Consider the following 56,813-nt stretch of genomic DNA (forward strand, 5'->3'; position numbering starts at 1 on the left):
GGATGGAACTTCTTGCCCGCGAAGCGCAGGGTGTAGACGCCCGGAGGAAGCGTGCTCATCCGGTAGCTGCCCCAGGTGTCGGTCACCGCCACCCAGGAGCCCGGCTGCTGGGGCGAGGTGGCGGTCACCTCCACGTCGACGACGGACTTGTGGCTCCGTGAGTCGATGACCATGCCGATGAGTGTCCCCTTTCCCGACTGTGCCTGTGCCACCGCGGGCAGGGCGACCAGCAGCAGCAGGCCACACAGCACACCGCGAATGAAGAGCTTCATGACGTCCACCTCGGTGCTTCGAGAGGCGGCCATCGTCCGTGAGCCACGCCTGGCGAATCGCACGTGCTCCTCGTGGCTTCGTCATCGTTTCATCATGGGTCATTTCAACTGCACCTCACGCGGCAAGGACCTGTCCGGGTGTCCGTCTCGAGGCTTCACGGTCGACGTCGTGGATGCTCTGGTGCGGCGTCCTCTCGGCGGCAGGAGCTCTCATGCGGAGTCGTCCCCGGTCCTTCTCGGCGTTCGTCGTCTTCCTCTGTGGGCTGCTCGCGGCGGGGCCCGCGGTGGCCCAGGGCTCGCTGCGTGAGCGCATCGACGCGTTCGTCCGCGCGGAGCAGAAGAAGCAGGGCGTGGTGGGGCTCGCGGTGGGCGTCGTCCAGCACGGGCGCGTCGTGCTGGCGAAGGGCTATGGCTCCGCGAACCTGGAGCACCGCGTCCCCGTGGGCCCGGAGACGATTTTCCAGTCGGGCTCGGTGGGGAAGATGTTCACCGCGATGGCGGTGATGGCCCAGGTGGAGGCGGGCAAGGTTTCGCTGTCGGACCCCATCACGAAGTACTTCCCGGAGGCTCCCGCCACCTGGGCGCCCATCACCGTGCGCCACCTGCTGACTCACACCTCCGGCATCCAGGACCTGGAGGGCCAGCTCGACGAGCGGAAGGACTACACGGACGAGGAGTTCGCCAGATTCATCTCCGCGCTGCCCCTGGATTTTCCGGCGGGCGTGCGGTGGAGCTACAGCAACTCCGGCTATGTCCTGTTGGGCATCCTGGTGAATCGCGTCGCGGGGAAGTCCTACCTCGAGGTCCTCGACGAGAAGGTCTTCAAGCCCGCCGGCATGAAGACGGCGCGCGGCATCAGCGAGGACGACGTCATCCTCAATCGCTCCTCCGGCTATCGGCTGGTGAAGGGTGAGCCGAAGCACCAGACGTGGGTGTCTCCCTCCCTCAACACCACCGGAGATGGGGCGCTCTACTTCTCCTTGAAGGACCTGGTGGCATGGGACGCGGCCGTGCAGCAACGCGCCCTGCTGCGCGAGGAGAGCTGGCGCGAAATCCTGTCCCCCGCGCGGCTCAACAGCGGCGCCACGCAGCCCTATGGTTTTGGCTGGCAGTTGCTGGAGCGCAACGGCAAGCCCCTGCAACAGCACGGCGGTGCGTGGCAGGGCTTCCGCACCGTCTACTCCCGCTTCCTCGGAGACTCGCTGTCCATCATCGTGCTGGCCAACACGGACCGGGCCAGCCCCGCCAGGTTCGCCGAGGGCATCGCCGCCATCATCAACCCCGCGCTCGCCATGCCGAAGCTCGCGCCCATCGAGGACGGTGAGCCTCAAGTCACCGCCCAGCTCACGACGTTGCTGGAAGAGGTGCGGGCAGGGACGGTGGACCGCGCCCGCTTCGCATATGCCCCGAAGTGGCTCGTCGACGAGGCGCTGCCGCACTTCAAGGAGCTGCTCAAGCGCCTGGGGCCCGCGGGGCCGCTGGTGCTGGCCCAGCGAGAGGTGGTGGGCGATGACCGCGTCTACACGTACCTGGTGCGCTTCGGCGCCGACACCCATGTCTACTCGGTGTCGCTCATCCCGGATGGCCGCGTGTCGCTCCTCCGCGTGAGCGAGAAGCCGAACTAGCGAGGCTCCGTTGCTTCACCGAAGCGAGCGACTCGAAGCGGTCCTGGCGCAAGTTGAATGAGGCTGCTTCGAGGAGGCGGCCTCCCGGCTCACGGACGTTCTTGGAAAGGCACGGCGAAGGACGCTCGCGCGGCTCGGCGGTGCGCCGCGCCGGGGGCTTCTGGGAACCTCTGCGCTGGGGACGGGATGGAGCCGGAGCGTCATCGACATGCCGGGCATGGCGGGGGAGAAGTTGTACTGGGGTGGCGCGCGCTTGACGGAGGGCTCCTGCTTCACGGTGCCCTCTTCTCTCGGAGCAGAGCGCGTCGCATTGTCCTCCTCTGCCGGGCGGACGGTGATGCGCTTGATGAACTCCTGGTCCACGTTGACGCCCACGGGCATGCAGCAGTACCCCTCGCACGGGGCGCCGACAAACTCCACCGCCTCGCCCAGGGACTCAGGGAGCAGCTCGACGTTGAGGCGGATGGTGCGGTTCAGCCGCAGTTGCACGTCGTCGGTCCGCGCGAAGGGCTTGTACTCCTCCTTCTCGAAGCGAAGGGTGTACACGCCGGGAGGAAGCTGGGGGATGCGGTATTCGCCCTGGGCATTGGTGGCCACGGTCTGTTCGCCCTGGAGATTGGGCGATGTCGCGGTGACCACCACGTCGGGCACGGGCTGACGGCTCCGCGCGTCGATGACCGTGCCGATGATGGTGCTGCTCTGGGCCAGCGCCTGCGAGGCGAGCAGCCCCAGCAGCGCACACAGCATCCGAGGAATGACAGCGTTCATGCGGCCCACCCCTGCGCTTCGAGAGGTGTCCATCATCCAGACGGCGCGGGCCTCGCATCGCACGCGAGGCTCCAGGCTCCATCATGGTTTCAGCATGAACCGGGCCCGAAAGAGCCCGGCGCATCGACAGCTCAGGGGCGCTCGGCCTCGCGCGAGGTGCGCACCCACTCGCCGCGCTTCTCCGCGCCGGGGCCGCGCAACATCAGCCCCACCTTCCACAGCACGTATACGGGCGCCCAGGCCAGGTCCAACAGGCCGCGAGGCCCCACGCCGGACACCCACCAGCCGCGCAGCACGTACGCGCCCAGGCTCATCAGGCCGAAGCCCGCCAGCGCCGACGCCCACACCGCCGTGCCACCCGACAGCCACACCAGCACCGACGCCGCCACCGCGCCGCCCACCGCCGCGAGCACCAGCTGGCTCAACGGCGGCACCAGCACGTCCATGGACAAGTCGAGCAGCAGCCCGCTCTTCTGCTTCAGCGCGTCCTTCAAGAGCGGCCAGCCGTGCAGCTTGCGCATCTGGCTGCGCCCACCCTCCCAGCGCTGGCGCTGCGAGCGGCTCTGCTTCTCCGCGGAGACCATCTCTCCCTGCACCTCCGCCTCCCAGGCGTAGTGCACGCGGTGGCCCTTGCGGCCCAGGCGGATGCCGTACTCCAAGTCCTCCACCACGCTGAAGGCATCGTGCGGCACCTCGCGCAACACCGCGTGCGTGAAGCACATGCCGTTGCCGCGCAGGCCGCAGGACACGCCCATCGCCTCGCGCCCCGACGAGCGCACCTTGTGGAACATGCCCAACGCAATCGTCATCAGCCGCGTGCGCCACGACGCCGTCGGGTTCATCACCCCGTAGTGCGCCTGCGCCGCGTGCGCGCCGTCCGCAAGCCGCCGCGCGTACGCGTGCAGCAGGTTGGGGGACACCACCGTGTCCGCGTCCACCACGACGACGGCGTCCGCGAAGCCGTCCTTCTGGCTGAACTCGAAGGCGTACGCGAGCGCATAGCCCTTGCCGCGCTTCTCCGTGTCGTGCCGCTCCAGCACCGTGGCGCCCGCCTCGCGCGCCTTCTCGGCCGTGGCGTCCGAGCAGTTGTCCGCCACGACGAGGATGCGCCGCAGCGACGCGGGGTAGTCCACCGCGGACAGGTTCGCCACGGTGCGGGCGATGCCCAGCTCCTCGTTGTGCGAGGGAATCACCACGTCGAACTTGCGCGTGGGCGCGGGCGGCACCGGCGCCGCGCGCCGCCACGACAGCAGCGTCAAGAGCAACAGGTAGCCGCAGGCCACCGCCACCGGCAACAGCGCCACGCACAGCGCCAGGTCCACCCAGGTCCACACCGTCACGAGACTCTCCCCCGAGCGCGCGTCAGCGCTGCTCCAGCTCCGCCAGCACCGGGAGCTTCAGGATTCGCTCCACCTGCCACTTCTCCAGGATGCGCCGCCGGATGATGTCCAGCGCCACCGCCGCGAACACGCCCATGGCGATGCCACCCACCACGCCCGCGGCGATGATGAGCTGCACCTTCGGCTTGGACGGCTTCTCCGGAAACTGCGGCGGCGCCAGCACGCTGAAGCGGTGCTTCATCGACGCGCGCGAAATCTCCAGCTCCGTCTTCGCCTGGTCCAGCCGCCGCATCTTCTCCTGGTGCCGCATCACCAGCATGCGCACCCGGTCCGCCGCCACCGACACCTCCGGGTTGTCCGCCGTCGTCGGCCCGCCGAACGTCCCCGCGCCCAACAGCGGCCCCGTCGTCCCCTGCTCCAGCTCGCCCGGGTCTCCGCCGTTGCGCATGTACTCGTTGATGAGCTCGTTGAGCTCCGAGCGCAGCGCCACCAACTGCGGCGAGTCCTCCGTCAGCGCGATGATGCGCTGCTCCAGGTCCGTGATGAGCGGGTGCTGCGGCGAGTAGATGACCCGCTGCTCCGCCAGCTGGTTGCGCAGCTCCGTCAGCCGCCGCGCGCGGAACTCCTCCACGTCGGAGATGGCCCGGCGCTTGGTCTGCACCATGAACCGCATCTGCGCGAGCAGGTGGTTGGTGTTGATGCCCAGCCCCGCCTGCGCCTGGGCCTGCGCGTTCCGGCCGCCGCGCGTCGCCGCCTTCGCCTCGTCGCGCTTGCGCTTGGCCTCCACGCGCTTCACCGTGGCGTCCAGCGTGGCGATGGCCTGTTTGATGCCCTCGCCCTCGTCAATCACCTGCTTGTCCAGGATGGTGATGGCCTCGGACACCGCGCCCATCTCCGCCGCCTGCCGCATCTCCAGGAAGTTCTTCTGCGCCGCTTCCACGATGTTGAGCGCCAGCTGCGGGTCGCTCCAGTCCACGCCGATGGTGACGGTGCCCGTGCCGCCCTCCACCATGACGAGCATCGCCTGCTCCAGCATGGCGGTGAGCGCGTCGCGCTTGTCGTCGTCCGACATGGGCGGCGGCGGCTTGCGCAGGAGCGTCTCCTTCAACTTGCTCATGGGCGAGCGCTGCAGCTCCCAGTACTCCACCAGCTTCGCGTCCCGGACGACGGCCTTGATGTTGTCCGTCTTCATCACCATCTCCCACGCCGCGCGCGTGGGCTGGTCCGCGTCCACCGGAATGGAGCGGCCCGGGTTCGCCAACGAGGCGATGATGAAATTGCGTTGCGTCAGCATCCGCGTTTCGACGTGGTACTTGCGCGGCATGATTTTGCTGACGCCCGCCGCCAGCCCCGACACCGCCGCCATCACCACCAGCGCCAGGAACCAGTGACGCAGGACCGCGTTCTTCACGAAGAAGACCGCGTCAATCGCGAAGCCCCAGTCAATGAGGTCCGAGGGCGCGTTCGTCTCCGCGCGCTCCGGCGTGTACGCCGGGCGGGGAGGGACGGCCTGCGGACCCCGAGGCCCGGGGGCCGGCATCGTCACGACGTCCTCCTCGCAGCGGCGCTCTTCAAGAGCTGGCCCACCCGACGGGAGAACTCGTCCTGCGTGAAGGGCTTGCCCAGGTAGCTGTTGGCTCCCGCCTCCTCGGCGTGGGCCTTGTCCTCCGGCAAGTCGCGCGCGCTCACCACCAGCACCGGCACGTCCTCCATGCCCTTCTTGCGGCGGATGTGCTCGCACAGGTCATAGCCGGAGATATCCGGCAGCGTCAGGTCCAGACACACGAGGTCCGGACGCGCCGCTGCCTCCAAGTGCTTGAGCGCGGCCTGGCCATTGGGCAGTTCCACCACGTTCTTGAATCCCATGGCACGCAGGTAGTCGCCCAGCATCTTCCGAAAGAAGGGCGCGTCCTCCACCAGGAGAACCGTGTGCAGTTGGGGCTCCATCCGTCGTCAGCCTTTCTTCTCAGACACGCTCAGTCGAAGCCGAGCCGTGGCACCCAGACGATGACGCCGTAGGTGTATGCCGCGTTGAAGAGGATCACCCACAGGATGGCCTTCTTCAGTCCCCTCATCGGGTTCTCATCCCTCGCCGCTATCGCGGGAAGGGTGATGGTGAGGAAGAGGACTGACATCAGGATGAGCTTCGCCATGGGCTTGGACTCAGAGGATACCAGTTTGACGCAGCGACAGGCCCAGCGACGCCGCCCACTGGAAACGGGCCGCCGGTAGCTCGGGCGAGCGGCTCCACGTCCCTCGTGTGTCGGCATCCACCGACATCCAACTGTTGAGAATCCAGGATGCCATCACCCCGCCGGACACCAGCCGGTCGCCTGTCGCGCCGCCCACCGCGAAGGCGGTGCCGCCCGTGGTGGACACGCGCACGCGAGGTCCCAGCGCCCACGTCCCCGTCACGGTGAGGTCCGCTCGCGGGTACACGCGCGCTGTCAGCCGGTCCGTGAAGGGCGACACCCGCACGCCCACCCGCCCGTCGAAGTCCGCGGTGCGGGAGGGGATGCGGTGGCCCAGCGCGAGGGTGAGGTTGGGCAACAGCTCCGTGCGGGGCCCGGTGTCGGGCGGCTCACCGCCGGGCTCCGGGTCCGGGTCGACTCCTGTCGCTGTCAGGGAGCGGACGATGCTGGCTCCGGCGCCGGCCTCGAGGGAGGTCCGCCGCGTCATCCGCCGCGTCCAGCTCTCCGTCAGCGTCACGACGGTGTTGTTGGCGCCGGTAGAGAAGCGCGCGTGCGTGACGGCGGCGGACGTCGTCAAGGCGCTGAGCGAGGACAGCGCGTGGCTCAGCGACGTGTCCAGGCGCGGGCCGTACTGCAGGGGCACAGCTTCCCGGGCCGGGCCATCCAGGCCGCCGCTGACGGAGAAGCCGGTGGTGGCGGACAGCTGCCAGCGACGTCCCAGCCAGCTCGTCTCGCCGGTGAGCGAGGTGGCGGACGAGAGGAAGTGGACGGTGTCGGCTTCCGGGAGCGGCTGGAGCGGACCGCCGCCCACGGGCGGGCGCAGCGGGCCGTCCGGGTCTATCGGGTCCGGGTCGAAGTCCGGCAGCGCGTCGGTGGTGAGCAGGTTGACGCTGCCCACCACCAGCTCCTCGCTGAGCCGGAAGGACAGGCCGCGCTCGGGGCGCCAGAGGGCGGCGAAGCGGCCCACGTGCTGCACCTCGGTGCGCGCCTGGGCGGTGACTTCGCGCAGGCTGATGCGCGGGGCGTAGTCCAGCTGGAGGGTGGTGTTCCCATCGCGCCGCTCCAGGCCCAATATCGGCGTGAAGTCGGTGTCACCGGCGACGGAGGGCGCGTCCTCCGCGACGTCCTCGTTGGAGCGCACGCGCGAGTCCACCCGCAGGGACGCGGAGTAGGTGATGGCGGTGGAGGAGACCTCCAGCCACATCGCGGTGAGCGCCGCCCCCAGCACCGCTCACTCCACCACCACCACGTCACCAGGACGCAGCCGGAATGCCGGCGCGCGCCCCTCGGCGTGGATGAGGTCCTGGTAGCGGAAGCGGATGCGCAGGGGCGCCTGCCCGTCGTCCTGGCGCATGACGAAGATGCGGTCCTGGTGCGCGTACTCGGTGAAGCCGCCCGCGCCGGCCAGGGCCTGCAGGAGGCTTGCGCCCACCTCGATTTCCAGCGGGCCGATGCGATTGATTTCACCCACCATGGTCACCTTGATGGGGCGCGCCATCTCCAGCGCCACGGTGACGACGGGGTGGTTGATGTAGTCCTTCAGCCGCGTCTGGATTTGCTGCGACAGCATGGCCGGGCTGTGGCCCGCGGCCTCCACGTCGTCCAGGAAGAGCAGGCTGATGCGCCCGTCGTCGCGCACGCGCGCCTGCGTGGTGAGCGACTCCTGGTTCCACACGCGGATGTTGAGCAGGTCGCCCGCGGCGATGCGGTAGCTGGCGTCGAGCGGGGGCGGCTTCTCCTGGTACTCGTCCACCCAGGTGTACTTGCCCAGCCCGCTGCACGCGGAGGCCACGAGCAGCAGCACGGCGCACGCGAGGGCGCGCGGCGGGAGGTGGAGCGCGGGGCGATGGCGGCGGGGCGAGGACGACATGGGCTCTGACGGTTTCCTCTAGGGGGTGGGGGCGACGGCGATGACGGCCGGCGCCGGTTCGGGGTTGCCACGGCGGCGCGCCAGCTTCACCACCGCCAGGACTTCACCCGGCCGCACCGCGCCGAGCGCCAGCACACCGACGACGTACAGCGCGGCCTCCACGCCCAGCCGGGGCCAGTCCGACAGCGGGTAGAGCACCATCCGGTCCAACGCGACGACGGCCACGCAGACCACCGCCGTCTTGGCCACCATGACGAGCAGCCGGCGGTCCACCGCGGAGCGGCCCATGCGGCCGAGCATGATGATGGTGATGACCACCTCCATCAGCAGCAGGGAGATGGCCGTGCCCGCCGCGCCGCCGCCGTCGCCGTAGGCCGCGTGCAGGCGCGGCACCAGCATCAGGTTGAGCAGCGGGTTGAGCAGCAGGCTGCCGAAGATGCTGGTGCCCGTCACCCACCACTCGCGGTTCGTCATCGTCAGCCAGGCGCCGCACGTCATCGTCACGAAGGCGAGGACGAACAGGGGCGACTGGAGCCGCAGGAGATTCACCGCCAGCGAGTAGTCCTTGCCCAAGAGGCCAATCCACAAGGGCGCGCCCATGACGATGAGCATCATCATCGGGACGGTGACGGCGAGCGTGCCCTCCAGCGCGCGGCGGGCGATGGCGCTGACCTCGTCCTCCGAGCGCGCGGCGGCGCGGGACATCAGCGGCAGCAGCACCCAGCCCATGACGGGGTTGAGGGCGAAGGTGACGTTGGAGATGCTCCACGCGGCGCTGTACCAGCCGACCTCCTCGTGGTTGCCGAGCATCCCCAGAATCATGATGTCCAGGCGCCCGTTGGTCGCCAGCGCCGCGGCGGTGAGGAAGTAGGGCAGGCCCGCCTTGAACACCCGCCACGTGGCGGGGAAGTCCACGCGGAACACCAGGCCCATGTGGACGCGCGCCAGGTACCAGCCGATGCCCAGCTTGATGGCCTCCGACGCGACGACGGGCACCGCGAGCCACGGCAATGGCAGGCCCAGCACGCCGACGGCCAGCAGTCCGCCGCCCCACACCACCTTGGTGACGACGTTGGAGATGGACAGCCCCGCGACCTTGCCCTTGGCGTGCAGCAGCGCCGCCATGGACGCGTTGCACATGATGAGCAATTGCGCGAAGCCGAAGATGTAGACGAGCGCGCGCATCTCCGGCGGGTCGTCCCGGTAGCCCATGACGAGCGCGAGCGCGCCCATCAACACTCCGGTGAGCACCAGCCGCACCAGCATGGAGGCGCCGAAGAAGTCGCTGGCGTGCTCGGGCCGGCGCGACACCTCCTTGCGGATGTACATCTCCAGACCGAGGTTCGTGGAGATGAAGAAGATGGCCGAGAAGCTGTCCGCCCAGTTGAAGCGCCCGAAGGCCTCCGGGGACATGTAGTGCGTCAGCAGGGGCCGGATGCCAAAGGCGATGGCGTACGTCACCAGCAGCGAACCGCCGAGCTGCAGGCCGTTGCGCACCGCGCCCATCGCCTCATGGGAGCGCTCACGCTCCTGGGCGTCATGCTGATTGGATTCGCTGTGGGTCGTCACGGTGGGAGCGGGCCCCCCGGCAATTGGCCGGCCAGCCCGGGTGCATAGAAGACGAGCGGGGGCGGCACGTCAATGCCGCCCCCGAGGAAGTCAGGCCGCCTGGAAGCCTAGCTGGCCCCGCGCCCCGTAATCACGACGGGCACCGTCTGGAGGAGCAGACGCAGGTCGCTCGTCAGGGTCCAGTGGTCGATGTACTGCATGTCCAGGTACATCCACTCCTCGAACGAAATCTGGTTGCGGCCGGAGACCTGCCAGATGCAGGTGAGGCCCGGGCGCACCGACAGCCGGCGGCGCTGCCACGTCTCGTACCTGGCCACCTCGGTGGGCACGGGCGGGCGCGGGCCGACGATGCTCATCTCGCCGCGCAGCACGTTGATGAACTGGGGCAGCTCGTCGATGGAGAACTTGCGGATGAAGCGGCCGATGCCGGTGATGCGCGGGTCGTTCTTCATCTTGAAGACGGGGCCCGACTGCTCGTTCTGCGCGGCCAGCTTCTCCTTCAGCTCCTCCGCGTTCACCACCATGGAGCGGAACTTGAGCATGTAGAACGGCTTGCCGTTCTGCCCGACGCGGTACTGCTTGAAGAAGATGGGGCCCTTCGACGTGAGCTTCACCACCAGCGCCACGAAGCCCAGCAGCGGCAGGAGCATCCACAGCGCGACGGCGGACACGCAGATGTCGAACAGGCGCTTCATCGCCATCTGGTGCGGCTTGGGGCTCACCGCCGCGAAGTGCAGGAAGCCGTCCGCCACGGCCCGGCTGTCCACCGGGCGCGCGCGGTCCAGGCGGAAGGAGTGCGCGGGCAGCGCGAAGGGGACGCCGAAGCGCTCGGCCAGCTTGATGGACGCCTGCATCGCCTCGCCCTGCTTGAGCGTGTTGCCGGCGATATAGACCTCGTCCACGGCGGTGTTGCGCAGGATGTGCTCCAGGTCGTCCACGGTGCCGAGCACCTTGGAGGGCAGCTCGCCGATGGAGCCCGTGTCGTCGTGGAAGCGCACGTAGCCGATGAGCTGGCGGCGACCGCGGCGCGCCAGGTCCTCGCCGGAGTAGCGGCCCATGGCGCCCGTGCCGACGATGACGACCGTGTCCGTGGGGCGCTCCTGCGAGGCCACCGAGCGGAAGACGAACAGCCGCAGGAACAGCGCCACCGGCCAGAACAGGATGAGCAGCGGGGCCAGGCCGGGGACCTTCATCGTCTCCGGCAGGGCCAGGTGCACCACGGCCAGCACCGTGACGACGGCCAGCGTCGTCACCGACACCAGGGCCACGTGGTCCAGCTTGCTGCGCTCGGCGAAGCGCGAGTCGTACAAACACAGCGCGGTGCCGGTGATGATCCACACGATGAGGGAGGTGAAGACCAGGGCGGGCAACAGCCAGCCGGGCTCGGCCAGCAGCAGGCCGTCCAGCCACGCCGAGGTCGTCAGCACCGCCGACATCAGGATCAGGTCTACCGTGAGGTTCAGCTTCGCCGCGAAGCCGGGCGCCAGCTTCGGCCCGGGAACCAACTCCTCCGCGACCCCCACGTTGCCCTGAGCGGATGCCGACCCAGGAGCACCGACCGCCGCACCAGTACTTGCGCTGCTCATCGTGTCCACCCCCCTCTACCAGCTCGCTGAGTGTTCAGGTCCGATAGAGGATGCCGTTGAGGCTGAAAATCTTCAAGTCGGAAAGAACTGCTTTTTGCCATGTTTATGCGCCGCGTTGCAACTCCGCGCGGTGAGTAAGACGTGACATGGTGTGAAATCTTTGGATCATCCGACTCTTGTCGCATCTCACAGGGTCCCAGCGAACACCAGGAGCCACCCCTTCGCTTCCCCGTACGAAGGCATCGGGCCCGGACACATTGCATCTACGGTGCCGGTCTGACACGGATTGTACGGTGCAAAGGGCTGGGCTGGATGCATGGCTTTGTGAGTCCGTATTTTCAAGGGTTTATGCGGGGACCCAGCCGCTCCGGGTGGGTGTAGACGTTAAAGCGCCCGTTCCGGACGAACGTGGCGAGCGTCACGTTGGAACGCAGGGCCAAATCAATCGCGAGCGTGCTGGCCGCGGAAACCCCCGCAACGACTGGGATTCCGGCCATGACAGCTTTCTGGACGATTTCGAAGCTGACGCGTCCGCTGACAGCGAGCACCGTGGGCTGACGCGTCAGGGTGGAGGGGGGCGAAGGGACTGCGCGTATGGCTTTGGCCAGCACCAGGGCGCCCACCACCTTGTCGACGGCGTTGTGGCGGCCCACGTCCTCGAAGGCGGCGAGCAGCTGGCCCTCCGCGTCGAGGGCGGCGGCGGCGTGGACTCCTCCGGTTCGGGCGAAGTTGCGCTGGATGTCGCGCAGGCACTCGGTGGCGCGGGCGACGACGTCCGGTGAGAGCCGGGGGCCCGGGGCCAGGGTGACACAGCGGGCGAGCAGGTCGTCCACGCTGCGTCGCCCGCAGACGCCACAGGCCGAGGTGGTGAGCGTGCCCCGGCGGGTGGCTCGGATGGGTTCGGAGTCAATAATGACGCCTGGGGCGGGTGTGACTTCGAGCACGTTGCCCCAGCCATCCTCGCCGGGTCGACCGCAGTGGGCGAGGGTGCCCAGGTCCTCCGCGCTTCGGATGAGGCCTTCGGCCAGGAGGAAGCCCACGGCCAGCTCGCGGTCATGACCGGGCGTCCGCATGGTGGTGGCCAGGGCGTCGCCGTTGACGCGCAGCTCGAGCGGCTCCTCGACGGCGATGGAGTCGTCCTCGGCGGGCAGCAGGGTGGCGCCGTTCCACCGTTGCACCGGGCGCGAGCCCACGCCACGCGCATCCCCGGGCGCGAGCGGCGCGCGGCGGGGAGGGCGCAGGTGTTCGAGGAGGGCGTTCGCGATGGCGTCCATGTCGAGCGGGGAGAGCAGGCGCGCGGCGGAGGGGCTGGTGGTGAGCGCGTCCGTGACGAGCGCGAAGACGTCCGGTCGAGAGGTGGCGAGCGGCGGGCCGAGTCCCTCGCGCCACACCTCCAGCTTGGGGAGGGGGCCGTCCTTCCAACCTTCCACGAGGACCAGGTCCAGCGTGCCCGCGAGGCGGGTGAGGAGCTCGGGCAGGGCCTCCGTGGGGACGGTGGCGGTGGTGAGCTGCACGCCCGCGGGGGTGGCGAAGCCGGTGAGGGATGCGCCGGCTTCCTGGAAGCGGGCGGTGTCGCTGCCGGCGCGGTGGAGCGGGTGCGCATCCGAGGAGTGCTTCACGGCGGCGACGCGCAGGCCGCGCGCGGCGAGCAGCGGGAGCAGCCGCGTGAGGAGCGTCGTCTTCCCCGCGCCGGACCAGCCGACGATGCTGAGCGCGGGCACGCGGCTCATGGCGTGGTGCCCGCGTGGTGGTGGGGATGGTCGAATATCTCGACGACGCCGAGGGCGGGCACGCGGCTCATGGCGCGGTGTCCGAGGCGGCCGAACAGTTCGACGACGCCGAGGGCGGGCACGCGGCTCATGGCGCGGTGTCCGAGGCGTCCGAACAGCTCGACGACGCTGAGGGCGGGCACGCGGCTCATGGCGCGGTGCCCTGGGCGTCGTCCACTGCGTGGTGGTGGGGCCGGTCGAACAACTCCACCTCGACGATGTCGTTCTCGTCGAAGTCGGCTCGGCCTGGAGGGAGGACCGCCCAGCCGTCTGCCTGGACGTTCTGGAGAATCTGTCCGGCGCCCTGGGGCCGCAGCAGCGCGCGGAGGCCGTCGTCCCCGTACTCCAGCGTGGCGGTGATGAGGTAGGTGAGGCCGGCCTGCTTGTGACGGGGCTCGGACAGGCGCGCGCGGACGCGGCGGCGCGTTTCGAGCACGCCCTGATGCTTGAGCAGCAGCGGCCTCGCGAGCTGGTCGAAGGCGACCGTGGCCGCTCCCGGGTTGCCCGGCAGCACGACGATGGCGGTGGTGCCCAGGCGAGCGACGGCCACGGGCTTGCCTGGCTTCAGCGCCACACCGTCTACGAAGAAGCGCGCGCCCATCGCCGCGAGCACGCGCTTCACATGGTCCTTGTCTCCCACCGACGCGCCGCCCGTGGTGATGAGCACGTCGACCTGGGGTGCGAGCCGGGCCAGTTCTTCACGCAGCGCGTCCTCGTCATCGCGGGCCCGGGACAGGTGGACCACCTGGGCGCCGGCTTCGCGCGCGAGCGCCGCCACCAGGACCAGGTTGCTCTCGTAGACCTGATGCGGAAGCGCGGGCTCGCCTGGACGCACGAGCTCATCCCCCGTGGCGAGCACCGCCACCCGAGGCACCGGGCGCACGCTGACAGTGGTCTCCCCTTGGGAGGCGAGCATGCCGAGCACCGAGGCATTCACGCACTGGCCCGCGCGAAACAGCGGCGCGCCCGCGAGGACCTCTTCCCCCGTGCGACGGATGTCGTTTCCAGGAGGCACGCTGATGAAGAGGTCCACGGTGAGGCCGTCGTCCGACGCGCGCGCGGCTTCCTGGCGCACGACGGCATCTGCACCGGTGGGGACGGGCGCGCCGGTGAAGATGCGCGCGGCCTCGCCGGGCTGGAGCGCGCGAGCGGGCAGGGCGCCCGCGTAGACGGTGTCGATGACGCGCAGCCGAATGGAGCGGTCGCGGGTGGCGCCGCGAGTCTCCTCCGCGCGCACGGCCCAGCCATCCATGGCGGAGTTGTCGCAGCCGGGCAGCGAGCGCGAGGCCCGGACGTCCGTGGCGAGGAAGCGGCCATGCGCATCGAGCAGGGGCACGGGCCCGGACGCCGCGGGAGCGATGGCTTCGAGCGCGGCCTGCCGGGCGGCTGAGAGGGACGTGAGCGGCATCAGGGGCGCGCAGCCTACGCCGTGGGCCCTGGCGGTTGTCCATGGGACCGGAGGCCGTCTGTTCGGCTGCTGGCCGGGGTGGTGGGCCGGGGCCTGGAGCGGCGAGTGGCCGCCCACCTCGTGGATCGGCTTCATGGCTCCGGTCCATGGCCGCGCCCGATGCGGACTCGCGACCTGCCCGATGCGCGGAACCCCCGTGCTCGGATGCACCCCGTGGACTCGCCACGTGCCCCTGATGCGGGGCCGCGACGCGCGGATGCACCGCGTGGACTCGCCGCGTTACTCCGGCCGGAGTGCTCGAAGTGCGGGGCCGTGCTCACCTCTCCGAGCGAGCTGTGGCATCCTCCGGTGAAGGGCTCTCGTGCGTGCTTGTTTCACGGCACTCGGGATGGAGCGTGTGACGTCGCGCGCGGCCGAGGGCAAGTGCCGACGTTCCAGGGGAGAGCGAGACAGGCGCCATGGACACCACGTATCCGGACGTGACGCTCGCCATCATCGCGGGAGGCCAGGGCCGCCGCCTGTCCGGTGTGCCCAAGGGCCTGCTGGAAGTAGACGGCCGCACCGTGCTGGCGCGACTGCTCGCGCTGGCGCCCCGCTTCGGTGAGGTGCTCCTCGTGGCCAACTCGCCGGAGCCCTATGCCCGCTATGCGCTGCGCACCGTGCCGGATGTGGTGCCGGACAAGGGCGCACCCGGGGGCGTCCACGCGGCGCTCTCCGCGGCGCGCACGCCCTGGGTGGTGGCGGTCGCATGTGACATGCCCTTCATCTCACCCGATGTCCTGCGCGTGTTGCTCGACGCGCGCGGTGACGACGTGGACGCGGTGTGCTTCGAGGCGGGCGGACGCGTGGAGCCGCTGCTGGCCGTGTACCGCGCCGCGCTGGCGCGCGTCTGGCGTGCCACGTTGTCCGAAGACCCGTCCCTGAAGCAGCTCCTCTCCCGCTTCCGAGCGCGACTGTTGCCCGAGTCCGCGCTGCGCGCCGTGGACCCGTCACTGCGCTCGCTGGTGAACGTGAACACACCGCAGGACCTCACGCGGTACGCGGTGACTCTGCCTGGCGAATAGTCCTCACCCGAGACAGATACGCCCCGCGCATGGGTGTCATTGCCTCGCCCGAGGGCCTGTCCTGACCCGGGTGCGACGCTCGAAAGGGCTCTCGCGTCACGTCGCTCACCTGACGTGTCAGCGCTTCGCGAACCTGAACACGTCGCTCACCCTGACGTGTCAGCGCTTCGTCGCACCCGCGCGCACGCGCAAGTGAATGGCATGGATACCGCGCGTCGGACGTCGGCACGACGCGTGCTCATGAGCTGACTTCAGCACCACACACCCGCCAGCACATCAGGAGCGCGCGCCGAGTCTCGCGGACGCGCGTCTTCAGGGACCCAGCTCATGCCAGACCAACGTTTGATGAAGACGTATGCCGACCGCACCTATCACTTCACCACCATGGTCCGGCACAACGGCACCGTGGTCGCCTTCGCCATCGATGAAGAGCGGGTCATCCATTATTCCGTGCTCGCGCTCGACAACCCCGACTCGGACCGGGGTGAACTCGACGTCAACTTCTGGAGCGAGGAGCCCTCCGTCCTTCGCTTCCCCTCTGAAATCGAAGAGGTCGGCTTCGCGACGGCGGGTGCCACGCGCATGCCCGTCGTCAAGAAGGGAGGGAGCGAGGAGACCTCCCAGGACCTGTCGGACGAGGAGCTGAATCCCTTCCTCTCCACCACCGCCAGGCTCACCTGGGGGAACGTTCCGTTCCATGTCCTCTCGGATGGCAAGCACCTCTTCCTCTTCCGGCAGGCCATCCGCGCCGTGCATCCGGACGCGGTGTTCGCGCTCAGCGGTGGTGGGTCCTCGGCGGACCGCTCCCGAGGGGACTACGTGCGCGGGGAGGACGGCGCCAAGGTTCCGCTGACGGGCGACACCGTGCTGTGCGACCGCTTCGTGCTGTCGGGCTCGGAGCTCCAGCCCTGCATGGAGGTGCGCTATCGCCGGAGCCGGCACAAGACGCTCCCCGCCAGCCAGACGGACACCCTGGGCACCGAGGACATGGATGGCAGACCCTTCCATGAGCCGACCCAGGAGCTGTCGTTCCTCCGCAACGTCACGAAGGGGCGCTTCGCCGTCACCCTGTTGCCCACGCAAATCGCGGGCCTGTGTCGGTGGCAGTTCTTCTGCCTCAACGACGTGTCCAAGCGCATCGACACCTTCAACGTGGAGCAGGCCGAGGACGGGCTGTTCAACACGCAGGGCTCGCTGCTCTACACCAGCCCCGACCCGAAATATCAGGGCGCCGTCCTGGAGCGCACCCCTGGGACTTGTCCCTTCACGGACAAGGCGCTGGTGCCGCTGCTGCCGGAGCGCGACTACGCGGAGGCCGCGCTGTCATTCGACGGCACGGACGACTTCGTGCGCATCCCCGCCTCGCCGAGGCTCGCCTTCGACCGACGGGAGTACACGCTCGAGCTCTGGGTCCAGCCGACGGCCATCGGTCGGAGCACGCCGTTGACGCTGCTGAGCAAGCACTCCGCCTCGGGTGTGGGCAGCTATGACCTGGCCATCCTCTCGACTGGGAAGCTGCGCCTGCGCCATGCGGTCTCCGCGACGACGACGGCCACGGCCACCTCCACGGGCGCCGTCACCGCGGGCAGGTTCCACCACATCGCCGTCACCTATGACGGAGCAATGGCTCGCTTCTATCTGAACGGCGCGGCCTCCGGCTTCGCGGAGCTGGACTTCAAGGCGGACGCGACGCAGCCGCTCCTCATCGGCGCCGCCCTCACGAAGGACCAGCCCAAGGAGTGCTTCCCGGGCGTGATTGACGAGGTGCGCCTCTGGGACCGGGTGCGCGCCGAGGCGGAGTTGTCTCGGGACAAGGGCTTCCGACTGGTGGGCCAGGAGTCGGGACTCGTCGCCTGCTACCGCTTCGATGAAGGCACGGGCGTCACGCTGTATGACCAGACCGACAACCTCCAGCACGGCACCGCCACGGGTGGGCCCACCTGGGTGACCTCGGGCGCGCCGGTGGGCGAGCGGCCCTCCTTGCGTCGGGACAGCTTCACCCTCAAGGACCGGAGCGTCAGCTCCGGCATGGCGGCGCTGCTCTACTACCAGCAGGAGACGACGGGCAGCGGCGACAGCCGGAGCGGAGAGCCGCAGAAGCGACAGGCCCGGGTGATGCTCTCCTTCGCCACCTATGGGCCCGTGCCCAAGGGCCGCGGCGTGCGCCAGTATTTCGCCGCGGTGCTCGACTTCGCCGTGTCCCAGGACGGCCACCTCGCGCAGTTGCAGGACGTCGCCACGCTGCCCTGGCTCGCGGCTCCCGAGGAGAAGGGCGGCACGAGGGAAGTCAAGAAGGCCGAGGCTGACGTCGCCAAGGCGGAGGAGCAGGTGCGGGGCCTCGAGTCCAAGCTCACCGCCGCCCGGAGCGAGCTGGCCGCCCTGGAGAGCCCCACGCCCGATGGGAACCTCCTGATTCATCTGTACTGGTTCCAGATTCGAATCCAGAGCCCCGCCTACTGCATCGGTGTCGCGGACGCTGTCGAGGGGTCCTCCGTCACGGCTTCCGCGGATAACGCCAGAAAGCCCTTCGCGTCCCGTCAATGGCGCTTCGTTCCCTCGGACAAGGGCGGCTATCTCCTCCAGAACCGGCACAGCAACAAGTACCTGGGGTGGCAGACCTCGGGCTTCGTCCAGCGCGCCTCGCCGACGGACTGGACGTGGGTGCGCACGAATGCGGAGTCCTACCTCCAGGCGCTCCGCGTGGTGAACGCGGGCAGTGGCCACCCGGCCCACAAGGATGAGTACCTCAAGCGCCTGGACTCCGGAGCGCTGGGCTTCTCCACCACGGCGCAGTCCAGCGCCTCCGAATGCAAGATGGAGAGGATTGAGCCGTGCGAGGACCTGACCGTGGTGCGCAAACGCAAGCGCACGGAGCTGGCGGAGCTGGAGCTGGAGCTGACCGCCGCCGAGCAGACCCAGGCCGAGGCGCGCGCGGAGCTGGCGCGGCTGACGTTGGGCTCGAAGGGCAGCGAGGTGTCCCTGCGCATGCCGCTCTTGTCCGTGGATTGCCGAGGGCTCCCCGTGGCGGGTGCGCTCCTGGCCTTCGCGCAGACGGCCGGCACGCCCTTCCTCCTCGACAGCTCCACCGGCCAGGTCATCCTCTACTTCCGTGGCATGAAGGAAGGGGAGTTCCTGGCCGCCTACTACGAGCCTTCCGTCACCCGCGAGGTGGTGCGGCTCGGCGATGCGATGGACGGGCTCACGCTCGTCGCCACCAGCGCGGGCACGAACCTGGGAGGCCTCACCGTCACGCTCGCCGCCGGCACCAGCACGGACCGCTGCAAGGTGACGCTGAAAGCCGGCGGATACACGGAGGTCTGGCCCGATGTGCCCCGGATGCCGAAGCTGCTCGCGGACGTGCTCTCCGGGCAGGCCCACCCGGAGTTCCTGGGCACCGTGGCCACGCACACTGGCACCACGCTCACTCTCGAGCGAGGCACCCAGCGCTCCCTGGCGGCCGGAGACCGTATCGACGTGGGCTCGGAGGTGCTCCAGGTGAGCAAGGCCGCTCCGCCCAAGTCCACCCAGCTCACCCTGAAGGCCGCGCCCAAGAGCCCGCTCACCAAGGGACAGCGCGTCCGCTTCCTGCCCTATGACTTCGCGCAGGCGACGTCGGACCTGCCGGGCGCGCTGCTCTCGAAGGGCTCGCTGTGGCTGCGTCCGGTGCCCACGCTCTCCGAGAAGGAGCTGAGCCCTGGCGCCGCGGAGCAGGTGCTGGCCACCTCGGCTGGCCGCTGGCATGGCGACGTCCCCGGACGGGACCTCTCCTTCGACGGCCTCCAGTCCTACCTGGCCTCCTCGGCCGGGCTGGACACGACGCCCCTGGCCCTCCAGGGCGACGTGACGCTGGAGGCCTGGCTCCTGCCGAAGTCGGTGGATGCGTCGGCGGTGGTGCTCGCGTGCGCCCCGGCGGCGCGGACGCCGGAGTCCAGCAACCTGGCGCTCGCGCTGGATGGACAGACGTACGTGCGTTTCGGGGACGAGGTGGTGCTGGCCGGCGTCGACTTCACGCTCGAGGCGCGGTTGAAGCGCAAGACGACCACCGCGGCGGAGACGCTGCTGGCCCACGGCGTCCCGTCCACGACGGTGAACCAGCGGCTGCTGCTCTCCTTCGACGCGAGCGGGAAGCTGGTCTGCCGCTTCGGCAAGGACACCCTCACGTCGTCGACAGCGGTGAAGGACACGGCGTGGCACCACGTCGCGCTCACCCACGACGCCGGGAGCCTGGAGGCCATCCTGTATCTGGATGGCAAGAGTGTGGCGAGCAAGACGCTGTCAGCGGCCTACTCGGGAGAGGGCGAGCTGCTGCTGGGCGCGGAGGTGCTCAACGGGGAGCTCACCGCCGCGTCCACGTGCCGCGTGGACGAGGTGCGCGTGTGGGACCACGCTCGCGACCTCCAGTCCATCGTCTCCGGCCAGGACGTCCGCGTGAAGGGTGACGTGTCGGGGCTCCTGGCGTGCTGGCACTTCGTGGAGGAGGAGGCCCGGGACATCGCGCTGGAGGGCGGCGAGTCGGGTGGGACGTACGTCGGCACACCGGCCTTCGAGGCGTCTCCGTTGGCGCCCCTGGTCAGCCCGCTGGCGCCGCTGGAGTACCAGCTGTCGCTCGTGAAGGGGAAGGACAAGGAGGTCCGCTCCGCGCTGTCGCTGGATGGCGGGACGTACGTGAGCTGCGGGTCCGGGCTGCCGCTGGCGAAGCAGGACTTCTCCGTGGAGTTGTGGCTCAAGCGCACGAAGAACAACGTGCCCGGGTGCGTGCTGTTCCATGGGTCCACGCACTCGGATGATGGGGACCGGCTGTCGCTCGTCCTCACGGCGCAGAACGCGCTGGTGCTGTCCATGCAATCCGGAGTGCCGTTGGTGCAGACCTCCGTCGCCGACATGGAGTGGCACCACTACGCCTTCACCCACAAGGCGTTGACGGGGCTCACCATCCTCTATCGCGACGGCGTGGAGATGCACCGCTACACGCGCGCGAAGGCCTACTCGGGCGAAGGGGCGTGGGGCCTGGGCGGACTGGGGGATGCCGTCCAGGAGGAGGCCCTGGCGACTCCCGCGACGTGCGTGCTGGACGAGGTGCGGGTCTGGAGCAGCGCGCTGGCCGCGACGGCCATCCAGCAGAAGAAGGGCCAGCGCATGCAGGGCACCGAGGCGGGGCTCCTGGCGTGCTGGGGCTTCAACGACACGCGGGTGCGCGACGCGACGGGGCGGCAGTTCCACTGCGACGTCGTGGGGACGCCGGCCTTCGTGAAGTCGCCCATCGACGCGGGCTTCAGGCTGCTCGCGGGCGTTGGTGACTCGTACGTCATCAGCCAGGAGTCCTTCCCCGTGGGGAGCTGGCGCCATGTCGCGTTCGCCTTCCAGCAGTCCTGGGGCATCCAGCTTCGCGCGGGAGCGTGGCTGGAGGTGGCGCACGCGGAGGCCTTGCAGCTCACGGGGGACGTGACGCTGGAGGTGTTCCTCGGCGTGGGGCCGCTGGGCCGGCGCCAGCCGCTCATCGGCAAGGGCAGCGTCGGCGACGGCAGCGGACAGGAGGTGCCCTACCTCTTCAGCATCATGGAGGACGGACGGCTGTCCTTCACCTTCGAGTCGAAGGGCGCGCGCCGTGAGGTCTTCTCCACGGGCAAGGTGCAGGAGCAGAAGTTCCACCGCGTGGCCGTGGTGCGCAGGGCCGGCAACAGCCACACCGAGAAGACGGTGACGAAGGACGTCGCCGGGAAGTCCTACGAGCTGGTGGAGAGCATCGAGGTGAAGCAGTGGGACGACCTGCGCTTCTACATCGACGGAGTGGATGCGGGCAGCTCGCGCTACGAGGACGCCGACCCCCTGGGCCACGAAGGCCCGCTCTTCATGGGGAGGATGACGGAGGGCATGGACACCTACAGCCTCACCGGCACGTTGGCCGAGGTGCGCGTGTGGAGCCGGGCCCTGGACTCCGCGCAGCTCGGGGTCGCGCTCAAGCCTCGGGACTCCGGGCTGGTGGCGCGGTGGCGCTTCCCGGAGCGGGAGGGCAACGTCACCCTGGACGACAGCGAGACGTATCCGGCGCGGCTGCGTGGCGCCAGCCGGGTGAAGTCCCCCAACCCCGCGGGCAGCCAGGCCTGGATGTATGTGAATGGCAAGGGCATCGCGCTCCAGCCGCTCACCTCCACCAGCACCGAAGTCGCCAGCCTGCCCCGGATGGGCGCGGGCCTCAGCCTGGGCGGCGTGTGGGGCAGCGACAAGGTCCAGGCCCCATACAAGGGTGAGCTGGAGGAGGTGCGCATCTGGGACACGCTGCGCAGCGAGGAGCAGGTGCTCGACAACCTCTTCACCCGGCTCAAGGGCGAGAAGGCGGACCTGGTCGCGTACTACACGTTCGACCTGGACTCGACGCGGACGGACTCCGCGCGCGTCAACGACAACGGCCTGCGCGGAAACCACCTGGAGATGCCTCGGGCGGTGGTCAACCAACCCACTCCGCAATTGAGCACCGCGCCGGTGTCCAACGACACGGCCCGGGTGCGCTCGGCGCTGGCGGGAGTGCGCACGCCGTTCCATGCGCCCATCCAAGGCATGCCCGGCGTCGCCGAGTACGGTGACCTGCAGCGGGACGCGAAGGGGGGCCTGCGCGGGACGATGAAGCGCGCGTACTCCTTCCTGAGCTCGGGCGCGTGGCACCTGGTGACGGGCTACAAGGTGGGCAACCTCGTCACGGAGTGGGTGAGCCAGGCGCAGTTCGCGCCGCAGGTCATCGGCTACGTGGAGGGCGCGCCGCCCGTGCCCTCGGAGAACCTGACGGCGGGCGCGATTGAGTACACGGGCGAGGTGCCCGCGGACCTGTCCCGCGTGGAGTTCGTCCAGGCCGACGACGTGCTGACGACCATCGCCGCCTCGGCGGCGTCGAGCATGATGGGCAGCCTCACGCTCAGCAAGGACATCGCCGCCGCGAAGGACGTGGAAATCGTCGCCGCGCCGCTGGGCGTGGGCACGTCCACGCCGGTGGCGAAGCTGAAGATGGAGGCCTCGGGTTCCATCACCACGGAGCTGTCCGGCGGCTGGGTGAACGAGGGCAGCCAGGGCAGGAGCCAGCACACGTCACGGAACATGTCCGTGTCGCTGGTGGGGAACTGGGAGTCCACGGAGACGCCCCGGGCTCCGAAAATGGAGCGGCGCATCGTCCCCGCCAACGTGGGCTTCGCGCTGGTGCAGTCGGAGACGGCGGACGTGTACTCGCTGCGCCTGGAGCACAACCGCGCGCTGGTGGGCTACCGCATGGTGCCCAACCCCGACATCCCCCGGGACTGGAACCTGCTCACGTTCCCCATCAACCCGCTCTACACCAAGCAGGGCACGCTCGATGGCTGCATCGGCTTCAAACCGGAGGGCAAGATACTGGATTCGGACTACCGCATGGCCCTCGACTACGGGGAGTACTCCTACTTCAAGCCGCGCGAGGCCTACGCGCTCAAGCGCCGAATCCTGCGCGAGGAGCAGCAGGAGTTGAGCTACTTCCGGAGCTTCTCCACGGGCAGCAACCTGGTGCAGGCCGGGGTGAACGAAGTCACCGACAAGGCCTCGCGGGTGCTCGAGGGGGTGATTGGTGAATTGCCGGGCATGGGGGCGTCTCCGGGAGACACGGAGGCGACGGCGCGTGCCTTCGCCAAGCGCAACCTGTGCAACACGTACGTGTGGACGGTGCAGGGCGGCTTCTTCGCGGAGACCACGGAGACGACGGACGTGGTGACGGAGAGCCAGAATGGCCACTTCACCTTCAACGTGTCGGGCGAGCTGCGGATTGGATTGAACCTGGAGATTTTCGGCATCGGCGTGGGAGGACAGGTGGATGCCTCCTTCGGCGGAGGGCAGACCTTCACTCGCGCGAGGAGCACCGAGGCCAGTCGCTCCTTCGGGTTGAACCTGTCGCTGGCCCTGCCGACCAACATCCAGGAGTACGGCGACAAGGGGCCCGTCTACGACAACCACAACCAGCCGGTGCTGGTGCCGGGCAAGGTGGATGCGTACCGCTTCATGAGCTTCTACCTGGACACGGACCGACGGAACTTCGATGACCTGTTCGGCAAGGTCATCGACCCCATCTGGCTGGAGCAGTCCAGCGAGCCCAACGCGCTGGCGCTGAGACAGGCGAGGCAGTCGGAGAAGGCGCCGCCGTGCTGGCGCATCCTCCACCGCGTGACGTTCATCAGCCGGCTGCTGCCCGCCGTGCCGCCCCCCACCGCGCCGCCGCTGGAGAAGGCGATGCGGGCGGAGAACATCTCCAGCAACTACGAGCTCATCCAGCGGCTGGAGCCCTACGTCCGCGAGCACCTGGGGAGCCAGGCGAGGCTCGCGGACGCGACGAAGCAGGCGCTCCAGCGCTACCTGCCGGAGCTGCTGCCGCAAGCGATGCAGGTCATCAAGTACCTGTCGCTGTACTACGAGGTCCCCAGCTAGCGGACCCCGTCGGGCATCCCGGCGTCGTCAGGAGCGAGGCGCCGGGAGTGGCTGGAGCAGCGTGGGCAGCTCCGCCAGGTCGAGCACGAGGCTGGGGCGAATCTGGCCGATGGCATCCGCCATGTCCTGGGCCTGGCCCTGTACGCCGATGCCCACGGTGAAGCGCTCGCCCACCATGACGCGGGTGGTGGCCACGACGCTGGCGCGCCGCTGGTCCGTGTTGCCCAGTTTCAACAGTGACTGGGTGGCTTCCAGCTTGAGCTGGAAGCGCTGCGAGGCGACGCCGACGGACAGGCCGACGTCCACCCACTTGTCCATGGACAGCTCCGGGCGCTGGCGCTCCTGGAGCACGCGCACTTGAATGGCGGCCTCGAGGTTGGAGTCCGCGCTGCTCAGCAGCTCTATCGTGGCCGCGCCGAAGCCGCGTTGGATGGCGACGCCGTCGTTGTCGTGCGACTTCAGTCCCGGCGTCACCCAGCGCCCGCCCACGGAGACGAAGAGCGCGCTGGACGCCTGGCGTGTCTCGCGGGTGCAGGCGGGGAGGCCCTGGCGAATCTTCGCGATGCCCGCCTGGCGCGTGGCCTCCATGGCGAGGCGGTAGTCGCCGAGCGCCTTCTCGAAGTCGGCCGGATTCACGAAGTCGCCGGGCAGGGGCTTGTCGGGGAACTCGTAGAGGCTGGGGTCGGAGAGGACGCGGGCGATGCACGCGCTGTAGGCGGAGCCGTAGTTGCTGCGCTCGCCGAGGACGTCCACGGACAGGCCGGCCATGACCGTGGCGAAGCGGCCCTTCTCCGGGACGCCGTCGGGGTAGGGCGTGTCCTGGCCGATGCCGAGGGTGATGGCGGTGTCCTGGAGCAGGCGGGTGACGACGGACGTGTTTCGCGCGGCGACGGCCTCCGAGTAGAGCCGCTCGAAGCCGTCGGTGAGCAGGTAGGGGTTGAGCTGGAGGGCGAAGGAGGCCTGGGTGCCATCCAGCACGGCGCCCACGCCGCGCAGGCTGACCACGAGGGCGGAGGGGTTGGAGGGGTGGACGACTTCGCCGGCGGTGGCGATGTCCAGGCCCGCGGCGGTCTCCGAGCCACCTCGGAGGATGCTGGGGAAGTCCAGCTCCACCGTGCCCGCGTCCGGGGAGCCACCGTCCTGGGCGCTGGCGGTGGCGGCGCAGACGAGGAGCAGCGCGAGGAGCGCTCTCATTCCACCACCGTCCAGGTGAGGGTGATGAAGTCGGCCACGGCGCCCTTCTGGAGGGAGAAGTCGTCCCAGAGGGCTTCCTTCTGGCCTTTCTCGAAGACGAGCGTCGCGCGCTGGAGGAACTGGGCGCCCGCGCCCGTGGGGTCCGCGACGGAGAGCACCGCGCGCACCCAGCCCTGGGCGGCGCCAGGCAGGAAGTCATCGGGCAGGGGGATGGCGACGTCGCCGGAGAAGGTCTCCGCGTAGAGCTGGCGGCGCTCTTGTCCCTGCATCTTCCCGCTGATGACCAGTCGCATGGCGACGGTGTTGAGGGTTCCGGTGGGCCGCTCCAGCACCAGCTTCGCGCCCTTGCGGTCCGCGCGTGGCACCTGGATGGTGGACTCCAGCTTGTCGCTGCCTGACATGGTGCTCCCCCCTCGGGTCATGGTGCCGGGCTTTCCCAGCCTCACCCGGTTCATTCTAGGGGAGGGGATGACGCGGAATGAAGCCGGGCGGGCGGGCGACCGGGTGCGTCACCGTGACGCATGGACGGCGGGGGCCGGGGATGGGAGACAGGAGGGGGAGAGCACCATGCTGAAGACCCCACTTGGACGGTTCCGCGCGGTGGCCCTGCTGGAGGGCCTGTCGTTCGTGTGCCTGTTGTTCATCGCGATGCCGCTGAAGTACGCGGCGGACATGCCGCTGGCGGTGCGGTTCACGGGCATGGCGCACGGGCTGTTGTTCGTGCTGTATCTCTTCGCGTTGATGGAGGCGGCCATCGCGCTGCGCTGGTCCTTCGTGCGCGTGGCGGTGGCGTTCGGCGCGTCGCTGGTGCCCTTCGGCAACTTCCTGCTCGACGCGAAGCTGCGCAAGGAGAGCGCCTAGTCCGCGAGGTGCTTCACCCGACGTGTTGCGTTGGCCGCGCTCCCAATCTCGGAACGAGCCAGGGTGACGCTGACCCTCCAGGAGTTCGCGCGCGCGAGGAAGCTGTGCGACCATTCCGCGCGCTTTTTCGCGGTGGAGGTCGGCTCATGGAACGCGGGACGTGGAACACGCCAGAGGCAGTGCAGCGGGAGCTGGAGTCGCGGCTCGTCCTCGTGCAGTCCTCCGAGCACATTCGTGGCATGCACTTCGCCGCCGTGCTCGACACCGTGCGCTTCCTTGGCGGTGAGCAGGCCGTGAAGCACATCGTCGATGCCGGGGACTTTCCCCCCGACCTGGACCCCACCGAGCTCTACCCCGTCCCGCCCTTCATGCGGCTGTTCTTCGCCTCCGCCAACCTGCTCGCGCCCCAGCTCGGCGGCGTCGAGGAGGCCATGCGCCAGATTGGCGTCCAGGGCACGCTCGCCTTCGTCCGCTCCATGTTCGGCACCGAGGTCCGTCAGCAAGTCGGCGGAGACCCGAAGCTCCTCGTCAATATGCTCCCGGAGGCCTACCGCATGGCCATCGACTTCGGCGAGCTGCAGGTCGAATGGACCGCCGCCCGCGCCGGCCGCATCCACATGCGCCGCATCTTCACCCCTGTCGCCTACAACGAAGGCATGCTCGAGGGCGCCCTCCAGGCCGTCGGCGCCCAGGACATCCGCGTCGAGGGCCGCCAGACGTCGCTGCTCGACAGCGAGTACTCCCTCTCCTGGGACGACTGAACCCGCCTACCGGGAAACACTCCGCGCCGGCGCCTCGAAGACGAAGGCGCCGTACCCCACCACCCCGGCGCGCGCTCCGGCCGCGTCTCCAGAGCTGCGCAGCGCCACCAGCCTGGGCCGCAGCCCCCGCCGCTTCGCCACGCGCAGCAAGCCGTTGATGGCCTCCGCGCCACACGCGCTGCCCGCGTCCAACGGCCCCTCCAGCGCCAGCACCCGCGCCGCCGTCGCGTCGTCCGCGCGCCGCGCCTCCTCGTACGGCAGGTAGTGCGACAGGTCCGAGGTGACGACGAGCAACACGTCCTCGTCCCACAGCGCCTCCAGCACCTGGGCCACCTCCTCCTCGTCCGCGTGGCCCACCACCAGCGGCAGCACCGTGAAGCCCGCCAGCACCCGCTGGAGGAACGGCAGCTGCACCTCCAGCGCATGCTCCGCCTCGTGCACCTCCGTGGAGGCGCTCACCCGCGCCAGCGCCGTCGCCCGTCGCAGCAGGTCCGCGTCCAACCGCACGTCGCCCAGCGGCGTGCACAGCAGGTCCACGTCCGGATACGCCAGCCCTCGCAGCGAGTGGAAGTGACTGGGCCCCAGCAGCAACACGCGTCCGAGCTCCGCGCGACGGTCCCTCAGCGTGGCGTACGCCGCCGCCGCCACCTCGCCTGAATAGACATACCCGGCATGCGGAACGATGAGCGCGGAGGGAAGTCCTTCCCCGGGCCCTCGCGCCTGCTCCAGCCACGTGTCCACCTGCGTGGCCAGCGTGGTGGGACTGGAGGGATAGAAGGAGCCCGCCACCGCGGGCGCGCGCACACGAGGCATGTCCTCCAGCACATCCTTCCGTGGAGCGGCCACACGAACGGGGTTCCGGTGGAATCCTACGGACAGACGGCAACGCGAAGATATGCGAATCATTGCAAGTCTGTTCGCTTGTGGGACGTACGGGTCCCGACTTCGAGCGTCATGCGCGTCATTCCAGGCCCGCTTCGGGTGACAAAGGATTGATTTCACCGGAGGTTTGTCTGGCGTGACGCTTGCTACCGGTGTCTTCGTTCCGTGCACTCCTTCCGAGCGGTTCAGGGCCGCTCGGGGCATGGAACCTCGCGCATGGGAGGGCCGGCCGGGGACCTCTGACTCCTCCACCCCGGCCGACCTTCCCGTCCGTGAGCCCGACGCGCGCGCGGCCTCCCGCGTGCTCGCGCCGAGCCCGCCCATGTCTCAGCGATGTCTCATGCGCGGCGTCGCTCGGAGGCCGAATCGGCGCGGTTTCCCTCGGATTCGGGTGCGGGAAGCGGCCTTGGAGCGCGAATTCTCAAGTTGCGCTCATGCGGTACATGACACACGGAGAACGAAAAAAGGATGCGCGCCCGCGTGCATTGACTAGAAGAGGCCGCCGAGCGCCCGGGAATGACCGCGGGCACACGCAACGGAGGGACGCTTCATGAAGGCAAATCAGTGGCAGGCCATGGCCGTAGCGGCCGGGTTGATGGTGTCGACGAGTGCTTTCGCGCAGTCGACGGGTGGGGCTTTCGGCAGCGCCGGGCAGATTGTCGTCAGCTCGGATGCGTCGGCGGACCTGGGTTACACGACGGAGGGCGCGGGGTACGGCTTCTTCCGGCTGGCGCCGAGCGTGGACTACTTCCTGAAGGAGAACCTCTCCATCGGAAGCGGCGTCAACCTGTCCGTGCTGTTCGGCGAAGGCGACACGGTGGCGGCCTTCGGCCTCAACGCGCGAGTGGGCTACAACATCCCGTTCTCGGAGAAGCTGTCTTTCTGGCCCAAGGCCATCGTGACGCTGTTCGTGGGCGACAACATCCTGTCGCTCCCCGACGGCACGGGCTCGGCTTCCACCGTCATCCTGGAGGGCTACGCGCCCGTGCTGTACCACGTGACGTCCCACTTCTTCGTGGGCGCCGGTCCTCGCCTGGCCATTGGCCTGGGTGATGACGTGGACGTGACGTTCAGCGTCGGCACCACGGTGGGCGGTTACTTCTAGAGTCTGTTTCCCTGGCGCGCGGCGGGCCGTGTTTCCGCCGCGTGCCGGGGTGTTCGTCAGGGCAGGGTGAGGCGACTGACGCCCCCGCTCGGACGCGTCAGGGACAGCATCCGCGTCTCCTCCACCCAGCCCTCCGCCGACGGTGCGCTCCCCTCGTGGATGAGCCTCAGGCCCAGGTGCAGCGAGCGCGAGCCGGTGCCGGGCGTGTAGAGCAGCAGCACCGCCGTGGCCTCTTCGACGACCCGGCGTGACACGGGCCTTGGCGTGGAGTCTCCCCGGCCCGTCCGCACCACGCGCCAGTCCTCCAGCTCCCAGCCCACCACGCGGCCGTCACGCAGGTGCACCGACACGTTCGCCCAGACGGTGCCGTCCACGGGGACGCGCACCGGCTCGAGCAGGCGGCGCAGGCTCGTCGCCAGCGCGGCGGGCTCGGGTGTCGCGTCCTCGCGCTGCCCGGCGACCTGACGCGCCTGCGCGGGCCGTTCGGTGGAGAAGGACGCGCCCGGCTCCAGGGCCCACGAGGACGCCTCGCGCCGCAGCCGCAGCACCACCTCGCCCGCGGAGTGATGGGTGGTGGACATCAGCGCGCGAGCGACTGTTCGCTGGAGGTCTTCGCGGTCGACGGCGCGTCCGGCCCGTCCGCCGCGCTTCAGCGACTGGTAGCCCACCAGCGTGAGGGCCCCGCGCTCCGCCCAGAAGGTGAACTCCAGACGCGAGCCGACGTCCCGCACGCCCCCGGCCAGCGCCGCCACCTGCCGAGCCACCTGGCGCGCTTCCTGACGTCGGGCTTCCTCGTGCTCGAAGGGCTCACTGCCTCCGGGACGTCCCGAGCCACCCGTGCCTCGGTGGGTGCACGCGAGGCCCGTCGTCAGGAGCATGAGCGCCACGGTCCGAGCGCACACCCGGAGTCCTCGGTGAAAGGGCAGCATGGACATGGGTTCCCCCTCCGAGCGACAGCGCCGCCCGGCAGGCCTGGCCTCACGCGGGACACGCGGGCCGATACGGTATTCTTGAGAGGGAAAGACGCGCGCGGCGGTGGATTCCTGAGCGCCCGGGACTCGCGGACGGGACGTGTGTCCATTCACCCACGCTCGGGTTGCCCGGCGCGCCAGGGTCGAGACTCACCGCACCCTCGCGGATGCCGTAGAGCAGCTGGAGCTCGAACGCGTCGCGCGGCGGGCTCCAGGGTCCATTCATCCGCTCATCGCGCGTGGCGAGGCCGTGAAATACGCCGCTGTCGAGCAGCACCTTCATGCACCGCGCGAAGCTGGCATCCACGTCTGACTTGTCTGGAAAGGCGATGTCCGGCCCCTCCATTCAGGCGCCCTTGCACGGTCGGAGGCGCACCCGCTCGGCGCACAGCGCGCGAGCGTTTGCTTCCGTGCGGCGAAGGCAGCGCTGGATGGAGCACCGCGCCCACGTGCCGCTCACCGTGCCCCGTGTGCGGCGCGCGGACGATGTCCCGCGTCACCGCGCGGTGGTGTCGCTCATGAAGTGAGTCCCGGTGGTGGCCCCGCGCCGTGCTCCTGAAGGAACGCGCCGACCGCGGCGTTGAAGGCATCTGGATGACTCATGTACGGCAGGTGGCTGGCGTCGCGCAGCAGCTCCAGCCGGGCGCCGGGGATGTGCTCGGCCACGTCGCGCGCGGCGCGGGGCGGCACCAGCACGTCCCTTCCTCCTTGGATGACGAGCGTGGGCACTCGCAGCTGGTGGAGCCGGGGATGGAAGTCCGCGGCCAGCACGTCGCGCAGCCGGCGCAGCAATTCGACGGGGGTCAGCCGCCGCGCCTCGCGCACGATTTCCGCGCGCCCCTCGGGCGGCAGCCTCGCGCCTCCGAGCACCCGCGCCACCGTGGGGGCGAAGACATACGCCAGCGGGCGCGGCGTGCGCACCAGCGTGGACAGCGTCACCGCCAGCCGCCTCACCCGGCGCACGCTGGCCACCGGCGACACCAGCACCAGCGCCTTCACCCGCTCCGGGTGCGCCAGCGCGAAGGCGATGGACAGCAGGCTGCCATAGGAGGACCCCACCAGCGCGAAGCGCTCCGGCAGCCGTGCCTCGGGGTGATTCAGCACCGCCAGGTTCCATTGCAGTGGAGTGTGCGTGGCGGGCGTGTGCAGCGGCGGCGTCCACAGCAGCAGGCGGAACCGCCCAGCCAGCGGCTCCATGGGCGCGAAGGAACGCCCACTGGCGCCCAGCCCCGGAAGACACACCACGGTGCGGGCTATGTCGGTGGCGCCGTCGGGAAAGGTGAACAGCCGCGCCAAGGTGCCCTTCACCTCGCGCTCCTCGCAGCGCAAGTGCGCGTAGCCGGAGGGAATGTCCTCCACGTCGGGGACTCGCGAGGGCGCGGGAGTCCGCGACGGCGTCTCAAGCATGGCGGGCCCTGACCAGCAGCCGGTGCACGCTGGTGGCCACCCTGTCGCGGAACGCGCGCAGGCGCGAATCGGAGGCCCCCGAGGGCGGCGGTGTGTGGGGACTGCCCAGCGCGAAGGTGAGCCGCACCGGAAACGGCAGCGGCCCCAGCCCCACCAGCAGCGGCACGCGGTACTTGTCCCCATTCGTGAGGTGCAGCCCCAGCCGGGCCTCACCCGGTGGGAAGAGGAACGTGTCGTCCACGCCGAACCCTCCGAAGGGCACCACCGGCACCCCCGCATGCGAGGCCACCCGCGCGAAGCCCAGCGCCTGCTCCCAGCGCAGTTGATAGCGCCCGCGCGGACGCTTGAAGACCTCGCGCGCGCCTCCGGGGTAACAGACGACCAGCGCCCCGGCGCGCAACACCTCCAGCGCGTTGTCCTGGGTGCCCTCCACACCGCCCAGCCACGGCAACACCGTGCGGACCACCGGGATGCGGAAGAAGCCTCGCTCCGCCAATCCCACCACTGGACGCCCGGTGGCCTGGTTCAAGAGGTGGAAGAAGGCGGGCGTCTCGTAACCCCACACGCCGTGATTGCCCACCAGCAACACGGGGCCGCTCCTCGGCAGGTGCTCGACGCCCACCAGTCGGGCCCGATGGTAGAGCGCGGACAGCGCCGCGCCCCGTTCGGCGAGGTGGAACACGGCCCTGCGCACGGTGACGAGCGGAGCTTCCACGAGGAGACATGATGGAGACGCCACCCCCCATCGCCAGCCAACACGAGCGGCCAGCCAGGCCCCCGCTCCCGGAGTCCCGGTCATTGCAAACCCACGCACCGTGCCCGGGGGGATGGGCCCTGCCCACCCCGGAGGTTGCTTTGAGTAGGCAACGCTTCCGGGCCCACCCCCATGGGCTTTCAGTCGCCAGTCGAGGCACGCTGTGCGGGTCGTTGTTTCAGCCCGCCGAACGTTCGCTCGACCTGTCGTTTGAGTTTCAATAATGTGAGGGTGAAGCGCAGCTTTGGTTGTCTGCCTGCTGAACCATGCAGATGGTTGAGGGCATGGGAGGCCCGTTCGACATCCTCGTGGAGGAGCACCGCGAGCTGGAGGAGCGCTTCGAGCGGCTCGTCTCCGGCGCGGAAGAAGAGGAGCCCTTGAGCGCCCAGCACGAGCTGTTGGAGCTGCTGCGGCTGCACACCTGGCTGGAGGAGCGCTGTCTGCAACCGCTGGTGGCCCGGGTGGAAGGGCGGGCTCGTGCCCGGCAGCAGGCCGAGGATCATCTGGCCATGCGCGAGCTGATGGATGAGTTGGAGGAATTGTCCCCCGGCGACACCGAATGGCAGGCCCGGCTCTACGCGCTCGAGGATCTGACCGTCGCGCATTTCCAAGAAGAAGAGAGCGCGTTGTTGCCCAGACTCACCACCGCGTTGGACCCGCGCGAGCAGCAACAGCTGCGCGCGGAGCTGACGCTGGCTCGTGAGGAGCTGCGCGCCCTGGCCTCGGGGCCCTTTGTTTCGGGCTCCGCCCCCCTGCTGGAAGACCTCCGCTGGGACGGCTGAGCGCCGTTCCCGCCCCACTGGAATGGGACCCGACCTGGGACGGCGGGGGGGGTGATACGTCCGTCAGTCACACCTTTTATCGCTTCCTTTAGACAAATCCCAAATTGGAAGGTATGGGTATGAGCAGCATCACAAATCAACTCCCCCTTCCAGACCTTCAACAACCAGACTAGCCAAGACGAGGATTGAACGAATGTCCGTGGATAAAGCGTTTCGGGACATGATCCGTAACGAAATCGAGGTCCAGCTCAAGCCGCTGCGCGACGTGGTCTCCCGCCTGGAGTCCGGGACGGCGGATCTGGATGCACTGCGCAACGTGGCGGAGCGACTGGCCCCCCTGGCCGAGGTCGTGGGCCCCCTGTTCGGCGCCCAGGTCGCGGCGGCGAAGCCGGGCCGCAAGGCCGTCGGTCGTCCTCCCGCGGCGGCGCGTGGCGCGGTGAGCGCGGCGGCGTCGGTGTCGGCGGGTGGCAAGCGTCGCGGCCGTAAGCCGTCGGCGTCGGCGGATGGCTCGCGCGAGTGCGCCATCGTCGACTGCGGCAAGCCCAGCCGGACCAAGGGCTACTGCGCCGCGCACTACCAGAAGCTGCGGATGCTGGAGAAGACCAACCGCCGCCCGTCGGCGTGGGTCGACTACGCGCCCGCGAACAGCGTGGAGGACATCAAGCTGCCGCGTGGTCGCGCCGCGTCGAAGGCCCTGGCCGCCGCCGCCCAAGCAGCGAACGGTTAATCAGCGGCACGTTTGGCCCCGGCCCGGGCAGACAGTGACCACACCTCCGTCAACCGTGCTCCCTGGCAGGGAGAGGGTTCGGGGGCAGCCCGTACGGGAAGTCTTGCCCGCGGGGGCTTGCAGGGGCATGAATGCCCGGGCCCATGAACAAACGCGACTTGGAGCCTGGAATCATCACCGACCTGGCCGGAAGGACCACGTATGGTGATTACCTACAGCTCGACCGGCTGCTGACGGCGCAGGTTCCGCGCTCGCAGCCACCGCATCACGACGAGCTGCTCTTCATCATCCAGCACCAGACGAGCGAGCTGTGGATGAAGCTGCTCATCCACGAGCTGAGCGCGTGTATCCGCTATGTGCAGGCGGACCGCCTGGAGCCCTCGTTCAAGATTTTCGCGCGAGTGGGGAACATCCAACGGATGCTCTTCGAGCAGTGGAGCGTGCTGGAGACGCTCACGCCGAACGAGTACCTGGAGTTCCGCGACGCGCTCGGGCCCGCGTCTGGCTTCCAGAGCTGGCAGTACCGCGCGGTGGAGTTCCTCCTGGGCAACAAGGACTCCAATGCCCTGGGTCCCTTCCGCCACCAACCGGAGGTGCATGGGGAGCTGGAGCGGCTGTTGGAGTCTCCCAGCCTCTATGACGAGTTCCTGCGCCATCTGTCGCGCTCGGGGCATGCGATTCCGGAGGACCATGCCCAGCGCGACTGGCGGCAGCCGTACGTGAAGAGCCCGGCGGTGGTGGAGGTGTTCCGTCGCATCTACGAGGACCCCCACGCGCACTGGGACGCGTACGAGATGTGCGAGAAGCTGGTGGACACCGAGGAGCGGTTCCAGTTGTGGCGCTACCGTCACATGATGACGGTGATGCGAATCATCGGCTTCAAGCAGGGCACCGGAGGCTCCTCCGGGGTGTCCTTCCTTCGCAAGGCCTTGGATTTACGCTTCTTCCCAGAGCTGTGGGATGTGCGCACGGAGCTTTTGCCCCCGGGTGCCCGGGCTCATAAGCCGTCCCCGTGAGCGCGCTGCCCGCCCTCATGGCAGGCGTTGCGCCCCAGTCTTGACGCGCGGCCAATTGAGAGGAATGGGCGGGGCCTGTCGGTGACAGGCTTCGTCGAGTGAAACATCGACAATGTGACGGGGTGGACAGATGGGTGTCGGAAGCCACCCTGTCCTCCTGGTGTGGGGGAGGCGCGCTAGGCTTGCGCGCACCATGGCTGCCTCGGCTCCCCTGCTCTTCGAGAAGGCCCACGTCCTGTGCTACCGCACCTTCGACATCGCGGAGGAGATCAACCTCGAGCGCGCGCGCAAGGCCGTGTCGGAGGACACCCGCCGCCTCAAGCTGTCGCGCGAGAATGGCCAGTACCTCCAGCTGCCCAATCCGCCGCTGGCGTATGAGCTGGGGCGCCGGCCGCTGGCGCTGAAGGACGGGCCCGTCACGGTGGATGCCACCGCGCGCCTGTTCGACCATGGCGCCGCGTCCATCATCCTGCGCGTGCCGGTGGTGCCGGGCACGTCGCTGGAGCAGCTCACCCGCGTGGCGGACGAGCTGTATGACAGCCAGGCGCTGGAGGACCTGGCGTTGGATTTGGTGGAGGGCGTGCGCAACACCATCGCCTCCGCGGTGCAGGAGCCGCACCTGTGGGACCAGAACGAGAGCTACACCGTCATCTTCGCGGAGAGCATCCAGGGCAACCCGTCCGCGGAGGACCTGCTGGAGCTGGAAGGGGCGGACCTGGCGCGGCTGCTGTTGGGGGAGAACGGCCAGACGCCGCTGTCGCGCCGCGAGAGTGAAGCCGTCACGCAGATGCGCTTCAGCTACACGGTGAACGACCTGGTCGTCATCGACTGGAACAGCGCCTTCGTCTACGAGCCCTCGGGCTCCGGGGACATCCCGGACCTGCTCGAAATCGCCAACGCGCAACTGTTGGAATTCCGTTACTACGACGAGCGGCTGGACGAGCACATCGCCCGCATCCACGACGAGGTGCAGGCCAAGCGCCACGGGTGGACGCGGCTGTTCCGCAGTCCGTACCGCACGCTGACGCGGCAGACGCTCACCACGCTGGTGGACCTCAACGAGTTCATCGAGCGCGTGGACAACAGCCTGAAAATCATCGGCGACTTCTACCTGGCCAAGGTCTACGAGGGCGCGGTGCGCCGCATGCGCATCTCCGCCTGGCAGGGCTCCGTCACTCGCAAGCAGCAGCTGCTCGCCCAGACGTATGGCCTGCTCAAGGGCGACGTGGACATCGACCGCTCCCATACGCTGGAGGCCGTCATCGTCCTGCTCATCGTCCTCGAGATTTTCTTCGCGTTCTTCAATGTGTTCGCTCACTGAAAGGTGAGGCCCCCCCTGTACCTGGGGACAGGGGTCCCTGGGTTTCGCGGCCTCGCCCGACATGGGACACTGACGCTTCGCGACAGGCCCCAGTGGGCCCGGACCGGGGGGACGTGTGGGCATGAAGGTGCCCGAGAGCAACCTGGCGGCGACGGACCGCGTGACGCGGACCCTGGAGCGGCTGTCGGGGGCGCCGCCGGTGCGGGCGGTGCTGGAGGCATTGCTGCGCGAGGCCGCGGCGGCCCTCGCTGTATCTGGCGTCTTCATCTGTTGGCGGGAGGACGAAAGCGTCCCTCGCACGCTGGCCACGCCGGAGCTGCCGGGTGACGCGGTGGAGGCCTGCGGCCAGCGCCTGCTGGCGGGCACACGCGACATCGACGGGGCCCTGCTGCCGTACCTGGCGGTGGACCTGGAGCGGGATGCGCTGCTCTCGGGGGCACCGGAGGCGCGGCGGAAGCTGGGCGCGGTGGGCCTCGTCGCGCTGCCCTTGTCCGCCTCCGTGGCCCACGGTGTCATCGGCGTGCTGGGCGCCGTGCTGGGCGAGGGGCGGGTGCCCTCGGAGGAGGACCTCCAGCGCCTGGGCCTCTACGCGCGCCTCGCGGGGCTGGCGCTGGAGCGGGAGCAGGCGGTGGAGGGGACGCGGGTGGAGGTGGCTCGGGCCCGCGCGCAGGTGGAGCAGGCGGAGGTGCTGCGGCTGAGCCGCTTCCAGGCGGTGACGGAGGCCTTCGGCCAGACGCTCACCCGCGAGGAGGTGGCCCACGTGGTGTTGGACTTGGGGCTGCCCGCGGTGGACGCGACGGCGGGCATGGTGCACCTGACGCAGGAGGGCGGCGAGGCTGCGGAGCTCATCGCGGCGGTGGGCGTGCCGGACGGGCTCCTGGAGCCCTTGCGCGTGTTGCCCCGCACCGGCGAGGACCTGCCGGGCCAGGACGCGGTGCTCGACGAGGCGCCGGTGTGGATGGAGACGCTGGCGGCGATACAGGCGCGCTACCCGAGGCTCGCGGCGTTGATGGCGGAGGGGCCGCTGCGCGCGCTGGCGCTGGCGCCGCTGTTCGTCGAGGGGCGGGTGTTCGGCACGCTGGCCTTCGGCTTCGAGCGGGAGAAGGACTTCACCGCGCTGGAGCGCGCGTCCATCATCGGGCTGTCGCGGCAGTGTGGCCAGGCGCTGGAGCGCGCGCGGCTGTACGAGCGCGAGCACACCGCGAGGTTGGAGGCGGAGGCGCTGGGCACGCGGCTGAGCCTGCTGGCGGACGCGAGCGCGCTGGTGTCCGGCTCGCTGGGCTGGGAGGAGACGGTGTCCGGCGTGGCGCGGCTGGCGCTGGGCCACTTCGCGGACGGGTGCTCGGTGGACTCGTATGACGAGGGCGTGGTGCGGCGGCTGGCGGTGCTGCACGCGGACCCGGAGAAGGCGCAGCGCGTGTTGGAGTTGACCAGCTTCCCGCTGGACTCGGGCCAGCCCTCCACGCTGGCGCGCGTGCTGGCCAGCGGGCAATCCCGCATGGAGACCCGCAGGACGCGCGTGCCCTCCGCGACGGGAGGCGCTCCGACGTGGAGTGCCTGCACGCTGCTGCTGACGCCGCTCGTCGCCCGGCAGCGCACGCTGGGCGCGCTGACCTTCGTGCGGGACGCGGGGCGGGCGCCCTTCAATGCGACGGACCTGTCGCTGGCGGAGGAGCTGGCGCGGCGCGCGGCGCTGGCCATGGACAACGCGCGGCTGTTCCGCGCCGCGCGCGCGGCCGAGGAAGAGAGCCGGCGCGGCGCCGCGCGGCTGCATGTGCTGGTGCAGGTCAGCCAGCTCATCGCCGAGGCGGGGTTGGACCTGCCCACCGTGCTGGACGTGCTGGCGAGCAAGGTGTCCGAGGCGCTGGGCGGCGGGTGTGTGTTGCAGTTGCTCGCCGAGGACCGGGAGCATTTGGAGTTGGTGGCGGCGCACCACCCGGACCCCGACGCGCGCGGCGTGCTGGAGTCGTCGCTGCGGATGAACCCCGCGCGCGTGGGGGAAGGACTGTCGGGCCGCGTGGTGGCCACGGGGAAGACGCTCTTCGTGCCCCGGCTGAGCGCGGAGGAGCTGCTCGGGGACCCTTCCCCCGAGGGTGTCACCTTCCTCAAGCACTACGGGCCGCAGAGCCTCATCATCGTCCCGCTGGGCGCGCGGGGCCGGGTGCTGGGCACGCTGGGTGTCATCCGCGAGGCGCGCGGGCGCGAGTACACGGCGGAGGAGCGCGCGCTCCTGGAGAGCCTGGCCGCGCGGGCCGCGTTGGCCATCGAGGACGCGCGGCTGTACGGCGCGGCGACGCAGGCGGTGAAGGCTCGCGACGAGCTGCTGTCGGTGGCGGGGCACGAGCTGAAGTCGCCGCTCAACGCCCTCCAGCTCCAGATTCACCTGCTGGCGCGGATGGCGAAGGACGCGATGGCGGCCAGCGGCCTCGCCGAGCGCGCGGAGAAGGCGGCGCGCGCGGGGCAGCGGCTGGGGTTGCTCATCGACGACCTGCTGGACGTGTCGCGCATCAGCGCGGGCCGGTTGACGCTCAACCGCGAGGAGCTGGACCTGGCGGCGCTGACGCGCGAGCTGGTGTCGCGCATGTCCGAGGAGCTGGTGCGCGCGGGCAGCGAGGTGCTGCTGCTGGCGGACGAGGAGGTGGTGGGGCAGTGGGACAAGCTGCGGCTGGAGCAGGTGTTGGTGAATCTGCTGTCCAACGCGGCGAAGTACGGCGCGGGGCGTCCGGTGACGGTGCAGGTGGAGCAGCGCGGCCAGATGGCGGAGCTGGCCGTGAAGGACGAGGGCATCGGCGTGGCGCTGGAGGACCAGGAGCGCATCTTCGAGCGCTTCGAGCGCTCGGAGTCCGCGCAGCACTTCAAGGGCCTGGGCCTGGGGCTCTGGATTACCAAGCGAATCGTCGAGGCCCACGGCGGCGGCATCCGCGTCCAGAGTCAGCCCGGCAAGGGCTCCACCTTCACCGTGGAGCTGCCCCTGGCCGGCACGCTGCCGACGTGAGCACGTGCTCCCCGTCGGCGACGGACCTGGGGCGTGACACATCACCTGGACAGCGCTTGGCCCCGTGCGCTCTGGTGACGCGGTGATGATGCGTGCCTTGCGCGGCGGAGTCCTGTTCCTCCTGTTGGGAGGGGCGCTCGCTTCAGGATGTGGCCATGCGCCCCAGGCGCGGCCCGCTCCGGACGGCGACGGTGACGGTGTGTCCGACGCCGACGACGCGTGCCCCCTCATCCACGGGCCCGTCACCACGCGAGGCTGCCCCATCAAGGACACCGACGGCGACGGCCTGGACGACTCCGTCGACAAGTGTCCGCGCCACGCGGGCCCCGCCTTCCGTGAGGGCTGTCCCGCCCGCGACTTCGACGACGACGGCGTGGAGGACTCGAAGGACGCCTGCCCCCGCGAGTCCGGCCTGCTGGAGCGCAAGGGCTGTCCCATCGTCGACCCGGACCGGGACGGCGTGGAGGGGGCCGCGGACGCCTGTCCCGAGGAGTCCGGCCCCGTGGAGCGACAGGGCTGCCCGGAGAAGGACGAGGATGGCGACGGAGTTCCGGACGAGGACGACGCCTGTCCTCGCGACGAGGGCGTGCCCCACCTGCGCGGGTGCCCCGAGCGGGACAGGGATGGCGACGGCCAGGCCGACCACCGGGACAACTGCCCCACCACGTACGGCCCGGGGGCGAACCAGGGCTGCCCGGCCCAGGACAAGCAGCGCGTCGTCCTCCTCCGCGACAAGCTGGAGCTGCAAGAGCGCATCACCTTCGAGAGCCAGACGGCGAAGCTCCAGGCCAGCTCCCACGCGCTGCTGGACAACGTGGCCCGGGTGCTGCTCGCGCACCCGGAGCTGACGCGCGTCATCGTCGAGGGACACACCGATGCCTGGGACGACGAGACGACGGGGCGCGCGGTGACGCAGGCGCGCGCGGAGTCCGTGGTCGCCTACCTGGAAGGGCAGGGCGTGCCGAAGGAGCGACTGGAGGCGCAGGGGATGGGGGCCGACAAGCCACTCGAGTCGAGCGGGACGTCGCTCGGTCGCACGGCCAACCGCCGCGTGGAGTTCACCTTCCCGCCGCCTCCCCCTCGGAAGTCCTCCCGGCCCGCACCCCGGTGATGACCCGGGGCCGCACCGTGGGGCGGGTCGTGGGCGCCTCGCCTCGTCCAGTCCGTGGAGTCCTCCCGGAGCGTCGGGAGGTGGGATACGCTGCTGGCCGCGTCCAAGGCTCCACCGGACGCCGAGGTGACCCTCATGAGCGCATCCCCCCTCTTTGGTGACCTGCTGCTCAAGCTGGGTATCGTCACGCCCGTGCAGGTGCAGGAAGCCCTGGCCCTCCAGGCGCTCACTGGCCAGCGCGTGGGCGAGGCGCTCATCTCCCTCGGCTACGTCACCCGGGAGCAGATTCAGGACGCGCTGGGAGAGGCGTTGGGGTTGCACCATGACAAGGGGCCCTCGCAGCCCGCCTTGGGCGAGCTGCTGGTGGGGTTGAAGTACGTGACGCTCGCGCAGTTGGAGGAGGCGCTCGCCCGTCAGCGCCGCGACGGGCGCAAGCTGGGCGAAATCCTCGTGGAGCTGGGGCACTGCACGTACAAGCAAATCTACGAGGCGCTCGGCCTGCAGAACCGCATCGCGGGCCGGCAGGAGAACCCGCGGCCCTTCATCGACGGGCGTCGCCGGGTCGTCGTCGTGGATGACAGTCCGCTGGCGTGTGCCTTCGTGCAGGAGGGACTGGTCGCCCTGGGCTACGAGGTCCTCTGCTACCAGGACCCGTTCGAGGCGCTGGAGGGCATGAGCCGGCTGCAGCCCGCCATCGTCCTGAGTGACCTGGAGATGCCCGGGCTGGACGGCGTGGAGCTGTGCCGTCGGCTCAAGGAGGTCCCCACGCGGGGGCTCCCCGTCATCATCCTCACCGCGAATGACCGCGAGGCGGAGCGCGTGCGCGGCCTGCGCGCGGGCGCCGACGACTACGTCAACAAGTCCGCGTCCATGGACGAGCTGGCGGCGCGAATCGAGAGCGTGGTGCGCCGCACCGGCGAGACGGAGCGGATGCGCAAGCTGTTCGCCCGCTACACCTCCGCGGCGGTGGTGGACGAAATCCTCAAGAGCGCGGACGCGGTGGTGCTCACCGGCGAGAAGCGCGAAGCCACGCTGCTGTTCGCGGACATCCGCAACTTCACCGGCCTCGCCGAGAGCCTGCCTCCCGAGCAGGTGGTTGGAGTGCTCAACCAGGTGCTGGGCCGGCTGTCGGACGCGGTGCTCACGTGCGGCGGCACGCTGGACAAGTTCCTCGGCGACGGGCTGATGGCGGTGTTCGGCGCCCCGGTGGCGCGCACGGACGACGCGCTGCGCGCGCTCCAGTGCGCGAAGATGATGATGGACGCGATGACGGACCTGCGCGTGGAGGCGGAGGCCGAGTGGGCCGCCAACGGCCGGGACGGTCACCCGCTGGTGCTGGAGCTGGGCGTGGGCATCAACTCGGGCGTCGTCGTCGCCGGCAACATCGGCAGCACGGTGCGCTCCGAGTACACCTGCATCGGCGACGCGGTGAATGTCGCCGCGCGGCTGTGCGCGCTCGCGGGCCCGGGGGAAATCCTCGTGGGAGAGCGCACCCGCGAGCTGGTGGACGCCAACGAGACGGCCTTCGAGGACCTGCCGCCCGTGCGCTTGAAGGGTAAGCAGCAGCCGGTGCCGCTATTCCGCGCGCTTTAGGCCCGCGTGAAGTCTTCCCCACCCCAGACCGCCGCTGGCGGTAGGGTGGGGGGATGAATCCGTCCGCTGACGACCGCCCTCCGCCCTCCCGTCGCTCACCCGTGCTGTGGGTGGGGTTGGTGTTCGCCCTCGCCCTTGTCTGCGCGGTGTTCGTGGGGGCGCTGACGCGCTCGAAGGCGGTGCACTCGGAGCGGATCCACCAGGATATCGCCGTGCTGGAGGACGCGCTGTCTCGCTTCCACTCGGACGGCAACGTGCTGCCGGAGGAGGCGGACCTGGAGCCCCTGCTGGTGCCCAAGTACCTGCCGTCGCTGCCCTTGGACCCCTGGGGTCGGCACTACCGGTACACGAGCAACGGCGACCAGGTCTTCATCGCGACGTTCGGCAAGAGCGACGACCGGGGCGGCAGCCGCGACGAGCAGGACCACACCAACCACGACGGGCACCCCCGGCCCGAGAAGGCGAAGTAGTCGTCCAGCCGGGCGGTTGGCCGGCTCGGGGCCCGGCGTGCGATGGGCCACGCGCCCCACGTCCCAGGCCAGGCTGACCCCGAGGAGGGGCCCCCCGCCCGGCGGCATCGTGCGCATCTGTCCCGAGGAGGGATGGAGTCCAGGCCATCCCCGCGAGGAGGGCGGCCATGGCCATCGTCTGTGCGAGCCCGCTGATGGCGCGGGAGTCCCGGGAAGTGGAAGTCGCCGCGGCGCTGGCGGCCAGGCTGGGAGAGCCGCTGTTGCTGGTGGGCGTCATGGACGGCGAGCCGCTGACGGAGGCCTCGCGCCTGGAGGCCCAACGGCACCTGGAGTCCCTGGCGGAGCGACTGGAGCTTCCTCCCGGGCGGGTGAGCTGTCGGGTCCGCTCGGACACGGACGCGGTGCTCGCCGACGAGGAGTGTCGGCACTCGCGGTGGGTGGTGGCCGCGGCGGAGGGCTGGCGCACCTCGGCGTGGCGGCGCGCCTCGCTGCCGGAGCGGCTGGCCCGGCATGGCTGCGGCCCGGTGCTGGCGGTGCGTCGCGCGGACGCGCTGGTGGACTGGCTGCGAGGGCGGCGCAGGCTGCTCGTCCTGGTGGGCGTGGATCCGCTGTCCCCCACGGCCGACGCTGCGGTGGCCTTCCTGCGCGAGCTGCGCCGGGTGGGGCCGTGCGACGTGCTGGCGACCTACGTGTGCTCGCCGCTGGAGGAGCGGGAGCGGCTGGGCATCCACACGCCGGTTCACGTCGACCTGCTGGAGCCCAAGGCCCGGGACATGGAGGCGTTGGACCCGGCGGTGGAGACCGTGCTGCTGCGCGAGGTGCGCGAGCAGGTGGGGGACCTCCTGGGCGAGGGTGGCGTGGAGGTGGTGCTGGAGCCCGGCTTCGGGCGGCCGGCGGACCACCTGCTGCACGTGGCGCTCTCGCGGGGCGCGGACCTCGTCGTGGTGGGCATGCGCGCGCGGGGTTCGATGAAGCGGCTGTGGCACGGCTCGGTGTCGGCCGGGGTGCTGCGGCACGCGGAGCAGGCCGTGGTGTGTGTCCCGGACGGGCTGCACGAGCCCCGGCACGCGCAGCCGCCTCGCAGCGTGCTGGTGCCGGTGGACTTCTCCGAGGCGAGCGAGCGCGCCATCTCCCAGGCCCGCTCCCTGGTGGGGCCAGGCGGGCGGGTGCACCTGCTGCACGTGCACCGCAAGCGCCTGGGCGAGACGGGCTATCTGGACCACTACGGCGTGCTGCCGGAGCCTCCGCGCGAGCGCGACGTGACGCTGCGACGGCTGTGGGAGCTGGTGCCTCGCGACGAGGGGGCCCAGGCGCTGCGCTGGAGCGTGGAGGGAGTCACCGGCGAGGACATCGCCCTGGCCATCTGCCAGGCCACGGAGCGCGAGGGCGTGGATCTGGTCTGCCTGGGCACTTCGGGCGGGTCCGCGAGAGCGCCGGACGCGCTGCCCGGAGCGGTGGCTCGGGAGCTGGTGGCGCGCTGCCGCCGGCCCGTCATGGTGGTTCCCGGCTCCTGACGAGGTCCCCGGCTCCTGACGAGGGGACCAGCTTGGGACAGCTTTGAGACAGCAGTCACCCAGGTACACATGAAAGGGTTTTCAGGTGGGTCGCTTCGGTCCCCACCTGCCAGGACACCTGCCCCGTTGAACGGAAGACCCGATGGGGCGCTAGAATCCCCCGCACCACGCATCACAGCAGGGGGTTTGCCGGTGACGCTCAGTGGTTACCGAGAAGAAGAGCTCGTCTGCAATCGGGCCTCGCTCATCATCCATGGCGGGACGGAGGAGGAGCGCCGCAGCTGGGCCCTCGAGGCCGCGCGCAACTTCGACGTGGAGCTGGTGGAGGTGAGACAGGCCACGGACCTGGCCGCGGCGCTTCGCCAGCGCAACGGCGTGTTGTTCATCCCCGACGCCGCCAAGCTCGGGCGCGAGGCGCAGGGGCTCATCCTGCGCTGCCTCCAGATGCAGGAGGAGCGTCCCAAGGTGGTGGTGGGCGTGTCGGGCGCGGCGGAGGCGGCGCTGTCTCGCGGCACGCTGCGGGAGGACCTGCACTACCGGCTGCATCAAGCGCAGGTGGACCTCCAGAAGGACGGCCTGAAGGAGCTCTTGCGGCGGCGCTGGTCGCTGCAGGCGGAGCAGCTCGCGTTGAAGGCCGCCGCCGCGAAGGCCGTCGCGGAGTCGGAGCGCGAGGCCGCCGAGGCCCGTCGCCCCGGCTCGGTGACGCGCACGCTCCCCAAGGCGCGCAAGTCCGTCCCCAGCGCGCGCAAGCCGGCGGCCCGCAACCTGTCGCCTCGCTAGAAGCCGCGTGCACGCTCCTCGCGCGAGGGGCACTGTCCCCTCGCGCCGTCAGTCGAGACGTGAGGGCCCGTCGGCGCTCGGCCCACTCGAGACGCGAGGAGACCCCATGTCGCTGGAGCTCATCCGAGGAGACATCACCCGAGTCGACGCGGACGCCATCGTCAACGCGGCCAACAGCTCGCTCATGGGAGGAGGCGGCGTGGACGGCGCCATCCACCGCGCGGCGGGCCCGGAGCTGGTGGCCGAGTGCCGGCTGCTGCACGGCTGCCCCACCGGCCAGGCGAAGGTGACGCGCGGCTACCGGCTCCCCGCCCGCCACGTCATCCACACCGTGGGCCCTGTCTGGCGCGGCGGCGCCCAGGGCGAAGAGGCGACGCTGGCCCGGTGCTACAAGAGTGTGTTCGCCCGGGTGTCGGAGCTGGGGCTGCGCTCGGTGGCCTTCCCCTCCATCTCCACCGGCATCTACGGCTTCCCGATTGAGAAGGCCGCGCCCTTGGCCCTCCGGGAAATCCAGGCCGCCCTGGCCCGATTGCCACTCCTTGAGAAGGTGACAGTGGTCCTCTTCTCGGAGGCGGATTTGGAGACGTATCAGCGCGCGCTCGCGGCGGCTCAGGGGTCCCCGAGGGGCGAGAATGTGTGAACGAGGAAAACTGGGCTACAGTTTCGCCCACGTCCTTTCTTCGTGGAGCATCACATGTCTCAGGAAAACGCTGCTGGTAAGCCAAAGCGCGGGCTCAAGCGGCCCATCGAGGTGGTCCGCGCCGAGCTTCTGAACGACGCGGACACCAAGAAAATCGCCGCGGCCGTCAACATGAAGCTCGAGGACTACGTGGAGCTGGTCCTGAAGTACGCCCAGGACAAGGACCTGGAGCCCGAGCTGAACATCGTCCCGGATGACGAGCTGCGAAAGAACGGCGTCACCCCGGTGACGTCCGACGAGGCCGCCGACATCATCATCCGAGGGATGAAGGGTGAGCTGCCCGGCTCCGCGCCGGACTTCGACAACTCCAAGTTCGAGCAGAAGGCCACCGGCGGGAATCCCTCGCTGACGACGCCTCCCCCGGCCAACCCCCCGGCTCAGCCGGCGGCCCCGGCGGGTCCCCAGGACGCGGCCGCGCGCCAGGCGATGTTGGATCAAATCAAGCGCGGTGGTGGCGGTCGGGCCTGAGTTCGTACCCCGGTACGGAATGTCGGAGAAAATCCGACGGAAATTCCGGCGGAAACAAATCAGTCGGTCCGCCGAGAATCACTCTGAGTCTTCGCTTCGGCAAAAACTTCCCTCTTCCACTCCCCTTTCGTCTCTCTGAGGTATCGCCATGGGCCTGCTCTCCAAACTGAACCCGTTCAAGCTGATCCAGAAGCCCCTGGAGTTCCTCGGTAAGGCGGCGGAGACGGTCAGCAAGGTTGCCGGTGGTTTCGCGGACATCGGTGGCAAGATCCTCGGCTTCCTGAAGAAGCCGGCCGCCGAGGTGATTGAGCCCATCGCCAACAAGATCAGCGAGCAGGTCAAGAAGATCCCCTTCCTGGGCAAGTTCCTGGCCCCGGTGGTGGAGAACCTGATGAAGCAGGGCGCGACGGCGCTGCTCGGCGAGGGCCCCATCGGCGGCATCGGCGCGCTGGCGAAGGCCACCTCGAAGATCGAGGACGTGGTCAAGGTCGCCGAGACGGTTCGCAAGGGCGCCGACAAGGTCGGAGCGTTCGCGGACAACGTCCTGGGCCAGCAGAACCTGCAGAACATCTTCGCCCAGCGTCAGGCTTCCTTCGTCGAGTAAGCACTCGCGCCTTCCTGGCGCGATGATGCAGCACCGAGGGCCGGCCTTCCGCGAGAGCGGGGTCGGCCCTTCGGCTTTGCGGGGCAGGAGAAGGACACGAGCACCGAGGGCCGGCCTTCCGTGAGAACGGGGTCGGCCCTTCGGCTTTGCGGGGCAGGCGAGGACTGGCGGCGAGCCGCCCTCAAGGGCCGCACCCTGTCGCACCGAAGCAGGCGCCCAGCCAGGGCAGCCCGACACGGGCATGGGTGGTACTTCACCCAGGGCTGATTCTCACACATGAGGCCAAGTCCATACTCAGTGTGTGGATTTGAGGCTGTTTTTCTCAGCTTCCAATCCGATGGATCACGCCGGTGCGAAGCGACGTCCTGATGCCGCGACGCGTCTCTCCAGGAGGGTGTTGTGGACCGGATGGATCATCCCGGCCCGGGAGCCGGGGAGGGCGGGTCGGGTCAGCCCTCTTCGCGGGCGAGCCGCTTCACGTCGCGCAGGAGCCGGTCCGTCGATTCGCTGTCCGCGCTGTCGTAGTACCCGCGAATCTCCCCGCGCGAGTCCACGAGGACGAAGTGGGTGCCGTGGAAGATGGAGAGCAGGTCATCCTCGGCGGAGCCGGGCTCGCGGCCCATGCTGACCTTGAAGCCCTGGACGATGGTTTCCTTGAGCACGTCGTAGTCGCCGGTGAGGAAGCTCCAGCGAGCGAAGTTGGCGCCGTGGAGCTGGCCGTACTCGGTGAGGCGCTCGGGCGTGTCGTACTTCGGGTCGACGGAGAAGGAGACGAGCTGGAGGTTCGTGCCGAAGGAGTCGGTGCTCGCCTGCACCTGGACCATCTTCCGGGTGAAGGCCGGGCACACGGTGGGGCAGCGGGTGAAGATGAAGTTGGCGATGAAGGGGTGGCCTCGGAGCTGGGCGCTGCCGAAGGGCTGGCCGTCATGGCGGGTGAAAGTGAAGTCCGGGAGGGCGCCGAGCTGGGGCAGGGGCTCGCTGCCCGCGCGGTTCAAGTTCACGGCGGCGACCGCGGCGAGGCCCAGCGCGACGATGGCGAGGCCGGCCCAGAAGCCAGGGCGCTGCGTGAGACGGGCCGGGGGGAGCGCGAGAGGGGAATCGGCGGACATGGCCCGGACCTAACGAAAGGGCTGGGAGGGCACAAGCGCGTCGGACGGCGCGGGGTCAACCTGCCTACTCGCGAGGTGTAGCGGGCATCAGGCCGCCCCGAGGGCAGGCGGGCCCTGTGAACGCCGACGGGCCCGTGGCTTGAGGCCTCCAGGGCCGCGTGCTACCCGGGAAGGCCGTGATGATGGGCGAGCGCGCCATATGGGGTCGACGAGCCGCATCCCGCCTTCCGGGGCGAGGGATTCGCTGGCGCATGTCTCTCGCAGGAGGCGCGTCCCGTCTTCCGAGGCGAGGGATGGACGGGCGCATGTCACTCGCTGGAGGCGCGTCCCGTCTTCCGAGGCGAGGGATGGACGGGCGCATGTCACTCGCTGGAGGCGCGTCCCACCTTCCGAGGCGAGGGATGGACGGGCGCATGTCACTCGCTGGAGGCGCGTCCCGCCTTCCGAGGCGAGGGATGGACGGGCGCATGTCTCCCCAGGCGAGACTCCTCTCGGTCCTCACGGTGCTCCTGCCCCTGGACGTGCTCGCATGTGCGACGTGCTCCCTGCGCGAGCCCGAGTCGGCGGTGCGCTCCGCGCTCCTGGTCGTGGGGTTGATGCTCACGCCCTTCCTGGTGGTGGGCGTGGGGCTGTGGGCGGTGCGGCGCGCGGGCCGGGAGGCCTCTCGGGAGGATGGCGCGTGAGCACGTCCGTCGAGGGAGCGCTCCATCCATCGTCGGAAGCTCCCTCGGACACGAGCGCGAGGACGCTGGCGCTCCCCGAGGACACGTTGCTGGGCGCGAGCAAGTCCGTCGAGGGAAAATCCCAGCCATCGTCGGATGCGCCCTCGGGCCTGAGCGCGAGGACGCTGGCGCTCCCCGAGGACGCGAGTGTCGACGGGCACCGCATCGACGCGCTGCTCGGCTGGAGTCATCGCTTCGAGGCGGGGATGGCCGCGCTCGCGCTCGGGTGGATGGTGGTGGCGGTGTGGCGCTTCCGGAACGCGAAGCGAGCAGCCTCGGACGGTGGCACGAAGCGCTCGCGCGCTTGGGTCTTCGGCCTGGCGCTGAGCACGTTCCTCGTGGTGGACGGAGCCCTGCTGGTGGGCTCGGAGGGCTACCTCCGAGACGTGCTGTGGAATCTCCAGGTCCCCGCGACGGACCCGCGCACGGTGCGCATTGAAATCAACGCGCATCAGTGGTCCTGGGAGGCGCGCTACGCGGGCGAAGACAACCGCTTCAACACACCCGACGACGTGGTGACGTGGAACGACCTGCGCGTGCCGACAGGAGTGCCCGTCTGGGTGCAGCTGGTCTCCACGGACGTGGTGCACGGTTTCTCGCTGCCGAACTTCCGCGTGAAGCTGGATGCGATTCCGGGGCGCGTGAACCAGACCTGGTTCCGAGCCGCGCGCGAGGGGACGTGGGAGGTGGCCTGCTACCAGCACTGCGGCACCAGCCACTACCGGATGCGCGGCGAGCTCCGTGCCCTGTCCGCGGAGGCGTATGCCGCGTGGCTGCGCGAAGCGGGACGCCAGGCCGTTCAGGCCTACGACGTGGATGACAGCGCGGCCCACTGGGGCTGGGAGTGGAAGGCGCCGTGAGTCTGCTCTCCCTCGACCACAAGGCCGTGGCGCGGCGCTACCTGTGGAGCGGCCTGGGCTTCCTGCTGCTGGGCGGACTGCTCGCGCTGGCCATCCGCTGGCAGTGGGCGTGGCCGGGGCAGCCGGTGCCGGGGCTCGCCTGGGCGCTGCCCGGGTCCCGAGGCGCGCTGACTCCGCCCACGTACACGGCCGTCTTCACCATGCACGGCCTGGTGATGATTTTCTTCGCGGTGACGCCGCTGCTCTTCGGCGCGTTGGGGCACTTCGTGTTGCCGCTGGCAATCGGTGCGCGAGGGCTCGCCTTCCCGCGACTCTCCGCGCTGGGCTACTGGGTGTACGCGCTGGGGGGCGTGCTGGTGCTGGCCTCGTTCGCGGTGCGGCTCGGGCCGGCGAGCGCGGGCTGGACGGCGTACCCACCGCTGTCGACGTCGGCCTTCACGCCCGGGTTGGGGCAGACGCTGGTGACGGTGGCGGTGCTGTGCGCGGGCACATCGGCCTTCACGTATGGCCTGAACTTCGTCGTCACGGTGGCGCGGTGTCGAGCGCCCGGGATGACCTGGGGACGGCTGCCGCTGACGGTGTGGGGGCTGTTCTTCGCCTCGGTGTTGAACGTGCTCTTCGTGCCGGTGCTGGCCGCCGCAACGGTGTTGCTGTTGATGGACCGGTTGCTGGGCACGCAGTTCTTCATCGCGGGCGCGGCGGCGGTGGGTGGTGGCGGGGACCCGGTGGTGTACCAGCACCTCTTCTGGCTGTTCGGTCATCCGGAGGTCTACATCCTCATCCTCCCCGCGTGGGGCATGGTGGGGGACCTGGTGGCGTTCTTCAGCCGCAAGCCCGCGCATGGCTATCGGCTGACGGCGGGGGCCATGGGGACGGTGTCCGCGCTGAGCGGGCTCGTCTACGCGCACCACCTCTTCACCAGTGGCATGTCGCCGTTGCTCGGGCGGACGTTCATGGTGCTGACGCTGCTCATCTCCCTGCCGGCCGAGGTGATGTTCCTCAACTGGCTGATGACGCTGTGGCGAGGCAGCGTGAGGCTGACGTCGCCGATGCTCGCGGCGCTGGCGACGATGGTGGTGTTCGGACTGGGAGGAATCACCGGCCTCGCGCTGGGCGCGGTGGCGACGGACGTACCACTGCACGGGACGCTGTGGGTGGTGGGGCACTTCCACCTGACGATGGGGGCCGCCAGCTTCCTGGGTCTCTTCGCGGGCCTCTACTTCTGGTTCCCGAAGATGTTCGGCCGCGCGTTGCACGAGGGCCTCGCGAAGGTGCACGTGCTGTCGAGCGCGGTGCTGTTCCTCGGCGTGTTCGGCGGACAGCTCGCGGCGGGATACGCGGGGCAGCTGCGGCGGCTGTATGACCCGTACCAATACACGTACCTGAAGCACCTGTTGCCGCTGAACCAGTGGACGACGGTGTGCGCGTTCCTGCTGGGCGCCGCGCAGGTGGTGTTCATCGTGAACCTGGTGTGGACGCTGCGGCGCGGGCGCGCGGCCGAAGCGAACCCGTGGCAGGTGGGCACGCTCGAGTGGACGTGCGCATCGAGCCCGCCCGGCGAAGGCAACTTCACGCAAGTCCCCGTGGTGCTGCGCGGACCGCATGCGCTGTCCCAGCCGGAGGTGTTGGAGCGACTGGGGCGCGACTGGATTGGACAGGCGGAGGTGCTGCCAGGAGTGGCCCGACAGGGCGCCGAAGAAGAAGCAGTGGCCGCGGTCTCCACCGTGGGGCGCGTGACATGAGCGAGCCCGTGACGCGCGCCGAATCCGCTCCACTCGCGGCAGCGCGGGCGCTGGATGCACGTGCCGCGCTCGGCGCAAACGACAAGGCGCGCGTGGCCGCCGCTTCGGAGGCCGCGAACGCGGAAGGAACAGCGTGGCTCGGCACGGTGCTGGGGCTCGCCGCGTGGTCGATGTTCTTCGCCTCGCTCGCCTTCGCGGTGGGCTGGTACCGGATGCGAGAGCCGTGGCCCACGCTCCCTGTGTCCCTGCTGGGACTGGGTCTCACGGGGCTCCTGCTCGTCGCGGGAAGCGCCGTGCTCCACCTGGGCCTCCGGCGGCGAGAGTCACCGTGGCCCGCTCGGTGTGCCCTCGCGCTGGGGCTGGGCTTCCTCTCGCTCCAGGCGATGTGGACGCACCAGGCCTGGTGGACCGAGCACGTGCGCATCCCCGAGGGCGGCGTCTTCGCCTCGGCGTTCCACGGGCTCACGGCGCTGCATGCGCTGCATGTGCTCGGGGTGACTTTCAGTCTCTTCCTCGTCTGCTGGCGCCACGCGCGCGGCGCGGACGTGCGAGCCTCCTTGCGACGTCACGCGCTGGGCTGGCACTTCGTGACGGCGATGTGGGTGCTCCTCTTCGTGGCGGTGTACCTCCCATGACGACTCCTCGCGGAACCTCCCGTGCGCGCACCTCGCGGGCCCTGATGGTGCTGTTGCCGCTCATGCTCGCGGGCTGTCGCTCGAAGAGCGCCCCCAGCTTCGAGCCCCTGAAGCTCGCGGATGGCCGGGTCATCCCAGCGGAGACGCTGACGCGCGGGCACTCGGTGTACACGTACTACTGCGCGTCCTGTCACGGAGAGCAGGGAGACGGACAGGGCCCCGCGGGACGAGGGATGCGGCCCGTGCCGCGCAGCTTCCGTCAGGGCCTCTTCAAGTTCGGAGGCGTCGCCGTCGGCGAGCTCCCCACGGACGAGGCGCTGAAGCGCACGCTGCGTCGCGGCCTGCACGGCACTCCGATGTTCGCGTGGGACGTGCCCGACGCGGACCTGGAGGCGGTGCTGCAGTACGTGAAGACCTTCAGCCCGCGCTGGAAGGAAGAGGTCCCCGGCAAGCCCCTGGCCATGTCGACCGACCCGTGGCGAGGCCGCGACGCGGAGGCCATCGAACGAGGCCGAGTCGCCTTCCACGTCTCGGGCGCGGGCAACGCGGGGTGCTCGAGTTGCCACGTCGCGTACCTCCCGCGCACGGAGCTGGCCGCGCTGCTGAAGAAGGCGCTGGGCCGCGACGTGGACCTGTCCAAGATGGACCCGTACACGGCCCTGGCGCGCGAGTCGGACCACCCCGTGGCGGTGGATGCGAAGGGCGAGCCCACGAAGATGGAGAAGGTGCTGCCTCCGGACTTCCTCTTCCAGCCACTGCGCACGGTGTGGCCGGTAGGGGAGACGGTGGACGGCTCCACGTACACGGCGGAGCGCCAGCGTGAGGACCTCTACCGCGTCATCTCCGCGGGCGTGGGAGGCGCGGCGATGCCCACGTGGAAGGGCGCCATCCCCGAGGAGAACCTGTGGGCGCTCGCGTACTACGTGCAGACGCTCGTCGTGCTGCGCGACACGGACGCGGCCGATGAGCTCAAGGCCCGACTGCGAAGCTCGACTCAGTGAGCCGTGCCCGAGGGGCCACGGGCGCTTGCTCCACGGGCTCGCCAGCGAGCCGGATGAGCTTCAGTCGGGACAACAGCCGCATCACCTGCCACGTGGGGTCCAGCTCGAAGCGTCGCGCGGCGAAGTCGGGGCTCGCGGGCCGGGCGTGGTGGTTGTTCTGGAACAGCTCTCCCATGCAGACCACGTCCATGGGCAGCGTGTTGCGTGACACGTCTCGGTTCGCGAAGTTGCGATAGCCGTAGCGGTGGCCGCACCAGTTGACGATGGCGCCGTGCACCGGCCCCATCACGAAGTGCGCGGGCAAGAGCGCCCAGTGCCACGGGCGCGTGGCGAAGCGCCGATAGAACAACGTGTAGAGCGCGCCGAAGGTGAGGCGCGAAGGCCAGCTGTTGAAGAACTTCTCCAGCGCGGGCCACTGGGGAAATCCCCCGAGGAAGCGCGCTTCAGGCTGGATGCGCCGGGCGAGCAGCCCCTCGTAGCGTCGTGCCGTGTTGAGCATCATCCGCATCGGATTCTTCTGGTGCGCGGGCGAGTGCGGGTCCTTCTCGGTGTCCGCGTAGGCGTGGTGCTCGCGGTGGAGGATGGCGTAGGCGCGCGGGTCCAGGTAGCTGGAGCCCTGCACCAGCGCGGTGCACAGGTGGAGGGCGCGCTCGGTGCGAGGCCTCATCGTGTACATGCGATGCGCGGCGTAGCGGTGCTGGAAGAGGCTCTGGAAGAGCACGCTCAGCGTCCAGTGTGAGGCGAAGAAGAGGTAGACCATATCGGCTCAACCCGCGGGCATGTCATCACCCTGTCAGTCGGGTCCCGAAACGGGTCTGCTGGACTCATTCCCTCGCGAGCGCAGGTGGCTGGACAGTGGCTCGGTCGGAGCCACCCTCGTTGGTCCAGACGTCCTGGTCCGGCAGCTGACGACGCCAGTCAGGGCGAGTGCTCGTGTAGGGCGAGCGTGAGGTCATGCGCGCATCGCCAAAGTCGAGCAGACGCAGCAGATTCTCCTGAGGGCTGATGCTGTAGGCGAACCACAGTCCGCCGACCAGCAGGTGGTGGTGTCCCGCATTCAGCCCCGCGATGTCGCTCCGGGTCGGTCCGCCGTCGGCGGCGGCGTGTGTCCTCGGCGCCTGCTCGGCGAGAGTGAGCAGATGCAGGGCGACTGTCATGCGGACCTCATTTGGCAGCCGCCAGTACGCGGAACGGAGGTGCGAGGGAACATCGACGGTGTACGAGCGCATGGTGGGACCTCGGGCGGCCCGCCGCGCACTTCACGGGGAAGGTCAGCTTGAAGGGATGGGGGATATCTTGAGGGTAGGCATCGAGAGGGCAGGGCGCGCGCTCCTTTCATCCTGGAGGCATGGGGCACGCTCGGGGGGCGGGATTCACGCCACCTCACTGTGCGCTCGTCGCGCGGTATGCCGCCTCCGACGGAGCGCTTCGCGGACCGGTAGGCGAGAAGCCGACGGCCTGCCTTGCTCCTCACCCACTCCCGCACGGCAAGCCAGCGGACGCATCTCCTGGGAGGGGAGAGGTGGTGCGTCATGCGGGCTGCGAGCCGATGGAGAATCACCGTGAAGAGCGTCGCGGAGGTGATTCGCGAGCACCACGACGACATTGTCCGCCTGTGGACCGCGGAGGCGACCCGCGCCGCTTCAGCCCGTGGGCTGGCGGAGCCCGAGCTCAAGAACATCATGCCGACCTACCTGGCCTCGCTCTCCACCGGAGAGCCGCTGGGAGTCGGCACCGCGACGCGACGAAAGCACGTCGAGAGCCACGTGGCCGCGCGGCTTCGCCAGGGCTTTCACGTGGCCGAGGTCGTCGAGGAGTTCGCGCTGCTGGGGCGGTGCATCTCCTCGATGTGGGCCACGGCCCCGCGAGAAGCGCGGCCCGATGTCTCGGAGGTCGAGCAGCTCTTCATCGAGCTGCATGACGCCTCGGCGGCCGTCATCGACCTCTTCAGCGAGCACATGCGGGATGATGAGCAGACGGAGAAGCGCTACCTGCGGCTCCTCCAGAACGTGGCCAGCGAGGCGCTGGAGGTGGACGCGGCCTCGCTGCGAGGGCGTCTGACGGAGATGCTCGAGCTGGTGATGGAGGCCCTGGGGGCTCAGGGTGGGTTCCTGATGCTGAATGAGCTGGAGAAACGCAAGCTCGGCATCGTGGCTTCCGCGGGTGTCGCGAAGGAGCCCCTGGCGGAGTACGCCTCCGCGCTGGCCACCCTGCCCCTGGCCGCGCAGCTCCCCGAGTCGACGAGCGACGCGGGTACCAACCCGGAGGACGCCGAGGCCACTTCGCTCGAGACGAACGAGGCCCTTCGCCAGAGCGGCATCCAGGCACTGCTCGGGATTCGGCTGGCCACGCATCACGCCCTGATAGGTGTCATGTGCGTCGGCATCTCGGAGGCTCGCGACTTCACGGCCCGGGAGCGACGACGGCTCGAGTCGCTGGGAGAGCAACTGACGGTCCACCTGGACAACGCGAAGCTGTACTCGGACCTGCGCGACAAGGTGGCGGCGCTCCAGTCCGAGCGGGAGCTGCGCGAGCGCTTCGTCTCCGTCCTGGCTCACGACCTGCGCGGGCCGCTGTCCGCGGCGAAGGTGGGGGCGCAGCTCCTCATCCGTCGCCCGGAGTCGCTGGACGAGCGGCGGGAGCTGGCCCGGCGCATCAGCCAGAACATCGAGCGCACGGACCGGATGGTGACGGACCTGCTCGACGCGAACCGCATCCGGGCGGGCCAGCGCATCGCGCTCCAGCTCGCGCCTTGTGATTTGACGGACCTCGCCCGCGAGGTCATCGAGGAGCTGAGCACCGTCCATGGCGAGCGCTTCCTGCTCGAGGCGCCAGGGCCGGTCCATGGCAACTGGAACGCGGACGAGCTGCGCCGCGCCCTCTGGAACCTGGCCAGCAACGCGGTGAAGTACGGCGCGACGGACGCACCCGTCACCATCGCCGTCTCCTGGACCGAGCAGGGCGCGCGGGCCTCCGTCCACAACGAGGGCCAGATGATTCCCCGCGCTGACCAGGAGCACCTCTTCAAGCCCTTCTCACGCGCGCGCTCCGCGGAGACGGGGCCCGCGAAGGGGTGGGGGCTGGGGCTGACCCTGGTGTGGGGCTGTGCCCAGGCGCACGGCGGCAAGGTCACCGTCGAGAGCGAGGCGGGCACGGGGACGACCTTCACGCTGGAGCTGCCTCTCGACGCGGCGCCCTACCAGCCCCCGAGGTGACGCGGGCGGCTCGTCCACGCACGTCCACCTCGGGAGATTCCACGTCCCGGACTCGCGATGCTCCGTGAGGGAGCGCGCGTCCTCGCGCCTCGAAGCACGGGGTTGGTGTGTCGGATGCAGTGGGGCCGGCGGTTCCTTCCGGAGAGCACCCCATGTCCCGAATCGATTCCCCTGGCGGTCCGCCTCTTTCCCTCGACACCGTTCCCGACGCGGTGCCCACGCCCACGCCGTCGCGGCCGTCCGCGCCGCCTCCGCGCGAGCGCAACGAGGTGAGCGCCTACGGAGGGAGTGCCTCCTCGGGGCGCACGTCCTCGCGAGGCGCGGACACCCCGCCGGGAGCCGGGGGCCCGAGCGTGTCGGCCGGAGCGCTGGCGGCCCTGGGCGGCAAGCTGCGCGCCCCTCGCGCGGAGGTCCCCTCGGACGTCGCGTCGGAGCTCCAGTCGCGACTGACGCGGAACCTTGGAGACTGGGCCGTCAGCGACACCGACGTGCAGACGGTGCACGCGTTGCTGGGCCAGCTCCCGCCCGCGGCCTACCGGGCGACGCTGGAGTGGATGGAGCGCGGGGGGCTGTTGAAGACGTTCCTCTCGGAGCAGGACCTTGGGGCTCGCGAGGCCTTCCTGAAGCAGGCGGAGTCCCAGGGGGTCCTTCAGCGACTCCCGGCAGAGCCCGCCTCCGGGCCGCTGGGCTACCCGGGCAAGCCCGGGTTCTTCCGCAATGAGTCGGCGCTGCCGGAGTCCCTGCGTCACGCCGTGAGCGAGCACGCCGTCGAGGCGGGCAGGGCCTTCCACGCGTCCCACGCGGCGTACCTGGGGCGGTACGTGAAGGCCGTCGAGGTCGCGGGGAGCTTGACCGAGCTGCGCAAGCTCGGGGCGCCCAGGGACGCGCGGCTGTCCGACTCGGTGCTGGGCCTGGACCGGAGGGACCCCGAGCGGGAGGAGTACGCGAAGCAGTGGCGGCAAGCCGTGGGGGTGCCCGTGTCCACGGCGTGGGTCTACCAGGCCGTCAATGCGAAGCAGCGGGAGCTGCTCGGGGAGCGCGCGGGAGGCACCCTCGCGCTGAAGGGCAAGGCGGAGCTGACCCAAGGCAACCTCAAGCTGGGGGGAGACGCGCAGGTCGACTCGCGCGGCAAGGTGGACCTGAAGGCCTCCAGCGGCGTGGAGCTGAAGGGCGGGCCCGTGGGCCTGAAGGTGATGGGGGACACGAAGGGGAAGGTCCAGTCGGAGGTGAAGGTCGACCTGGGGCTCGTCAAGGTGAGCCAGGCCTCGGACGGCGAGCTGAAGGTCTCCCTCGGCGTGGGCAAGCTCGCCGGGAGCTACACGACGCTCAACCTGGACGAGGCGCGGTTCGGCGGAGGCGTCTTCGCCCAGGCGGAGGAGGCCGGGAACAAGGCGGAAGTGAGGTTGGGGTTCGACCTGCAGGGGCTGACGGCGAAGCGCGCGAAGGAGGCCGTGGACCGCGAGCACGTGGGCCTCTTCGACGAGCCTCCCGAACTGGGACGCGGCCTGTCCTGGGACGCGCTGCCGGAGTCGAAGCGGGAGCGGTATTCCCGCAACGGCTGGAATCGTGAGGAGTGGACCCGGGTGCAGGTGCCCTGAGCGCTACGTACGACCGGCC

General features: G+C 69.8%; 49 protein-coding genes (1 of these 49 only partly in view). 26 read left to right on the plus strand and 23 right to left on the minus strand.

The features are described from left to right. A protein-coding gene (locus ACN469_RS22530; RefSeq protein ID WP_498770801.1) for a YfbK domain-containing protein crosses the window boundary here: on the minus strand, window positions 1-272 show its 5' end (the start). Its footprint begins 1,936 nt before the window's first position; the window shows 272 of its 2,208 coding nt (coding positions 1-272); its start codon is at window positions 270-272; its stop codon lies beyond the left edge, outside the window. Between the two features lie 212 nt (window positions 273-484). Here ACN469_RS22530 and ACN469_RS22535 point away from each other — a divergent pair, with 212 nt between their 5' ends. After that, a complete protein-coding gene (locus ACN469_RS22535; protein ID WP_498770802.1) occupies window positions 485-1,897 on the plus strand; it encodes a serine hydrolase domain-containing protein in 1,413 nt (470 codons plus the stop codon). Between the two features lie 15 nt (window positions 1,898-1,912). On the opposite strand, the gene ACN469_RS22540 is transcribed toward ACN469_RS22535, so the two are convergent. From ACN469_RS22540 to ACN469_RS22595, 12 genes are all read right to left on the minus strand, one after another. Continuing rightward, window positions 1,913-2,665 (minus strand): carboxypeptidase-like regulatory domain-containing protein, encoded by a 753-nt coding sequence (locus ACN469_RS22540; protein WP_498770803.1) that lies wholly within the window; start codon window positions 2,663-2,665, stop codon window positions 1,913-1,915. Window positions 2,666-2,796: 131 nt separating this feature from the next. After that, entirely contained in the window at window positions 2,797-4,005 is a 1,209-nt protein-coding gene (gene epsU / locus ACN469_RS22545; RefSeq protein ID WP_498770804.1) for an exopolysaccharide biosynthesis GT2 family glycosyltransferase EpsU, read from the minus strand. Between the two features lie 22 nt (window positions 4,006-4,027). After that, on the minus strand, window positions 4,028-5,545 hold the full coding sequence (gene epsV, locus ACN469_RS22550) for a PCP family exopolysaccharide biosynthesis protein EpsV (protein WP_498770956.1): 1,518 nt from the start codon (window positions 5,543-5,545) through the stop codon (window positions 4,028-4,030). 2 nt (window positions 5,546-5,547) lie between these two features. Next, a complete protein-coding gene (gene epsW / locus ACN469_RS22555) occupies window positions 5,548-5,952 on the minus strand; it encodes an exopolysaccharide biosynthesis response regulator EpsW (RefSeq protein WP_253995927.1) in 405 nt (134 codons plus the stop codon). A 29-nt stretch (window positions 5,953-5,981) separates the two neighbouring features. Continuing rightward, on the minus strand, window positions 5,982-6,158 hold the full coding sequence (locus ACN469_RS22560) for a hypothetical protein (protein ID WP_176433534.1): 177 nt from the start codon (window positions 6,156-6,158) through the stop codon (window positions 5,982-5,984). Window positions 6,159-6,168: 10 nt separating this feature from the next. Continuing rightward, window positions 6,169-7,425 carry an exopolysaccharide export protein EpsX gene (gene epsX, locus ACN469_RS22565; RefSeq protein WP_498770805.1) on the minus strand — a complete coding sequence of 419 codons (1,257 nt, stop codon included), beginning with the start codon at window positions 7,423-7,425 and terminating at the stop codon, window positions 6,169-6,171. Window positions 7,426-7,428: 3 nt separating this feature from the next. Beyond that, entirely contained in the window at window positions 7,429-8,067 is a 639-nt protein-coding gene (epsY, locus tag ACN469_RS22570) for an exopolysaccharide export protein EpsY (RefSeq protein ID WP_498770806.1), read from the minus strand. Between the two features lie 18 nt (window positions 8,068-8,085). Further along, entirely contained in the window at window positions 8,086-9,636 is a 1,551-nt protein-coding gene (gene wzx, locus ACN469_RS22575; protein ID WP_498770807.1) for an exopolysaccharide biosynthesis flippase, read from the minus strand. 107 nt (window positions 9,637-9,743) lie between these two features. Next, window positions 9,744-11,231 carry an exopolysaccharide biosynthesis polyisoprenyl-phosphate hexose-1-phosphate transferase EpsZ gene (gene epsZ / locus ACN469_RS22580; protein ID WP_498770808.1) on the minus strand — a complete coding sequence of 496 codons (1,488 nt, stop codon included), beginning with the start codon at window positions 11,229-11,231 and terminating at the stop codon, window positions 9,744-9,746. A 329-nt stretch (window positions 11,232-11,560) separates the two neighbouring features. Continuing rightward, the gene (fdhD, locus tag ACN469_RS22585) at window positions 11,561-12,952 is read right to left on the minus strand and encodes a formate dehydrogenase accessory sulfurtransferase FdhD (RefSeq protein WP_498770809.1); all 1,392 of its coding nucleotides are present in this window, start codon (window positions 12,950-12,952) and stop codon (window positions 11,561-11,563) included. Beyond that, complete coding sequence (locus ACN469_RS22590) at window positions 12,949-13,143, minus strand: hypothetical protein (protein WP_498770810.1); 195 nt, start codon at window positions 13,141-13,143, stop codon at window positions 12,949-12,951. The genes fdhD and ACN469_RS22590 overlap by 4 nt, the downstream gene beginning before the upstream one ends. Next, complete coding sequence (locus ACN469_RS22595; RefSeq protein WP_498770957.1) at window positions 13,140-14,399, minus strand: molybdopterin molybdotransferase MoeA; 1,260 nt, start codon at window positions 14,397-14,399, stop codon at window positions 13,140-13,142. Before ACN469_RS22595 ends, ACN469_RS22590 begins: the two co-directional genes overlap by 4 nt. A 458-nt stretch (window positions 14,400-14,857) precedes the next feature. Here ACN469_RS22595 and mobA point away from each other — a divergent pair, with 458 nt between their 5' ends. Both mobA and ACN469_RS22605 read left to right on the plus strand, forming a co-directional pair. Further along, window positions 14,858-15,463, plus strand: a complete 606-nt coding sequence (gene mobA, locus ACN469_RS22600) for a molybdenum cofactor guanylyltransferase (RefSeq protein ID WP_498770811.1) — start codon at window positions 14,858-14,860, stop codon at window positions 15,461-15,463. A gap of 327 nt (window positions 15,464-15,790) precedes the next feature. After that, complete coding sequence (locus ACN469_RS22605) at window positions 15,791-23,896, plus strand: LamG-like jellyroll fold domain-containing protein (RefSeq protein WP_498770812.1); 8,106 nt, start codon at window positions 15,791-15,793, stop codon at window positions 23,894-23,896. 27 nt (window positions 23,897-23,923) lie between these two features. Here the strand turns inward: ACN469_RS22605 and ACN469_RS22610 are convergent, their stop codons facing one another. Then, entirely contained in the window at window positions 23,924-25,090 is a 1,167-nt protein-coding gene (locus ACN469_RS22610; protein ID WP_498770813.1) for a hypothetical protein, read from the minus strand. After that, entirely contained in the window at window positions 25,087-25,491 is a 405-nt protein-coding gene (locus ACN469_RS22615; protein WP_498770814.1) for a hypothetical protein, read from the minus strand. The genes ACN469_RS22610 and ACN469_RS22615 overlap by 4 nt, the downstream gene beginning before the upstream one ends. Window positions 25,492-25,657: 166 nt before the next feature. Between ACN469_RS22615 and ACN469_RS22620 the strand changes: the two genes are divergently transcribed. Together ACN469_RS22620 and ACN469_RS22625 are read left to right on the plus strand one after the other, a co-directional pair. Next, window positions 25,658-25,951 carry a DUF3817 domain-containing protein gene (locus ACN469_RS22620; RefSeq protein WP_176433538.1) on the plus strand — a complete coding sequence of 98 codons (294 nt, stop codon included), beginning with the start codon at window positions 25,658-25,660 and terminating at the stop codon, window positions 25,949-25,951. 146 nt (window positions 25,952-26,097) lie between these two features. Next, entirely contained in the window at window positions 26,098-26,712 is a 615-nt protein-coding gene (locus ACN469_RS22625; RefSeq protein WP_498770815.1) for a TIGR02265 family protein, read from the plus strand. Between the two features lie 6 nt (window positions 26,713-26,718). Here the strand turns inward: ACN469_RS22625 and amrB are convergent, their stop codons facing one another. Beyond that, window positions 26,719-27,525: an AmmeMemoRadiSam system protein B gene (gene amrB / locus ACN469_RS22630; RefSeq protein ID WP_498770816.1), complete on the minus strand. Its 807-nt coding sequence runs from the start codon at window positions 27,523-27,525 to the stop codon at window positions 26,719-26,721. Between the two features lie 619 nt (window positions 27,526-28,144). Here amrB and ACN469_RS22635 point away from each other — a divergent pair. Continuing rightward, window positions 28,145-28,699 carry a hypothetical protein gene (locus tag ACN469_RS22635; protein ID WP_498770817.1) on the plus strand — a complete coding sequence of 185 codons (555 nt, stop codon included), beginning with the start codon at window positions 28,145-28,147 and terminating at the stop codon, window positions 28,697-28,699. Between the two features lie 56 nt (window positions 28,700-28,755). On the opposite strand, the gene ACN469_RS22640 is transcribed toward ACN469_RS22635, so the two are convergent. The 4 genes from ACN469_RS22640 to ACN469_RS22655 all read right to left on the minus strand — a co-directional run bounded on the left by ACN469_RS22640 (window position 28,756) and on the right by ACN469_RS22655 (window position 31,792). Then, window positions 28,756-29,634 (minus strand): hypothetical protein, encoded by an 879-nt coding sequence (locus tag ACN469_RS22640; RefSeq protein WP_498770818.1) that lies wholly within the window; start codon window positions 29,632-29,634, stop codon window positions 28,756-28,758. Window positions 29,635-29,677: 43 nt separating this feature from the next. After that, complete coding sequence (locus tag ACN469_RS22645) at window positions 29,678-30,016, minus strand: hypothetical protein (protein ID WP_498770819.1); 339 nt, start codon at window positions 30,014-30,016, stop codon at window positions 29,678-29,680. Window positions 30,017-30,186: 170 nt separating this feature from the next. Then, entirely contained in the window at window positions 30,187-31,077 is an 891-nt protein-coding gene (locus tag ACN469_RS22650) for an alpha/beta fold hydrolase (protein ID WP_498770820.1), read from the minus strand. Next, window positions 31,070-31,792: a lysophospholipid acyltransferase family protein gene (locus ACN469_RS22655; protein WP_498770821.1), complete on the minus strand. Its 723-nt coding sequence runs from the start codon at window positions 31,790-31,792 to the stop codon at window positions 31,070-31,072. Before ACN469_RS22655 ends, ACN469_RS22650 begins: the two co-directional genes overlap by 8 nt. A gap of 305 nt (window positions 31,793-32,097) precedes the next feature. Here ACN469_RS22655 and ACN469_RS22660 point away from each other — a divergent pair, with 305 nt between their 5' ends. The 13 genes from ACN469_RS22660 to ACN469_RS22720 all read left to right on the plus strand — a co-directional run bounded on the left by ACN469_RS22660 (window position 32,098) and on the right by ACN469_RS22720 (window position 45,912). Further along, on the plus strand, window positions 32,098-32,613 hold the full coding sequence (locus tag ACN469_RS22660; protein WP_498770822.1) for a hemerythrin domain-containing protein: 516 nt from the start codon (window positions 32,098-32,100) through the stop codon (window positions 32,611-32,613). Between the two features lie 193 nt (window positions 32,614-32,806). Next, a complete protein-coding gene (locus tag ACN469_RS22665) occupies window positions 32,807-33,340 on the plus strand; it encodes a cell wall protein (protein ID WP_163868546.1) in 534 nt (177 codons plus the stop codon). Between the two features lie 131 nt (window positions 33,341-33,471). Further along, entirely contained in the window at window positions 33,472-34,356 is an 885-nt protein-coding gene (locus ACN469_RS22670; RefSeq protein WP_498770823.1) for a tryptophan 2,3-dioxygenase, read from the plus strand. 193 nt (window positions 34,357-34,549) lie between these two features. Then, window positions 34,550-35,677, plus strand: a complete 1,128-nt coding sequence (locus ACN469_RS22675; protein ID WP_498770824.1) for a hypothetical protein — start codon at window positions 34,550-34,552, stop codon at window positions 35,675-35,677. 121 nt (window positions 35,678-35,798) lie between these two features. Further along, window positions 35,799-38,672: a sensor histidine kinase gene (locus ACN469_RS22680; protein ID WP_498770825.1), complete on the plus strand. Its 2,874-nt coding sequence runs from the start codon at window positions 35,799-35,801 to the stop codon at window positions 38,670-38,672. A 64-nt stretch (window positions 38,673-38,736) separates the two neighbouring features. Then, the gene (locus ACN469_RS22685) at window positions 38,737-39,783 is read left to right on the plus strand and encodes an OmpA family protein (protein ID WP_498770826.1); all 1,047 of its coding nucleotides are present in this window, start codon (window positions 38,737-38,739) and stop codon (window positions 39,781-39,783) included. A 135-nt stretch (window positions 39,784-39,918) separates the two neighbouring features. Then, a complete protein-coding gene (locus ACN469_RS22690; RefSeq protein WP_498770827.1) occupies window positions 39,919-41,376 on the plus strand; it encodes an adenylate/guanylate cyclase domain-containing protein in 1,458 nt (485 codons plus the stop codon). Between the two features lie 53 nt (window positions 41,377-41,429). Next, the gene (locus ACN469_RS22695) at window positions 41,430-41,846 is read left to right on the plus strand and encodes a type II secretion system protein GspG (RefSeq protein ID WP_498770828.1); all 417 of its coding nucleotides are present in this window, start codon (window positions 41,430-41,432) and stop codon (window positions 41,844-41,846) included. 167 nt (window positions 41,847-42,013) lie between these two features. After that, window positions 42,014-43,360 carry a universal stress protein gene (locus ACN469_RS22700; protein WP_498770829.1) on the plus strand — a complete coding sequence of 449 codons (1,347 nt, stop codon included), beginning with the start codon at window positions 42,014-42,016 and terminating at the stop codon, window positions 43,358-43,360. Between the two features lie 192 nt (window positions 43,361-43,552). Then, window positions 43,553-44,140, plus strand: a complete 588-nt coding sequence (locus tag ACN469_RS22705) for a Fis family transcriptional regulator (RefSeq protein ID WP_498770830.1) — start codon at window positions 43,553-43,555, stop codon at window positions 44,138-44,140. A gap of 106 nt (window positions 44,141-44,246) precedes the next feature. Continuing rightward, entirely contained in the window at window positions 44,247-44,780 is a 534-nt protein-coding gene (locus ACN469_RS22710; protein WP_498770831.1) for an O-acetyl-ADP-ribose deacetylase, read from the plus strand. A 54-nt stretch (window positions 44,781-44,834) separates the two neighbouring features. Further along, window positions 44,835-45,308, plus strand: a complete 474-nt coding sequence (locus ACN469_RS22715) for a hypothetical protein (protein WP_498770832.1) — start codon at window positions 44,835-44,837, stop codon at window positions 45,306-45,308. A 148-nt stretch (window positions 45,309-45,456) separates the two neighbouring features. Beyond that, window positions 45,457-45,912: a hypothetical protein gene (locus ACN469_RS22720; protein WP_498770833.1), complete on the plus strand. Its 456-nt coding sequence runs from the start codon at window positions 45,457-45,459 to the stop codon at window positions 45,910-45,912. 449 nt (window positions 45,913-46,361) lie between these two features. On the opposite strand, the gene ACN469_RS22725 is transcribed toward ACN469_RS22720, so the two are convergent. Next, the gene (locus ACN469_RS22725; protein WP_498770834.1) at window positions 46,362-47,021 is read right to left on the minus strand and encodes an SCO family protein; all 660 of its coding nucleotides are present in this window, start codon (window positions 47,019-47,021) and stop codon (window positions 46,362-46,364) included. 467 nt (window positions 47,022-47,488) lie between these two features. On the opposite strand from ACN469_RS22725, the gene ACN469_RS22730 reads away from it, so the two are divergent. From ACN469_RS22730 to ACN469_RS22750, 5 genes are read left to right on the plus strand one after another with little or no spacing between them, the layout of a single operon-like run. Continuing rightward, window positions 47,489-47,704: a hypothetical protein gene (locus ACN469_RS22730; RefSeq protein WP_498770835.1), complete on the plus strand. Its 216-nt coding sequence runs from the start codon at window positions 47,489-47,491 to the stop codon at window positions 47,702-47,704. Beyond that, window positions 47,701-48,603 (plus strand): cytochrome c oxidase subunit II, encoded by a 903-nt coding sequence (locus ACN469_RS22735; RefSeq protein WP_498770836.1) that lies wholly within the window; start codon window positions 47,701-47,703, stop codon window positions 48,601-48,603. The genes ACN469_RS22730 and ACN469_RS22735 overlap by 4 nt, the downstream gene beginning before the upstream one ends. Continuing rightward, a complete protein-coding gene (locus ACN469_RS22740; RefSeq protein WP_498770837.1) occupies window positions 48,600-50,345 on the plus strand; it encodes a cytochrome c oxidase subunit I in 1,746 nt (581 codons plus the stop codon). The genes ACN469_RS22735 and ACN469_RS22740 overlap by 4 nt, the downstream gene beginning before the upstream one ends. Then, complete coding sequence (locus tag ACN469_RS22745; protein ID WP_498770838.1) at window positions 50,342-50,980, plus strand: cytochrome c oxidase subunit 3; 639 nt, start codon at window positions 50,342-50,344, stop codon at window positions 50,978-50,980. Before ACN469_RS22740 ends, ACN469_RS22745 begins: the two co-directional genes overlap by 4 nt. Beyond that, complete coding sequence (locus ACN469_RS22750) at window positions 50,977-51,981, plus strand: c-type cytochrome (RefSeq protein ID WP_498770839.1); 1,005 nt, start codon at window positions 50,977-50,979, stop codon at window positions 51,979-51,981. The genes ACN469_RS22745 and ACN469_RS22750 overlap by 4 nt, the downstream gene beginning before the upstream one ends. On the opposite strand, the gene ACN469_RS22755 is transcribed toward ACN469_RS22750, so the two are convergent. Together ACN469_RS22755 and ACN469_RS22760 are read right to left on the minus strand one after the other, a co-directional pair. Then, window positions 51,950-52,741, minus strand: coding sequence for an acyl-CoA desaturase (locus tag ACN469_RS22755; protein WP_498770840.1), 792 nt, complete (start codon window positions 52,739-52,741; stop codon window positions 51,950-51,952). The genes ACN469_RS22750 and ACN469_RS22755 overlap by 32 nt on opposite strands. 64 nt (window positions 52,742-52,805) lie before the next feature. Then, window positions 52,806-53,138, minus strand: coding sequence for a hypothetical protein (locus ACN469_RS22760; RefSeq protein WP_498770841.1), 333 nt, complete (start codon window positions 53,136-53,138; stop codon window positions 52,806-52,808). A gap of 405 nt (window positions 53,139-53,543) precedes the next feature. On the opposite strand from ACN469_RS22760, the gene ACN469_RS22765 reads away from it, so the two are divergent. Further along, window positions 53,544-55,196 carry a sensor histidine kinase gene (locus ACN469_RS22765; protein WP_498770842.1) on the plus strand — a complete coding sequence of 551 codons (1,653 nt, stop codon included), beginning with the start codon at window positions 53,544-53,546 and terminating at the stop codon, window positions 55,194-55,196. A gap of 152 nt (window positions 55,197-55,348) precedes the next feature. After that, entirely contained in the window at window positions 55,349-56,794 is a 1,446-nt protein-coding gene (locus ACN469_RS22770) for a hypothetical protein (RefSeq protein ID WP_498770843.1), read from the plus strand. Window positions 56,795-56,813 lie beyond the last annotated feature (19 nt).

It is taken from the genome of Corallococcus terminator (genome assembly GCF_049194865.1).
GTDB lineage: Bacteria > Myxococcota > Myxococcia > Myxococcales > Myxococcaceae > Myxococcus > Myxococcus terminator_A.

Coding starts and splice junctions, on each gene's coding strand:
- ACN469_RS22535 (WP_498770802.1), top strand. CDS start 485: ATGCGGAGTCGTCCCCGGTCCTTCTCGGCGTTCGTCGTCTTCCTCTGT.
- ACN469_RS22540 (WP_498770803.1), bottom strand. CDS start 2,665: ATGAACGCTGTCATTCCTCGGATGCTGTGTGCGCTGCTGGGGCTGCTC.
- epsV (WP_498770956.1), bottom strand. CDS start 5,545: ATGCCGGCCCCCGGGCCTCGGGGTCCGCAGGCCGTCCCTCCCCGCCCG.
- epsW (WP_253995927.1), bottom strand. CDS start 5,952: ATGGAGCCCCAACTGCACACGGTTCTCCTGGTGGAGGACGCGCCCTTC.
- ACN469_RS22560 (WP_176433534.1), bottom strand. CDS start 6,158: ATGGCGAAGCTCATCCTGATGTCAGTCCTCTTCCTCACCATCACCCTT.
- epsY (WP_498770806.1), bottom strand. CDS start 8,067: ATGTCGTCCTCGCCCCGCCGCCATCGCCCCGCGCTCCACCTCCCGCCG.
- fdhD (WP_498770809.1), bottom strand. CDS start 12,952: ATGAGCCGCGTGCCCGCGCTCAGCATCGTCGGCTGGTCCGGCGCGGGG.
- ACN469_RS22590 (WP_498770810.1), bottom strand. CDS start 13,143: ATGAGCCGCGTGCCCGCCCTCAGCGTCGTCGAGCTGTTCGGACGCCTC.
- ACN469_RS22595 (WP_498770957.1), bottom strand. CDS start 14,399: ATGCCGCTCACGTCCCTCTCAGCCGCCCGGCAGGCCGCGCTCGAAGCC.
- mobA (WP_498770811.1), top strand. CDS start 14,858: ATGGACACCACGTATCCGGACGTGACGCTCGCCATCATCGCGGGAGGC.
- ACN469_RS22605 (WP_498770812.1), top strand. CDS start 15,791: ATGCCAGACCAACGTTTGATGAAGACGTATGCCGACCGCACCTATCAC.
- ACN469_RS22610 (WP_498770813.1), bottom strand. CDS start 25,090: ATGAGAGCGCTCCTCGCGCTGCTCCTCGTCTGCGCCGCCACCGCCAGC.
- ACN469_RS22615 (WP_498770814.1), bottom strand. CDS start 25,491: ATGTCAGGCAGCGACAAGCTGGAGTCCACCATCCAGGTGCCACGCGCG.
- ACN469_RS22620 (WP_176433538.1), top strand. CDS start 25,658: ATGCTGAAGACCCCACTTGGACGGTTCCGCGCGGTGGCCCTGCTGGAG.
- ACN469_RS22625 (WP_498770815.1), top strand. CDS start 26,098: ATGGAACGCGGGACGTGGAACACGCCAGAGGCAGTGCAGCGGGAGCTG.
- amrB (WP_498770816.1), bottom strand. CDS start 27,525: ATGCCTCGTGTGCGCGCGCCCGCGGTGGCGGGCTCCTTCTATCCCTCC.
- ACN469_RS22635 (WP_498770817.1), top strand. CDS start 28,145: ATGAAGGCAAATCAGTGGCAGGCCATGGCCGTAGCGGCCGGGTTGATG.
- ACN469_RS22640 (WP_498770818.1), bottom strand. CDS start 29,634: ATGTCCATGCTGCCCTTTCACCGAGGACTCCGGGTGTGCGCTCGGACC.
- ACN469_RS22645 (WP_498770819.1), bottom strand. CDS start 30,016: ATGGAGGGGCCGGACATCGCCTTTCCAGACAAGTCAGACGTGGATGCC.
- ACN469_RS22650 (WP_498770820.1), bottom strand. CDS start 31,077: ATGCTTGAGACGCCGTCGCGGACTCCCGCGCCCTCGCGAGTCCCCGAC.
- ACN469_RS22660 (WP_498770822.1), top strand. CDS start 32,098: ATGCAGATGGTTGAGGGCATGGGAGGCCCGTTCGACATCCTCGTGGAG.
- ACN469_RS22665 (WP_163868546.1), top strand. CDS start 32,807: ATGTCCGTGGATAAAGCGTTTCGGGACATGATCCGTAACGAAATCGAG.
- ACN469_RS22670 (WP_498770823.1), top strand. CDS start 33,472: ATGCCCGGGCCCATGAACAAACGCGACTTGGAGCCTGGAATCATCACC.
- ACN469_RS22675 (WP_498770824.1), top strand. CDS start 34,550: ATGGCTGCCTCGGCTCCCCTGCTCTTCGAGAAGGCCCACGTCCTGTGC.
- ACN469_RS22680 (WP_498770825.1), top strand. CDS start 35,799: ATGAAGGTGCCCGAGAGCAACCTGGCGGCGACGGACCGCGTGACGCGG.
- ACN469_RS22690 (WP_498770827.1), top strand. CDS start 39,919: ATGAGCGCATCCCCCCTCTTTGGTGACCTGCTGCTCAAGCTGGGTATC.
- ACN469_RS22695 (WP_498770828.1), top strand. CDS start 41,430: ATGAATCCGTCCGCTGACGACCGCCCTCCGCCCTCCCGTCGCTCACCC.
- ACN469_RS22700 (WP_498770829.1), top strand. CDS start 42,014: ATGGCCATCGTCTGTGCGAGCCCGCTGATGGCGCGGGAGTCCCGGGAA.
- ACN469_RS22710 (WP_498770831.1), top strand. CDS start 44,247: ATGTCGCTGGAGCTCATCCGAGGAGACATCACCCGAGTCGACGCGGAC.
- ACN469_RS22715 (WP_498770832.1), top strand. CDS start 44,835: ATGTCTCAGGAAAACGCTGCTGGTAAGCCAAAGCGCGGGCTCAAGCGG.
- ACN469_RS22720 (WP_498770833.1), top strand. CDS start 45,457: ATGGGCCTGCTCTCCAAACTGAACCCGTTCAAGCTGATCCAGAAGCCC.
- ACN469_RS22725 (WP_498770834.1), bottom strand. CDS start 47,021: ATGTCCGCCGATTCCCCTCTCGCGCTCCCCCCGGCCCGTCTCACGCAG.
- ACN469_RS22730 (WP_498770835.1), top strand. CDS start 47,489: ATGTCTCCCCAGGCGAGACTCCTCTCGGTCCTCACGGTGCTCCTGCCC.
- ACN469_RS22745 (WP_498770838.1), top strand. CDS start 50,342: ATGAGCGAGCCCGTGACGCGCGCCGAATCCGCTCCACTCGCGGCAGCG.
- ACN469_RS22750 (WP_498770839.1), top strand. CDS start 50,977: ATGACGACTCCTCGCGGAACCTCCCGTGCGCGCACCTCGCGGGCCCTG.
- ACN469_RS22755 (WP_498770840.1), bottom strand. CDS start 52,741: ATGGTCTACCTCTTCTTCGCCTCACACTGGACGCTGAGCGTGCTCTTC.
- ACN469_RS22760 (WP_498770841.1), bottom strand. CDS start 53,138: ATGACAGTCGCCCTGCATCTGCTCACTCTCGCCGAGCAGGCGCCGAGG.
- ACN469_RS22770 (WP_498770843.1), top strand. CDS start 55,349: ATGTCCCGAATCGATTCCCCTGGCGGTCCGCCTCTTTCCCTCGACACC.